The organism is Desulfonispora thiosulfatigenes DSM 11270 (genome assembly GCF_900176035.1).
Lineage (GTDB): Bacteria > Bacillota > Peptococcia > Peptococcales > Desulfonisporaceae > Desulfonispora > Desulfonispora thiosulfatigenes.
This window is the reverse complement of record NZ_FWWT01000013.1, coordinates 115,344-171,780: the sequence shown is the minus strand read 5'-3', so window position 1 is coordinate 171,780 and position 56,437 is coordinate 115,344. Positions and strand designations below refer to the sequence as shown.

The window sequence follows — 56,437 nt, the reverse complement described above, 5'->3', positions numbered from 1 at the left end:
GTTTGGAAGTGATAAGCGCTGAAAGCATCTAAGCGCGAAGCCTACCTCAAGATGAGATTTCCCACAGCGTAAGCTGGTAAGACTCCAGAGAGAATATCTGGTAGATAGGCTAGAAGTGTAAGTGCCGTGAGGTATTTAGCGGACTAGTACTAATAGGTCGAGGGCTTGACCTAAATAAAGACGAAAATCTTCACTGTGTAGTTTTGAGAGAGCAAATGCTACTCAACAATTACATATTTTCTCGGTGATAATAGCGGAGGGGTCACACCCGTTACCATTTCGAACACGGTAGTTAAGTCCTCCAGCGCTGATGGTACTTGGACCAGAGGTCCTGGGAGAGTAGGTCGTCGCCGGGATTTTTCCTATTGTTCCTCGATAGCTCAATGGTAGAGCACCTGGCTGTTAACCAGGGGGTTGCTGGTTCGAGCCCAGCTCGAGGAGCCATTTATATGTTAAATAACACCTTAAGGGTGTTTTTTTTATAAAGAAACATATAATGTATAGTAATATTTTAATTACATATTATTAGTATGGAATAGTTTATTAACCATAATAAAAGTACCACTTGACTTTAAACTGCAAATTTATTTTAATTAAGTAGTATTATTTAGTTTGTTTATTTTAATTAAGTAGTATTAATTTGTTTATAATGTTTTATTTATGTCCTTAGCTTATGTGATGAATTGGGGAGATGAAGAAATTGTTGCATATGGGGCTAGATATTGGTTCAACCACCATTAAGATTGCCGTATTAAATAATAATCAATTAATCTATAGTAAGTATAAAAGGCACTATTCAGACATTAAGACTACTGTTAAACAAGCTTTTGAAGAAGTATATCCTCTTTTTAAAGGGCAAAAGGTAACTATCAATGTAACCGGTTCTGGAGGGTTTTATGTAGCAAAAAAACTGAATATTGATTTCATTCAAGAAGTTATTGCTTGTACGGAAGCAATAGAAAAGATTATTCCCAAAACAGATGTTGCAATCGAACTTGGGGGAGAAGATGCTAAAATAACATATTTAGGTGATAATGTAGAGCAGCGAATGAATGGAACTTGTGCTGGTGGTACAGGAGCATTTATAGATCAAATGTCTACTCTATTAAAAACAGATGCTTTAGGATTAAATGAATTAGCTAAAAATTATAAAGTGATTTATCCTATAGCTTCTCGTTGTGGAGTTTTTGCGAAAACTGATATTCAACCACTATTAAATGAAGGAGCATCAAGGGAAGATTTAGCAGCCTCTATATTACAAGCTGTTGTTAATCAAATTATTAGTGGTTTAGCTTGTGGTATGCCTATCAAAGGGAATGTTGCCTTTTTAGGTGGTCCTTTATATTTTCTATCTGAATTACGAGAGCGATTTATTGAAACCTTAAATTTAAAACAAGAAAATATTATTTTCCCAGAAAATTCACAGTATTTTGTAGCCATAGGAGCAGCATTAGCTTCTAAGAAGAATGAACCATGTTTTTTAAAGACAATTTATGATGGATTAATAAATTTAGATAAATACGATATTGAAGAAAAGAATATACTAACCCCACTTTTTATAGATAATAAAGATTACGAAGATTTTCTTACTCGTCATAATCGGACTAAAGTAAATAGAATTAGTTTAAAGGATATAAAGGGTAAATGCTTTTTAGGAATTGATGCAGGTTCTACAACTACCAAATTAGCATTGATCGATGATTTAGGAAATTTAGTTTATTCTTATTATGGTAGTAATGGAGGGAGCCCCCTTCAGTCAGTAATAAGGGCATTAAAAGAAATTTATAATATTATACCTGAAGATATAAAAATAGTTAATTCAGCTGTAACTGGATATGGAGAATCGTTATTAAAAACAGCTTTAAAAATTGATATAGGAGAAATTGAAACAGTTGCCCATTATAAGGCAGCTAAATTTTTCTCCCCTGATGTTGACTTTATTTTAGACATTGGTGGGCAAGATATGAAATGTATGTATGTTAAAAATGGTGTCATCGATAGTATTATGCTTAATGAAGCTTGTTCATCAGGGTGTGGGTCTTTTATTGAGACATTTGCCCATTCCTTAAATATTGATACTAAGGTGTTTCCGAAAAAGGGTATCTTTGCAGAAAAGCCGGTTGATCTAGGAACTAGGTGCACAGTCTTTATGAATTCTAAAGTAAAGCAAGCACAAAAGGATGGAGCCGAAGTTGGTGATATTTCAGCGGGGATTGCTTATTCAGTTATTAAAAATGCTCTTTTTAAGGTAATTAAGGTTACTAATTATGATCAATTAGGAAATAATATCGTTGTGCAAGGTGGAACATTTTACAATGATGCAGTGCTGAGAAGTTTTGAGCTAACTATAGGTAAAAATGTTATCAGGCCAGATATTGCAGGAATAATGGGAGCCTATGGGAGTGCTTTAATTGCTAAAGAAAGATATGAGGAAGACCATAAATCTAGTTTATTAGGACTTACTGAATTAGATAATTTCACCATGGATGTATCTTTAGATAGATGTAGGGAGTGTGGAAATAATTGCTTATTAACTATTAATAGATTTTCAGATAATAGAGAATTTATCTCAGGTAATCGCTGCGAAAAGGGAGTAGGAAAATTAACGAAGGCTTCTAGTGTTCCTAATTTATTTAAGTTTAAATATAACGAACTATTTAAATATAAAAGTCTTACTAAAGGTGAGGCTACTAGGGGGGAAATTGGAATACCCCGTGTCTTAAATATGTATGAAAATTATCCGTTTTGGCATACCTTTTTTACAGCACTTAAATTTAGAGTTGTCTTATCAGATAGATCCACTAGAAAGGTATATGAACTAGGAATGGAGACTATCCCTTCGGAGTCTTTATGTTATCCAGCAAAAATCACAAACGGACATATAGTTAGTTTATTAAATAAAGGCATTAAAAATATATTCTATCCATGTATCCCCTTGGAGATAAAAGAAGAGATAGAAGCAGATAATAATTTCAATTGTCCTGTTGTTACTTCTTACCCAGAAGTAATAAAGGCCAATATGGATGAAATCCGTAAAGAAGATATTAATTTTATCTATCCGTTTCTACCACTTGATAATGAAAAAAGATTAAGTAAAAGATTGACTGAAGAATTAAAGAGTTTTCAGATCCCTAAAAGGGAAATAGATCAAGCAGTAAAAAAGGCGTATCAAGAATTAGAAAATTTTCAGCAAAAAATTAAAGATAAAGGTTTGGAAGTAGTTAAACAGTTGCAAGAAAACGGTACCAAAGCAATTGTTTTAGCAGGTAGGCCATATCATATTGATCCGGAAATTAATCATGGGATAGATGATTTAATAGCTTCATTTGGCCTTGCTGTCTTAACTGAGGATTCCGTAGCTCATTTAGGTGATATAGAGAGACCCTTACGTGTTGTCGATCAATGGGTATATCATTCAAGATTATATAGGGCAGCTAGTTTTGTCGCAAAGGAAAAGAATATCGAATTAATTCAATTAAATTCCTTTGGTTGTGGTCTAGATGCAGTTACAACTGATCAAGTTCAAGAAATTTTAGAGCGTTTTGGCAAAATATTTACAGTATTAAAAATTGATGAAATTAATAATCTAGGAGCTGTCCGAATTAGACTTCGTTCTTTATTAGCGGCAATGAATGAACGGGATGCTATAAAATTTGAGCCTAGGAAACTTTATGATTTAACACCACGAAAAGTGTTTACAGAAGAAATGAAAAAAAATCATACAATATTAGTACCGGAAATGTCACCTATACATTTTCAATTTTTAGAGCCTGCATTTAATTCTGAAGGTTATAAAATAGAAATTTTGCCGGAAGTTGAGCAACAGGATATCAATGAAGGGTTGATGTATGTCAATAATGATGCTTGCTATCCTTCGATTATTGTTGTAGGGCAAATAATGAAAGCTTTAAAATCTGGAAAATATGATTTAACTAAAACATCAGTCATGATTAGTCAAACAGGTGGAGGATGTAGGGCAACTAATTATATTGCCTTTATCCGAAAGGCTCTTAAAGATGCAGAGTTAGGAGAAATACCTGTTATCTCCATTAATTCAGGAGGATTAGAAAAAAACCCTGGTTTTAAATGGACATATAAATTATTCCATAAAGGTTGTATGGCATTATTATACGGAGATTTATTAATGCGTCTGGTTTTTGCTGTACGACCTTATGAGAAAATAGTAGGAAGTACTAATCTACTTTATGATAAGTGGGTAGAAATTTGTAAAAGGGCTGTCGTCAGAGGCAGGTTTAAGGAATTTGAAGCTAATATGTATAAAATTGTCCAGGACTTTGATAATTTAGAAATCAATAATATTAAGAAACCTAAAATAGGAGTAGTTGGCGAAATCTTAGTAAAGTTTCATCCTTTTGCAAATAATAATATTGCCCTTCATTTAGAAGAAGAGGGGGCTGAAGTTGTAATGCCAGATTTAACGGACTTTTTATTATATTCTGCCTTTGATTCTGTTTATAAATATGATAAATTATCTGGTAGCTTCAAAGGAAATTTATTAGGAAAACTAGCGATTAATGTTATTGAATTTTATCGGAGAGAAATGAAAAAGGCATTAAGTGAAAGTAAATCTTTTAGTCCTCCAATTAAGATATATGAACTAGCAAAAAAAGCAGAGCCCATTATTTCTTTAGGTAATCAAACAGGAGAAGGTTGGTTTTTAACAGCTGAAATGATTGAATTAATCGAAAGTGGAGTAGAAAATGTAGTGTGCGTGCAGCCTTTTGCGTGTTTGCCAAATCATATCACTGGTAAAGGGATGATTTCAGAAATTAAAAGGCATTACCCTAAGGCTAATATTTCTCCTATCGATTATGATCCTGGGGCGAGCGAAGTTAATCAATTAAATCGTATAAAATTAATGCTTAGCGTAGCCTTTAAAAAGTTAGCAGCAGAAAATAAAGCACATGAAGAAATAAGTACAACTTTAAAAGAAATTGCATCAACAGAAAATTATAGCTAAAAATATTATATGCTCCTCTTATAGTAGACAGTGAAAATAAGACTGTTTTACTATGAGAGGAGTTTTTTTATGATCAGGCTACATTATTACTGAATAATACAATTAATATTTTTCAAAATTTTGCATATAAAATATAAGGAGAATAAAAAAAGAGGGTGTGTAATGAAACTATATGTCTTAAACCGCAAGGTTATATTAGCTGTTACTATTGTATTAATAGCTTTTCTTGTATATCAAGGTGTTCAGTATTTTAAGATTAATAAGTATGGATTTAGGCTTATTGAAGAAAAAACAATTTCCGAAATAAACTCTAATGTAAAAATATTTAAGCACAAAAAAACAGGGGCAAGGCTAATACATATTGATAATGATGATGAAAATAAAGTTTTTTCTATAAACTTTCGCACACCACCTACTGATAATACAGGGGTAGCACATATTATCGAGCATAGTGTATTTTGTGGTTCACGTAAATATCCTTTAAAAGATCCTTTTGTAGAGTTAAATAAAGGGTCTTTAAATACTTATTTAAATGCTGCAACTGCCCCTGATTACACGATGTATCCATGTGCTAGTGTAAATGAAAAGGAACTAAGAAATTTAATGGATGTTTATTTAGATGCTGTTTTTTACCCTAATTTTTATCAAAATCCTGAGGTTTTTAGGCAAGAGGGATGGCATTATGAGTTAAAGGATGAAAAGAGTATTTTAAATTATCAAGGTGTTGTTTATAACGAAATGCAAGGAGTTTATTCAACGCCCTCTAATTATTTATTACGTAATATTTTAAATTCACTTTTTCCAAATACAGTTTACTCAAAGGACTCAGGGGGTGATCCTTTAGCAATTCCAAATTTAAGTAGTAAGGAATTTTTAGAATATCATCAAAAATATTATCATCCTTCTAATAGTTTTATTTATTTATACGGGGATTTAAACCTTAGTCAAACATTAAGATACTTAAACAAAGAATATTTACGTAATTTTTCCCAAAAGAAAATAGCTTCTAAAATTCCACTTGAACCAACATTTACAGAAAAAAAATATTTTATAGGCAGTTATCCAAGTAATAAGGGTGAAAGTACAGATAATAAAACATATATAAGTCGAAATTATGTTTTAGGCGAAAATCAGAATCAAGAATTAACCTGGGCCTTTCAAATTTTAAATTTAGTACTCGATAACAATTCTTCTCCATTAAAAGAAGCTTTAAACTTTGCAGATATTGGGGAAAATATATCATCTTTTTATGAACCAAGTATTCAGCAACCCATATTAGGAATAGTTGTAGAAAATGCAAAGGAATATGATCAACAGAGATTTGAAAGAATCGTAGAAAGTAGTTTAACTAAAATGGTAGACGAAGGTATAGAGCCGGAATTAATTAAAAGTGCAATTAATCAAGTGGAAATTTCATTGCGTGAAGAGAGTTTAAATGCTGGTCGAGGAATTAACTATAATATGAAGGTAATGAGTAGCTGGTTATATGATCATGACCCCAGCCTATTTTTAGAATATGAAGAAACTTTAGAAAAAATAAAATCAGAAATACCTAATAAGTATTTTGAAAATTTAATTAAAACTTATTTATTAGAAAATAAGCATCAATCTCAGGTTATCGTTAAACCTGACCCTTATCTTTTAGATAAAAACAAGATAAAAGTAGCAGAAAGGTTAACAAAGATTACAGAAAGTCTATCAGAAGCTGATGTAGATGAAATCCTAAATTTAAATGAAAAGCTAAAATCCTGGCAAGTAAAGCCAGATGAAAAAGAAACAGTAGCCAAAATACCTAAAATCTCTCTACGAGATATTAGAACTCCGCAAAAACCAGAAATGTTAAAAAAAAGTATAGAAGAAACCAATGTCTTACATCATCCTTTTGAAACAGGAGAATTAGTTTATTTAGATTTTTACTTTGATGCTAGTAAAGTACCTCAAGAGAAAATTTCCTATCTTTATTTACTAGCCCAGCTTTTAGGAAAGGTAGATACAAAAGGTTTAAGCCAGGAAGAATTAAAAGAGAAGATAAAAATGCATACAGGAGGAATTGGTTGTGAAGTTCGGGCTTTTACAGATTATAAGGATAAGAATGTCTTTTATCCTAAATTTATCATCTCGGCAAAAGTATTAGAAAGTAATTTGCCTGAGGTTTTTAAGATTTTATCTGAAATAGGTACGAGTAATTTTAAGGAAACTAAAAATTTAGCGACAGAGATTAAAAAAGTAAAATTAACAAGTCAAAATCTAGCCCTTGAAAGTGGTGAAAGGTTAGCTATTAAACGTTGTTTATCATATTTTAACCCAGGCGAAGCGTATAATGAGCTTGGAGGACTTAGCTTTAATCACTTTATTACGCAAACAGCTGAGGGATTATCTACAAGGGAAAACGAAATTAGGGCTAATTTACAAGAAGTAAGTAAGCTGATTTTTAACAAGCAAGGATTACTTATAAGCATTACTTGTGATAAAGATAAATATAAAAGTGTGAGCGATACTTTACCTGATTATTTAAAGAGCCTTAATAATAAACAAACAAAAGCTAACTTGTTTAAGTTTAAGATGGTGAAAAAAAATGAGGGAATCATTAGCCCTGTACAAGTACAACATGTCATACAAGGGAATAATTTTAAAAATCTAGGTTATGAATATCATGGTAGCATGAAGGTTTTAGAAAATATCATTGATACAGAGTATTTATGGAATCGAGTGAGGATGCAGGGGGGAGCATATGGAGCAAGGGCTAGTTTTAGTAGTACGGGAGACTTTATTCTCTTTTCCTATCGAGATCCAAATTTAAGCAAAACCTTAGAGGTATTTAAAGAATTACCTAAATTTATAGAAGGTTTTAAAGTTACTGATAATGAGATAAATAAGTATATTATTGGCGCAATAAGTGATTTAGATAGACCACTTAGTCCCTATGAACAGTCTAGGCTTTCGGCTATGAATCATTTAGTTAATTGTAGTTATAAAGATGTACAAGAAAATAGAAAACAAATATTGGATACAAACGAGAAAAAAATCCGGGAGTTAGTACCTCTACTTAAAAAGGTTTTAGAAGATGATTATCACTGTATTGTAGGTAATGAAAAGGTAATTAAGGACAATCAAGAATATTTTGGGCAAATAATGAACATAAATTTATAAGGATAATTTATTAAATGCATAAAAGAATTATTTTAAGAGAGGAATTGTTAAAAATATAAAGAATATATACATAAATATTTGCAATATTGTGTGGAGGGAAATTTATGAATCGTTTAAAAAATTCACTAGCAATTAAAATTTTAGTGCCAACAATTGTTTTAATTTTACTAGGATTATCGATCATTATTGCCACAAATGCTTATACCATTAATAAAGTAGGAGCAGAAGGCATACAAAACACAGGTATTGAAATGGCTAAACGAACTGCATCAGAAATGAATGATTACTTAAATATGTATGGATATGTCCTACATAATGTAGCAAAAACTGATTCTGTTAAGAATTTTGCTGCCATTACAGAGTCAAGAGATTTAGCGACATATTTAAATCGACCTGAGTATCAGGAATTTTACAAAGATATCAAAACAATAACGGATGAAGATGAAAATATTTTAACGATTTACTTTGCATCGGAAAAAAGTCAAAATTATTTTGATGCCACCCAGTTTATTCAACCAGAAGATTTTCGTAATGATAAAAGAAGCTGGTATGTGGAAGGAAAAAGTGAAAAAGGACTTTGTTATACTAAGCCATATACGGATCTAATCACAGGAGGTTTAGTTTTATCAATTACTACTCCTGTAAATGATAATAGTGGGAATTTTCTAGGATTATTGGTTATTGATATTAGCTTAGATTCCATTAATGATGTTTTAGCTAAATTAGAAACAGGTGATGGGTATGCCTATTTATTAGATAAAGAAGGTTGCTACTTAGCTCACCCAGATGAAGAATTAGTCATGAAGGCAAATGCTACTGAGCGTGAAGGAGATGTAGGGGTAGTTGCGAGGGAAATGATTAGTGGTGAATTTGGCTGGAAGGAAATTAATTTTGAAAATGAAGATTATTGTGTATTTTATTCACCTGTAAAATCTGCAAAATGGTCGGTAGGAATAATGACCCCAAAAAGCGTGATTACAGGTCCAATTAAAAAAATGGTTAATAGAAGTATCACGCAAGGATTGATAGCTCTATTAGTTTTAGTAGGTGTATTATTTTTTGTAGTCTGTTCAATAATAATTAAACCAATTAAAAAGCTAATGAAATTTTCCCAGGAAATAGCCCAAGGAAACTTGAGTATTAAAGAATTAGAAATTACCTCAAATGATGAATTAGGAAGGTTAAGTAGGTCATGCAATACTATGCTTTCTAATTTAAGAGAGGTAATAGATAAGGTAATAAATGGTGCTTCGACCTTAAATGTCTATAGTCAAGAACTTTCAGGAACATTAGATGAAATAAAGGCTAAAGCCACAACTATTGATATTGGAACACAAGAAATTGCTTCAAGTACGGAGGAGTCAAGTGCAAGCACAGAAGAAATAACAGCATCTAGTCAAGAAGTAGCTGATTCAACCAGGAAAGTAAGTCAAAAGTCTAAAGACGTAAGTGAAGCAAGTAAAAAAATAGCCCAGAGGGCAGAAGTAATTAAAGTACAAATTGAAGATGCTCAAAAAACAGAAAAGGCTATGTATGCTGAAAAACAAGCAAGTATTCAAGAAGCCTTAGAACAAGGAAAGGTAGTAGAAGAAATTAGTAAAATGGCAATGGTTATTTCAGATATTGCAGCTCAAACTAATTTATTAGCTTTAAATGCAGCAATTGAAGCAGCTAGGGCTGGAGATCAGGGTAGAGGATTTGCCGTAGTCGCAGACGAAGTACGTAAACTGGCTGAACAATCAGCACATACTGTTCAGGATATCCAATCTATTACCACTCAAGTACAAAGTTCTTTTTATAATTTAGCAGAGAACTCTGAAGGAATTTTAGAGTTTATTGATACTAAAGTAAATGAAGATTATGAAAAAATGCTACAATTTGGCTCACAATATTCTGAAGATGCAGAAGAGTTATGGACATTGTCAGAAGAAATGAGCATTAGCATGGAAAGTATCAAGAGATCTAGTGAAGAAATATCTATAGCTATGGAAGCTGTATCGGCAACAGCAGAAGGAACTTCGGCAGGTACCCAGCAAATTGCAATGAGTATTAATGAAACTACCACAGCAATTGATAATATTGCAGATTCGGCTCTCCATCAAGTAAAAATTGCCGAAGAATTAAATGCAGTAGTGCAAAAGTTTAAACTGAAATAAAGATATATAACCTGAACAAATAAAAAAAGCGTCTCGGCTTTTTGATTTAAGTCGAGACGGCCCTTTTCTTACTCTTACTCTGGTAAAACAGCTACCCAATTCACATAATAATTACTAGCAGCATTATCGCTAACCACGGTAAAACCATTACGATTTACTCTTGTAACGGTATCTACAAATGATACTTGACTTCCTTGACCTTTCCAATAGGAAGTTACAATTACTATTGGAGGGCTTGAAAATCTACGATTAAACCTGATATTTAATTCTCCAGTACGATTTTTTACAGCAGATCCGGCATCTATAACAGATCTATTTTGTGGAAACGGGAAAAATGGATTAAATGGGTTAAATTGCTGTTGAGGTTGCTGTTGACTCATCATTGGCATTTGATTATACATATAATTTTGACTATTATACATTAAACTACTCCTTTCAAATTAACTTTTCGTGGTTATAATTTATCATATTCTCGTGATTAGTTTTGGTTACTGTATTAATAAGAAAAGCGGCTATAAAGGTAAGGATATTAATAATTGACATTAATATAAAGATAATTTGAAATACTCTTTACATTTATTAAAATATTCATTATACTATGAGTAATTAAATATTTACGGAACAAGGGGAACCTATACTGATAGGCTGAAAGTGAGATGTTATCTCTTACCCTTCGAACCTGATTTGGTTAGTACCAACGTAGGGATGTTCAGCGATTAATTTTATTTTTAATATTAATGCAAATCCTTAGGGGTTTGCATTTTTTTTATTTAAGAAAAAGGAGGCGATAAAATGAAAATTAATGGACAAGAAAGTTATCTTGAAGTAGGAATAAGCGTTAGTGAAATGTTGTGCAAACTAGATATCAAAGAAGACAAGGTAATTATTGAAATAAATTTAGAGATTATACCTAAAGATAAATATGCTGAAACAAAGCTTAATCAAGATGACAAGGTAGAAATTGTTACGTTCATGGGGGGAGGTTAGGATGAAGGTATATGTTAATGAAAATCCTAAAGAAATAAAAGAGGGCACATCTTTATTTGAATTAAAGGACATTGTGAAAAAAGACACAAATATCATTGTTTTAAATGGAGCCCCTATAACTAAAGATAGGATATTAAATCAAGATGATAGGATAACATTTATAAAAAAAGGCCAGATACCTAGTAAAGAAGAATTAGAAGCACTTTTAGTAGCCAGGCACACCCCAGGAGTTCATGCTAAAGTAAAAAAATCCATTGTAGGAATAGCAGGACTAGGGGGACTCGGTTCTAATGTAGCAATTTCTCTTGCTAGACTAGGTATCGGTAAATTAATCTTGGTTGACTTTGACCGAGTCGAACCAAGTAATTTAAATAGACAACAATATTTTACCAGACATATAGGGATGATGAAAACAAAAGCTTTAGAAGAATTAATTAAAGAGATAAATCCCTTTGTAAAAATAGAGACAAAAGACATATTTTTAGATCAAGATAACCTCATAGATTGTTTTAAAGAAGTAGAGATTATTGTAGAAGCTTTAGACAATCCAGAAAGTAAAGCAAATTTAGTAAATACAGTATTAACAAAAGATAAAGAAAAAATAATTGTGGCAGCTTCAGGTATGGCAGGATATTTTTCTAATAATACAATTAAAACCAAAAAAATTAGAGATAACTTTTATTTAATTGGTGATGATTTTTCAGAAGTACAGATGGGTTGCGGGCTAATGGCCCCTAGGGTTGCTATAGCAGCAAATCATCAAGCAAATACAGTTTTAAGAATTATTTTAGGTGAAACAGAAGTTTAAAAAATGAAAATTGGAGTGATAATAATGGATAAATTAAATATAGGTGGACACAGTTTAGATAATAGATTATTAATAGGTACTGGAAAGTATCCAAATCATAGAATTATGTATGATGCAATTCAAAAAAGTGGTAGTAAAGTAATTACCATGGCTTTAAGAAGAGTAGATATTAATTCTAAAGAAGAAAATATTTTAGACTTTATCCCAAAGCAATGTATCTTTCTTCCTAATACATCAGGAGCTAGAAATGCTGAGGAAGCAGTAAGAATAGCAAGACTTGCAAGAGCTTCTGGGTGTGGTAATTGGATTAAAATAGAGGTTATTTCTGATAGTAAATATTTATTACCAGATAATTATGAAACAACTAAAGCAACAGAAATATTAGCAAAAGAAGGCTTTATCGTTCTTCCTTATATGAGCCCAGATTTAATGGCAGCTAAAAGAATGGTAGAAGCAGGAGCTGCAGCTGTGATGCCACTAGGTTCTCCAATTGGAACTAATAGAGGAATTAGAACTAAAGAATTAGTACAAATTATGATCGATGAAATTAAAGATGTGCCAATTATCGTTGATGCTGGTATCGGCAAACCTTCTGAAGCAGCTGAAGCAATGGAAATGGGAGCAGGGGCAGTTCTAGTAAATACGGCAATTGCCACTAGTAGTGACCCAATTCAAATGGCAGAAGCCTTTTCCATGGCAGTAAAAGCTGGTCGCATGGCGTATCTTTCAAAATTTGGACCTGAAAGACATTTTGCAAGTGCATCTTCGCCTCTAACAGGATTTTTGAATGAAGGTGCTTGCTAATGAGTTTTTATAATGTTTATGAAAAATATAAGGATTTTGAAGTTGAGGAATTTTTTGAAAAGGTTACTGAAAATGATGTTTTAAGATCTTTAAATAAAGATAGATTAGATCAATGGGATTTACTAACTCTTTTATCACCACAGGCCAGTAAATTCTTAGAGCCAATGGCTAGAAAAGCACAAAGACTAACTCAGCAACACTTCGGTAAAAGCATTTTATTATTTACACCGATGTATTTATCTAATTATTGTACTAATCGCTGTGTATATTGTACATATAATGCAGAAAACCATATTTTCAGAAAAAGGTTAAGTATGGAGGAAATAGAGATTGAAGCTGCTGCTATAGCTAAAACTGGTTTACAACATATTTTAATCTTAACAGGGGGATCTAGAGAAATAACGCCTGTTGAGTATATCGTTGATTCAGTTCAAGTATTAAAGAAATATTTTACATCTATTTCAATTGAAATTTATGCGTTAACTCAAGATGAATATAAAAAGGTAGTAAATGCTGGTGTTGATGGTTTTACTATTTATCAAGAGGTATATAATGAAGAAATTTATGATAAGGTGCACTTAAGTGGAGAGAAAAAGAATTATCGCTTTAGAATTGATGCACCCGAAAGAGCTTGTAAGGCAGGAATGAGAACAGTTAATATTGGAGCATTACTAGGCCTTAATAAATGGCGTAAAGAAGCTTTTATAACGGGACTTCATGCTGATTATCTGCAAAATAAATACCCAGAAGTAGATATAAGTATTTCTCCACCTAGAATTAGACCTCATGTTGGAGTTTTTGATGAAGTTTATCATGTTGATGACCCTAGTTTATTACAAATAATGTTTGCATATAGATTATTTATTCCACGAGCAGGTATAACAATTTCAACTAGAGAAAGTGCAGAATTTAGAAATAATATTTTATCCCTTGGGGTAACAAAAATGTCTGCGGGGGTTAGTACAGAGGTTGGAGGTCATACAACAGAAGAACATCAAGACCCTCAGTTTGAAATTGCTGATAATAGGAATGTTGAGGAAATGAGAGATGCAATTTTAGCTAGAGGTTATCAACCAATCTTTAAAGACTGGATGCCCCTTGCTGATGAGGCTTTGTCTAATTATTAGAGAAGAGTAAGAAAGTATATAATAGTATGTTTAAGCGGTTAAATAATTGTAAATTTAAGAATAGGATGAAAAGATGATTTATTTCATAACTAATCGAAAATTAGTATCACCCGAAAGGTTTTTGCCTATTATAGAGGAAGCTGTAAAAGCAGGAGTAGGCTCTATTATTTTACGCGAAAAGGATTTAAACTCGTTTGATTTGTTGCAATTGGCCATAAAGGTTAAAGCAATAACAAAAGGGACTAATACTTCCTTAATTATTAATGAAAATCTTAAGGTTGCTAGGGAAATAAAGGCTACAGGTATTCAAATTTCTTTTACTGATTTTATGAATGATAGGACGGATTTTACCGGGATAATAGGAGTATCAGTACATAGTTTAGAAGAAGCCTTAACAGCCAGTAAAAATGGGGCAAGCTATCTTTTAGCAAGTCATATTTTTCCGACAGATTGTAAAAAGGGTTTAGCTCCTAGAGGAATTAAATGGTTAGAAAAAATAACTTCCCGTGTACAAGTTCCTGTCATAGCCTTAGGTGGGATAAATATTCATAATTTAAGCCAAGTATTTAAGGCGGGGGCAACAGGTGCAGCTCTGATGTCTGAGATTATGCAGGCAAGTGATGTACATCAAAAAATAAAGAATTTACATAATGAATATAAACTTTTGCCATAGAGAAAAACTTATAAAAGACTCTCCTTTATAGCTAGGAAATGGTTCCTGCTACTTAAGGAGAGCCTTTTTTATGTAAATTAATATTAGATTTTGCGGAGCCAGACGGTAGGAGGATTTTTAGCTTCTATAATATAACTATTACCTTTTACTGTTAACTTAAATTTTTCTCTGGTTTTATTACCGACATTTTGTTGAATAATTTCGATATAATCTGATCCAACTTCCGTAATAATAGCAACATGACCATAGGTTGCATGCGTGAAAACGAGGATATCATCTGGCATAGGAGCAATATTTCCTCCATTTTTATATTGCACTAATCCTCTATCAGCATTAAATTCACCATGAGCTAAATTGGGATCATAAAAGTCCTTAGCATTACCAAATAAATTAGGTAAGGGATGTTTTTTAGCTTCGTAATAAAAACGCTTCACATACTCTACACATTGCCATTTAAGTCCATAATAATAGCCATCTGCACTATAATGCTTGCCATGAGATGTTGTATACTCTGTCCCATTATAATAAACAGCTACGTTCTTATACTGATCCATACCTTCCTGAACTGAAGGCGTGGGTGTAGGTGATGGCTCTATTTTTTCCTTAGATGAAAAACACCCTTTTAGTATAAAAATAAGACTGAGCAAAATTAAAATATAGATAAAAAATCTTTTATAATTAAGGTGTCGATAACGCATATACCTAAAATTAAACATATGTACCATCCTATTTGTTTTAGTAAAATCTTTTTATTTATTATATATATCGCTTAATAAAGTAGATTAGAACAAGTATCTTTTCTTAATTTAAATGCTCAATTATTTACAGAAACCTTACATATATCCCTGAAATATGGAGATAATCTAGATAATAGATTAAATATTTTAAGTTAGAAAATAATTTATTGGTCATAAGGAGAATTAATAAGCAAATGATTATATGTGTTATGGAATATTATTTATACTATTGATAATATTTTTTAATCGCTGAATTTTCGCACAATTGTTGAAATTTGTCTAAATATATACTATTATCGATAAGTAAAAAAAATTTATCATGATATGTTTTTTAATCAACTTTATCTTTTTGCTAGTTTTGTGAAAATTAGCCGGACATTATACATAGTTAAAGGGGGATAAGCATGGATCAATTTACTCAAATAGCTGTAGCTGTCAGTAACTTTGCCTGGGGTCCTATAATGGTTTCCTTATTAGTAGGAACAGGATTATATCTGACTCTTGGTACTGGAGTTATACAAATTAGAAAACTTTTCGTTTCTTTAAAGCTTTTATTTACAAATACGAAAACAACAGGTGAAGGGGATATTTCTCCTTTTGCAGCGTTAATGACTTCATTAGCGTCTACCATTGGTACAGGAAATATTGCCGGGGTATCAACTGCGATTACCTTTGGTGGACCAGGAGCAATATTTTGGATGTGGATTACAGCAGCTGTTGGTGGAGCTACTCAATTTGCAGAGGCTGTTTTGTCGATCACTTATAGAGAGACAAATGAGTGGGGCTTTAAATCAGGTGGACCAATGTATTACATTAAAAACGGTTTAGGTAAGAGGTGGTATTGGTTAGGAGCAGTTTTTGCCTTTTTTGGTTTAATTGCTTGTTTTGGACCAGGAACCTTAGTACAAGCAAACTCTTTAGCTGAGGTTGTAAATAGTTCATGGGGAGTTTCTCCATGGATAACAGGAAGTGTAATTGCAGTAGCAACAGGTCTTGTTTTAATTGGTGGTATTAAATCTATCGGAAGTGTAGCAGGTAAGGTTGTACCTGTGATGTCACTAGTTTACATTGTAGGTGCATTAGTAATTTTAGCATTTAATGTGGACAAGATCCCTCATGCTTTTGGGATGATTTTTGAGAGTGCATTTTCTGGTCATGCAGTTCAAGGTGGTTTATTAGGAACCATTATTAGATATGGGGTATCTCGTGGTGTGTTTTCAAATGAAGCGGGACTTGGTACAGGAGCGATTGCTCATGGAGCAGCTTCAACAAGTGATCCAGTAAAACAAGGTTTAATTGGTTCTTTAGGTGCATTTATTGATACAATTGTTGTGTGTACAATGACTGCTTTAGTAATTTTAACTTCTCCTTTTGTTAATATTGGACCAGACGGTATCATGCAATTATTAGCAAGTGATGGGGCGATGTATCCAGTATCAATGAGGGCTGATCTTGCGGCTCAAGGAATTGATTTTATAACGGGAGCAGCTTTAACTTCACAAGCATTCCATGTTGGCTTACCAGGACCTGGTGATTTACTTATTTTATTTGGATTAGTATTTTTCTCTTATTCTACTATCTTAGGATGGTATTATTATGGGGCAAAATGTTTAGAATACCTTGTAGGGTTAAGAGGTGTTAATTTATATAAGTGGTTATGGGTTGCGATGTGTTTAGTAGGAGCAGTTATTAAGCTTGACATCGTATGGGCTGTGTCTGATGCCTTTAATGGCTTAATGATAATCCCTAACTTAATAGCCTTAGTTCTTTTAAGTCCAATTGTATTTAAAGTTGTGAGAAGATATGACTTTAAAAATATGAAAATGGATGACTCTAAAGAAATGCAGGAGTTACTTAAATTTAAAAGTTAATTATAAATAAGAATTAAAGTAAGGTTTAAATAATAGTAGGTATTTATAATAAGTAAGCTAAAGCATTATCTACTAAAATATGAAAAATACAGTGTATGTATACACTGTATTTTTTTATATATATGCTATGGTTGTACAAAATATTACATATTCTGCACATTCTTATGGTATATATCATTTATTCTAATAGACAGAAAATTTAAAATCTATTGAGAATATTTAAAGGATAAATTATAATTTAATTGCAAATATTATTTTCAATATAATTATAATTCTTAATTTAGGAAATCTTTTGATAATTTAAATTTATCTTTATTATTGGGTTTTCATATGGAGGTGTCAATAAGCATAAGCATAAGCATTAGCATAAGCAAAACAGTGGATTCATAATTTTATACTAATTACTTTTGAGAGAGGATGTGTTGTAAATGCAAGCTTTTGAAAAATTTGTCGGAATGCTTGGAAACTTTGCCTGGGGACCATTAATGGTTTCGTTGTTAGTAGGTACTGGACTTTTATTAACTGTAGGAACAAAATTCTTACAATTTAGAAAATTGGGATTAGCGTTTAAATTATTATTTACTAGTAGAGCAACAACTAAGGATGGTGACATTTCTCCATTTACGGCTCTTATGACATCACTAGCTGCTACTATTGGTACTGGTAATATAGCCGGGGTTGCTACAGCAATCACTATGGGGGGACCGGGAGCAGTTTTTTGGATGTGGGTTACAGCTTCTGTAGGTGGCGCGACTAAATATGCTGAAGCAGTTTTAGCTATTCTTTATAGAGAAACAAATGCAAATGGTGAAAAGTCGGGCGGACCGATGTTCTATATCAAAAATGGTATGGGACCTGGGTGGGCATGGCTTGGTGGAGCATTTGCTTTCTTTGGATTAATTGCTTGTTTTGGACCTGGTACACTTGTGCAAGCAAACTCAGTAGCTCAAGTTGTTCATGATTCTTGGGGTGTTTCTACATGGATTACAGGTTTAATTGTTGCTGGGGCAACTGGATTAGTTTTAATTGGTGGTATTAAATCAATTGGTAAAGTTGCGGATAAAATTGTACCAATTATGTCTTTAGTATATGTCGTAGGAGCTATAACCATTTTAGCTTTAAACTATGACAAGATTCCTCATGCTTTTGGTATGATTTTCAGTACAGCATTTTCAGGTCATGCAGTTCAAGGTGGACTTTTAGGTTCAGTTGTTAGATTTGGGGTATCTCGTGGAGTATTCTCTAATGAAGCAGGTCTTGGTACAGCAGCAATTGTACACGGTGCAGCTTCAACTACAGACCCAGTTAAACAAGGTATCATTGGTTCTTTAGGATCTTTTATTGATACATTAATCGTATGTTCTATGACTGCATTAGTTATTCTAGTTTCTCCATTTGTAAATATTGGAGCAGATGGAATTATGCAACTAACTGGTAGTGATGGAATGATGTACCCAGTAACAATGAAAGCAGAATTAGCAGAGCAAGGAATAGAGTTATTAACAGGTGCAGCTTTAACATCTAATGCTTTTAAAATGTTATTACCAGGACCTGGAGATTTAGTTATTTTATTTGGTCTTATTTTCTTCGCATATTCAACTATTTTAGGATGGTACTACTATGGTTCTAAATGTTTAGAATATTTCATCGGTGTAAAAGGTGAATTATATTATAAATGGGCTTGGGTTATTGCTTGTTTTGTTGGAGCTGTAACTAACTTAGAGATTGTATGGTCAATTTCCGATGCCTTTAATGGTCTAATGATCTTACCTAACCTTATTGGTATGCTTGCCTTAAGTCCGGTAGTATTTAGATTAACTAAAAACTATGACTTTAAGAAAATGATTAGTTTAGATCCAGAGATGTTGAAAAAATAAAGATATCTTGACAAAGTAAGTTATTATGGTTATGCTATAAAGAAAATTAAATATAAATTCTTATCTAGAGTGGTGGAGGGACTGGCCCGATGAAACCCAGCAACAGCTAGTATTTAACTAGAAATGTGCTAAATCCTGCAGGGTAACCTGGAAGATAAGAGGTAGGTAGTCACTTGTTGATTAGAGCCACTTCTTAGGAGGTGGCTTTTTTGTTTAAGTTATATATTTTAAGGAGGGTTTATGATGAAAAAAGAGTGGGGATTAGGAACAAGGAGTGTTCAAGGTGGATATGAGCCAAAAGCAGGAGAACCAAGGGTATTGCCATTATATCAATCAACAACTTATAAATATGACGATGTTGACCAAGTAGCTAGGTTATTTGATTTAGAAGAGAATGGTCATATGTATTCTAGAATAAGTAATCCAACAGTAGCTGCATTAGAGGAAAAAGTAAATATGTTAGAAGGAGGGGTAGGGGCATTAGCAACATCTTCTGGTCAAGCAGCTTCAACACTTGCACTTTTAAATATTTGTGGTGCGGGAAGCCATGTGATAGCCATTTCAACACTTTATGGCGGTACATATAACTTATTTGCAGTTACTTTAAAGAAAATTGGCATTGAAGTAACCTTTGTAGATCCAGAATTATCTGCAGAAGAAATTGAAAAACATTTTTGTGTTAATACGAGAGCAATTTTCACCGAAAGTATAGGTAATCCTGGGTTAAATGTTTTAGACTTTGAAAAGTTTGCACAGATTGCCAAAGCAAAAGATGTTCCTTTAATCGTTGATAATACATTTCCAACTCCTTATTTATGTAGGCCATTTGAGCATGGAGCAAATATTGTTATCCACTCGACAACAAAATACATTGATGGACACGCTTCAAGCGTAGGTGGAATAATAGTAGATGGGGGAAACTTTAATTGGAATACTGGTAAGTATCCTGAAATAACAGAGCCAGATCCAAGCTATCATGGATTAAGCTATACAGAAACATTTGGTGATGCTGCATATATTGTAAAAGCTAGGGTTACTTTAATGAGAGATTATGGATCTTGTATGAGCCCATTTAACGCATATTTAACTAATATAGGTTTAGAAACTTTACATTTAAGAATGGAAAGACATAGTGAAAATACATTAAAATTAGCTGAATTTTTAGAAAAACATGAGAATGTAGCTTGGGTAAATTATCCGGGACTAGAAAACCATCCAAGTTATGCTTTAGCACAAAAATATCTTCCTAAAGGAGCAAGTGGCGTACTGACATTTGGTGTTAAAGGTGGCTATGAAGCAGGTAAGAAGTTTATGAATAGTTTGAAATTAGCTGCCCTAGTAGTACATGTAGCAGATGTTAGGTCAAGCGTGCTCCACCCTGCTAGTATGACCCATCGTCAATTAACCGAAGAGCAACAAATAGCTTGCGGAATCACCCCAGATTTAATTCGTGTATCCGTAGGGATAGAGGATATTGAAGATATTATAAAAGATTTTGACCAAGCATTAAAGTAAGTGTAAAAAAGAGAAGATAATTTATTTTCTTAAGTAAATTATTGCGAGCTTGAATAAAAAGAGCGAAATGTCTTAAGATAAGAATTTTCCCACTGTTTGAACGATAGTGAGTTTGGGAAAATTCCTGAAGGCATGTAGCTCCTTCCTTTTATTTGTTCGAGCTTATTTACGTAGATAAGAAATATCTCAATTATTAATTGCTTATTTAATTGAAAAAGGAAGGATGAGGCACATGCCAGTTATTATACCGCAGAATTTGCCGGCTACAGAAATACTTTTAAATGAAAATATATTTGTAATGAATGATACTAGGGCGATACATCAAGATATTCGTCCTCTTAAAATAGGAATAGTAAATTTAATGCCAACTAAAATTGTGACAGAAACGCAGTTATTACGATTATTGAGTAACTTTCCGATTCAGTTAGAGGTTGATTTTATTTGCATGGAAAGTCATGAATCAAAAAATACAGCTCCTGAACATTTAGTGAGTTTTTATAAGAACTTTGATGACATTAAAGATAAAAAATATGATGGCATGATTATTACAGGAGCTCCAGTAGAAACCATGGAATTTAATGAAATTGATTATTGGAATGAATTAACTAAAATCATGGACTTTACAAAAACCAATGTTTTTTCAACTATTCATATTTGCTGGGGCGCTCAGGCTGGTCTTTATCATCATTATGGTATTCCTAAATATCCAGTAGATGAAAAGGTTTTTGGTGTATTTGAACATACTGTTGCGAATACTAAATGCAAATTAGTGCAAGGGTTTGATGATATTTTCTATATCCCACATTCTAGACATACTGAGGTAAAAAGGGAAGATGTAGAAAAAATATCGGAGCTAAAAATATTATGTGAATCAAAGGATGCAGGACTTTATTTAGTAGCTAGCAAAGATGGTAGAAGAATTTTTGCTTTAGGTCATGCTGAATACGATCCTTTGACTTTGAAATGGGAATATGACCGAGATATTAATAAGGGAATGGATGTAAAGGTACCGATAAATTATTATCCAAATGATGATCCAACGAAAGAACCTATTGTGAGATGGCGTGGACATGCAAATTTATTATTTTCTAACTGGTTAAACTATTATGTATATCAAGAAACGCCATTTGATTTAAACGAATTAAATAACGAAAAATAAACACTATAAATTGCTACTTAACATTTGTGTACTTATATTTACTAAAAGTAAACGGGGGTAATGTATATTTTACGAGATTTAAATCAATTAATTATTTACCGTGGAATTTTACAAGATGAATTAGTACAAAAGGTGCAAAGAATAGCTGATTTAATTGCCAAAGGAAATAAAGAAGAATTAAATGACGAGTATTATGAATTATGTGCTCTATTATTACAAAAGGTAGATGAATTAAGTTTATCCACAGATTTATGGAAAGAGTATATTATCCATTTAATTTTACAAGATGAAAATATATTTAGTTTAAATAGTGAGCGCATTGGTGAGAACATTAGCGAGGACTTACTGAAATTAACAGAAAAGGATTTGCACATTCTAAAAAAATTGTATAATTATGACTGGGATTGGGTTAGTAACATTATTGGAGATGAAAGTAAAGTTATTAACAATTATACACACACCTTTGTGGATAATAACGTGAATAAGATGTATATAAGTACAGTTAAGCAATTAAAGGAGTTGTTTTCAACAAAGATATCCACAATGGGATTAGTGAAAACACTGAATATGTATTATTTCTCCACAGGTTGTGGACAACTATGTAGATATGTTTCGTTTCGCTTTATTCCCGGGAAAGGTTTATTGGGGATAAATGATGTTGATCCTATTACCTTTGAGGATTTAATTGGTTATGAGTATCAAAAAAATATCTTAATAAAGAATACAGATAGCTTTTTAACTGGAAAAAAGGCTAATAATGTTCTCTTGTTTGGGGATAAAGGAACAGGAAAGTCTTCTTCTGTAAAAGCCTTAGGAAATAAATATTGCAGCAAGGGCTTGCGCTTAATTGAATTGTCGAAGGATCAATTAACATACTTTCCTGAATTAATTAAATCTATTCGCGGACGAGGCCTGTATTTCATTATTTTTATGGATGATTTGTCATTTGAAGATTTTGAAGTAGAGTATAAGCACCTAAAGGCAATTATTGAAGGAAGCTTAGAATTAAGGCCCGATAATGTGTTAATTTATGCAACCTCTAACCGTAGGCATTTAATTAAGGAAAATTGGAGTGACAGAGAAAATGCTCATGGAGAATTACATATGTCAGATACAGAACAAGAAAAGTTATCCTTGGCAGACCGCTTTGGCATATCGATAACATATGGATCTCCTAATCAAGAAGAATTTCTACAGATTGTAGAAGAATTAGCTAAGAAAAACATGGTTGATTTACCTGGGGATGAATTAAGAAATCAAGCTCTAAAATGGGAATTATGGCATCATGGACGTTCAGGTAGGACAGCAAGTCAATTTATCACTCATTTATTAGGAAATAAGCAATAAATGATTAGACAACTTATAATTTATTTGATAACATAACATCAGTTATGAGAAAAAGGGGAGTTATAAATGGATCAAAATAAAGTAATTGCGAGAGTAAAAGATAAAGAATTTACAAATGCGGATATAGATACCTTTTTAAATGAAATGGGTCCTCAAAGATCTATGCAATTTATGGACCAAGATGGAAGAGATAGAATTTTAAGTGAACTTGTGAATCATGAAATTCTATATTTATATGCAGTAGATAATAATTTAGAAAAAGATGATGTTTTCCAAAAGGAATTAGAATTAGCAAAAGTGGAACTTTTAAAACAATATGCAGTAAGTAAATTAATCAATGGTATTACTGTGACCGATCAAGAAATTGAAGATCATTATAATAATAATCCACAGTTTTTCAAAAATGATGAAAGCGCAAGAGCTGCTCACATTTTAGTGGACACAGAAGAAAAGGCTAAAGAAATTCTAGCAGAGCTTTTAGATGGACTAGATTTCCAAGAAGCAGCTAAAAAATATTCTACTTGTTCTTCAAGTAAAAATGGTGGGGATTTAGGATACTTTGGTCGTGGTCAAATGGTTCCTGAATTCGATGTTCAGTGTTTTGAAAAACTAAACCCTGGTGATTTAAGTAATCCAGTTAAATCTCAATTTGGCTATCATATTATTTATGTAATTGATAAAAAGGATGCAGGGATGAAAACCTTTGACGAAGTAAAAGAAGATATCAAACCAGGATTAATGGCAACTAAACAAAATGAAGTCTATGAAGCTAAAACAAGAGAATTAAGAGATCAATATGGTGCAGAATTTATAAAATAGGAAAATGCTTAAGGTAAAGTTACAAGAAAATATAAATTAAATGTAAAAGGATTCTTAGGAATAATTGACCTAAGGATCTTTTTTATATATAGAAATATAAATTGATAGCTAAAAATTTATTCTGATTTTAAGTTATTTAAGCAAATCCCTTTAAGACGAAAAAATCATATGTTACAATAAAAATATGATTATGACAACCTACATATTAATATAGGGTTGCAGGGTGTATTGTGAAAGCTAGTATAAGATAAATTATAGTAAATTTTAAATAATAATGGAGGGATACTGTGATTCAAAAAATCAAAGATAATATAGTTTACTGGGGGTCACTTGGGACAATAATTATAATAATATTTTTTACTCTTTTAAATATTGATACCTTTGCTAGTGCCTCTCAAAATGCCCTAGATTTTTTATTGGCCAATTTTAGTTGGATATATGCAGGGGTAGTGTTGATATTAATATATTTTTCTATTTGGTTAATGCTTAGTAAGTATGGAAATATAAGATTGGGTAAAAATGATGAAAAGCCTAAATATTCTTTTTTGTCTTGGTTATCCATGTTATTTAGTGCTGGTATGGGGATTGGTTTAATTTTTTGGGGTGTGGCAGAACCCCTCAATCATTACTTAAATCCAATGAATATGGAACCTATGACTTCTCAGGCAAAAAGTTTTGCTTTAGGAAAGTCATTTTTACATTGGGGTATTTCAGCATGGTCGTGTTATGCAGTGCTTGCTCTTGCATTAGCATATTTTCAATTCAGAAAACAGAAGCCAGCTTTAATAAGTAGTGTGCTACACCCAATTCTAGGTGATAGACCTATTATAAAAATCATCGTTGATATCTTCACAATTTTTGCAACCATAGCTGGAGTTGTAACGACATTAGGATTAGGAACATTACAAATAAATGCTGGGTTAAATTATTTATTTAATGTCCCTGAAAATGTATTTATACAATTAATTATTATTGTCATGGTTACCATTGCCTTTTTAATTTCTGCAGCGCAAGGATTAGATAACGGAATTCAAAAGATCTCAAATTTTAATCTAACTTTAGCGGCAATCTTACTTGGCTTAGCTATTATTATTGGACCTACTATGAAGATGGCAGTAAATTTTATGGATGGATTAGTGTTTTATGGTAAGGATTTACTAACGTCAAATAATAATTTTTTAGCATCGGGTAAGTGGTATGAAAGCTGGACATTTTTTTATTGGGGTTGGTGGATTGCCTGGGCGCCTCCAGTAGCAGTTTTTATAGCGAGGATTTCCCGTGGTCGAACTATTAGACAATTTTTAGTGGGTGTTTTACTCGTTCCTTCTTTTTTATGTTGCGTTTGGTTTGCTGTTTTTGGTTCCTTTGCCCTTGATGTAGATGCAAGTACGGCTCAGTTAGCAGTACAGCAAACGGAAACTGCATTATTTGTTTTAATGAATAATTATCAATTTGGGACGATAATTTCAATTTTGGCAATCCTTCTTTTAGGTACATTCTTCATAACTTCAGCTGACTCAGCTACTTTTGTCCTTGGAATGCTTTCTTCAAATGGAAACTTAAATCCAAAAAACTCTCGCAAATTAGTATGGGGAATTATTCAAGGAACCTTGACCATTGTGTTACTAATGGCAGGGGGATTAGAAATGGTGCAAACAATTTCAATTTTAGCTGCTTTTCCTTTTATGTTTATAATTCTTTTAAGTATCGTATCCTTAATGAAAAGCTTGCGTAAAGAGCATAGTCTATTAGAATATCAAAGCAAGCACAAGGAAAGATGGTGGGTTAATTCTTAAATCAGGTGAAAGCCTGATTTTTTTTGTGAAAGTCTTATCTGTAGTGTAGGATTATCTATAATAATTTATTACTACTAAATACGACAAAAAAATAATTCAAGTAACCAGTAAGCAAGTTTCTTCACATTATATATTAAATACCAATTTAAAGGAGAAATTTGACATGAGCTGGTTTAAAAACTTAAAGATTGGGACCAAAATCCTCATTTGTTTTCTGGTAGTTATTTTTATTTTGGGAATTTCGGCCTATAGCGACTTTTATTCTATGCAAGATATTATGCAGGATGCATCTGCCATTGAAAGTAAGTATTTGCCTAACTATACTTACACAACTGTACTACATGCATCTGTAAAGGATGTTACCGTGGGTGAACGGGGATTAATTAATGAATGTATGATGGAAAGGGATGTGCGAAAGGCACAGTATGATCATATTGCTAAATATTTAGAACAAGCTCAGATAGCCTTTGCTGATTACGATAAGGCGACAAAAACAGCAACCGATAAACAATTATGGGAAAGTTTTATTCCTGAATGGAATGCCTGGAACAAAGGTGTGGAATCTGTGGTGGAGATGTCAAAGCAACGAGATGATCTAATAGCTTCAGATTAAATGATAGTGATCCTCGAATTGTAAACTTAGATGCGCAGATTTTAAAAGTATCCCTTACAAATAGAGCACATACGATTAAGGTCTATGATATTTCACAGGAAATCATGAACTTAAATCAAAGCTTAATTGAAAAGGCGATGGGAGAAAGTAAAGAAACGTATATAACAGGAATTAAATCTATAGTGGCTACCACTGGGGTAGCTATAATTATGGCAATAATTCTAGGTACATTTTTAGCTAGAATGATTAGAAAACCGATTAACGATATGACTGTTATCTTAAAAGATATCTCAGAAGGTGAGGGGGATTTAACTAAAAGAGTAAATATTACTTCGAAAGACGAAATAGGGGAACTTTCGACATATTTTGATCAGTTTATTGAAGATACTCAAGAGATGATTACAAAGATTATGGGGGACACTAATAATTTAAGTTTAGCCAGTGAAGAAATTTCGGCTACGATTGAAGAAATCTCTTCTCAAAGTCAAAATATTAGTGCAAATTTAGAGGAAGTGGCCGGAGGAATAGAAGGGGCAAGTGCTAGTAGTGAACAAGTAAGTGCTTCAGCACATGAAATAAGTATAGCTAGCGCAGATTTAGTAAAAGAAGCAGAAAATAGTCAAGGATATTTGGAAGAAATTAAAGTTAGGGCAGAAAAGTTGAAAAATGATATAGAAAAATCCCGAGATGAAGCCACGAACTTATATCAAGAAAAACACTCGGATATCCTAAAGGCCTTAGAAGAAGGAAAGGTTGTAACTGAAATTGCAGATATGGCTGAAATTATTTCTAATATAGCCGAGCAAACCAATCTTTTAGCCTTAAATGCAGCTATTGAAGCAGCTAGAGCAGGAGAGCATGGTAAAGGATTTGCGGTAGTAGCTGATGAGGTGCGTAAACTTGCTGAACAATCCAGTGAAACTGTGGCTAAAATAGAACCGGTGATTAAAAAGGTGCAAGCTGCCTTTGATAATCTTGCAACTAATTCCAATGGTGTATTAAACTTTATTGATGAAAAGATCATGAAGGATTATGATTTTGCTATTGAAACAGGAGTTCATTATTCCAATGATACGGATATTGTGAAGAACCTAGTACAAAAGTTCATGGATAATGCCACGCAAATTATGCAAAATACAGAAGATGCTAGTAAAGCTATGGAGTCTCTTGCTGCGACAATCGAAGAGGTAAATTCAAGTACTCAAGAAATTACCACAAATACAGCCGAAGCATCTTCTGCCACAGAAGATGTAGCTAGAATTGCCGAACAACAAAATAGGCTCACCAATGAATTAGGGGAGTTAGTAAATAAATTCAAGGTATAAAGGGTAAGTGTTTAAGTGGGTAAGTGGTTAAATGAATAAGTTATTAAATAAAGGTAGGGGATTAAATTTAGGTAAAATCCCCTACTTTATTTTATTAACCTAAGATTACTTTTAATTCTTCATCTGGAGTTGAGATTGGTTTAAGATCGAATTTATCTATTAATACTTGTAGAACATTAGGCGTTAAGAATGCTGGTAATGTTGGTCCTAAATAGATATTCTTAATTCCTAAAGATAAAAGGGTTAATAGAATAGCTACTGCCTTTTGTTCATACCAAGAAATAATTAAAGATAAAGGTAATTCATTAACTCCACACTCAAAAGCTTCTGCTAAAGCTGTAGCAATTCTCACAGCTGAGTAGGAATCATTACATTGTCCCACATCTAAGAGTCTTGGGAAGTCCCCAATCATTCCAAAGTCTAATTTATTAAAACGATATTTACCACATGCTAAGGTTAAAATGAGAGTGTCTTTAGGTGTTTTTTCGGCAAATTCAGTATAATAATTACGACCTGGTCTAGCTCCGTCACAGCCACCAATTAAGAAAAAGTGTCTAATAGCTCCTTTTTTGACAGCATCAACAATTTTATCAGCATTACTTAATACGGCATTATGCCCAAAGCCCACGATGATTTTCTTTTCAGGTTCATCTTCAGGAAAACCACCTAATTCTAGGGCTTTATTGATAATAGGAGTAAAATCTTTTTTCCCATTTTCTTCGTTAATGTGAGGAGTATCAGGCCAGCCTACTATACTAGTTGTAAAAAGTCTGTCCCTATAACTTTCACGTGGTTTTTGTAAGCAATTAGTAGTCATTAAAACACAACCTGGGATTCCATCAAATTCTTTTTGTTGATCTTGCCAAGCACCACCAAAGTTACCTACTAAGTGTTTATGTTTTTTAAGTTCAGGATATCCATGACAAGGGATCATTTCACCATGAGTATAGATATTTATCCCTTTTCCTTCAGTTTGTTCTAGTATTTGTTTTAAATCTTTTAAATCATGACCCGAAACAATGATGAATGGTCCCTTTTTCCTGGTAACTAAAACTTCTGTAGGCTCAGGATGTCCATAAGTTCCTGTATTAGCGGCATCTAATAATTCCATGCACTTATAATTTGTCTTACCTAGTTCCATATTTAAGTTTAATAAGTCCTCAGTAGTTGTATTTTTATCTAAAGCCGCAGAAAGTCCTTTATAAAAGAAACGATATACTTCATCATCATATTTACCTAAAACTAAAGCATGATGAGCATAAGCCGCCATTCCTTTAAAAGCGTAAATAAGTAATTCTCTTAAAGAACGAACATCCATGTCTATGGATTCATCAGACATAACTCCGACCTTTTCTGCATCTGCTATGATATCCTCTACCTTTTCTGGAGGACGATAATTAGCTCCTTCGGGTACTCCTCCAGGGATATCACCTAATCTTTGTTTTAAATCTTCTTTTATTTTATCAGCCTTTTTAATGTACTCTACAAATCTAGTTTCATCAAAGTTAACATTGGTTAAAGTAGAAAACATAGAATCAACAATAAATTTATGTACTCCTTGCTCAATAGACATTCCTTTATCAAGCATTTTCTGACCATAAAAACCAATACCTTTTAGTTGATGAATTAAAACGTCTTGTAAATTAGCGATTGTTACACTCTTTCCGCAATTACCTCCTTTAACGCAACCTTTACCACCAATAGTCTGTTCGCATTGATAACAAAACATTTGACTATCCAATTTATCCCGCCTTTCATAAGTTAAAAACCTAATTTTAAGTTTTTTGTTAGTTCTTAAAGAACCTTTTCAGTTTTATGTTTTCCTAGTTTTATTTTATTTATACATAGACATTAATTTCAAATTAGCATTAGATGTATAAATGTTATACTATAGAGAGACAATGAGAAAAAGGAGAAATCTGTAATGTTAGAAAAGGCTAAAGCAATATTAAAAAAATATTATGGATATGATACTTTTCGTAAAGGGCAAGAAGAGATTATTATAAATATTCTAGCTGGAAATGATACCTTTGCTATTATGCCAACAGGCGCTGGAAAGTCCGTATGCTATCAAATACCTGCTCTGCTATTAGAAGGGGTAACCCTCGTTATTTCTCCATTAATTTCTTTAATGAAGGATCAAGTAGATGGTTTAAATAGTATGGGTATAGGGGCTACTTATATCAATAGTTCATTAAGTGGAGTAGAAGTAGAAGAGAGAATTTCAAGAACCCAGCAAGGTGAGTACAAGCTTTTATATATTGCTCCTGAACGTTTAAATATAGAAGAATTTAATTATATTTTACATCGACTTAAAATTTCTGTAATTGCTATTGACGAGGCGCATTGTGTTTCTCAGTGGGGACATGATTTTAGGCCTAGTTATCGCTTGATTACAAGTTTTATAAATAAATTACCTAAGAGGCCAATTATTACAGCCTTTACCGCAACTGCAACTAAAGAGGTAAAAGATGATGTAACTGGTCTATTAGAATTAAAAAATCCCCAGGTTTATGTGACCGGGTTTAACAGAGAAAATCTATCTTTTTCAGTTTTACGGGGAGAAAATAAGGATAAGTTTATTTTAAATTATGTCACGCAAAATAAAGGTCAAACAGGGATAATTTATGCAGCAACTCGCAGAGAAGTAGATAGCTTAACGGAATTCTTAATTGAAAAAGGTTTTAAAGCGGGTAAATATCATGCTGGTTTAAATCAAGAAGAACGAAAAATGAGTCAAGATGCCTTTATCTATGATGATTTAGATATTATTGTGGCAACAAATGCCTTTGGGATGGGTATAGATAAATCTAATGTTCGGTATGTGATTCATTATAATTTACCTAAGAGTATGGAGAGTTATTATCAAGAGGCTGGAAGGGCTGGTCGGGATGGAGAGCCTAGTGAATGTATTTTATTATTTGCTCCTCAAGATGTAGTAATTCAAAAATTTTTAATTGAGCAATCTATGAGCATGGAGCGGCAAAAGCTAGAATATACCAAACTGCAACAAATGGTAGATTATTGCTATACTTCTTCATGTCTACGAAAGTTTATTTTAGAATATTTTGGTGAAGAAAATATAGCTAATAGCTGTGATAATTGTAGTATTTGCAATGATGATAGTGAGTTAGTGGATATTACATTAGAAGCAAAAAAAATATTGTCATGTGTTGTACGTATTAAAGAAAGATTTGGTGTAACCGTTATTGCCCTTACCCTTAAGGGATCTAAAAATAAAAAGGTATTAAGTTTTGGTTTAGATAGGCTTTCTACTTATGGCATTATGGCTGAATATAAAGAAACAGAAATAAAAAACATGACTAATAAATTAATAGCGGATCGTTATCTATGTTTAACTGAGGATCAATATCCAGTGGTACGCTTAACCTTAAAAGGAATTAAGGTCTTAAAAGACGAAGAAAAGGTAATGCAAAAGGTACCTAAACAAAAAAGAGAACAAGCACCTGATTTTTCTTTATTTGATGTGTTGCGTAGTGTTCGTAAAGAAATTTCAAATCAAGAAAATGTTCCACCTTATATAATCTTTGCCGATAGTACCCTGCATGAAATGTGTACTTTTTTACCAAGGGACAAAGAAAATCTGCTCAATATTAAAGGTATTGGTGAAAAAAAGGCAGAAAAGTATGGGCAGGAATTTATAAGTGCAATAAATAATTATGTAGAAGAGAATGGGATAAATAATGAAGAAATTAAGAAAAAACCTAAACCATCGAAAAAAGGAAGCATAGATAAAAATGCTAGCCATATAATTAGTTTAGACATGTACAAGCAGGGTAAAGCGTTAGAGGAAATTGCAAAAGAACGTGGTTTTACAGAAAGTACAATAGGCAATCATATCATTAAATGTGCTGAAGAAGGCTTAGAAGTAGACTTAGATTCGTTTATTCCTGATGGATATGAAAAGCAAATTTTAAATATTATTGAAAAAGTAGGAGCAGAAAAGTTACGACCGATAAAAGAAGAACTACCAACAGAGGTAGATTATTTAGCAATTAAAGCAGTTTTATGTAAATATAATTTTTAGTAAAGGATATGTGAAAAGATGAGTTTACTGATGATGGAAGGTATTGAGAAGTCTTTTGGAGATAGGAATATTTTAGATAATATTACTTTTGGGATAGATGAAGGAGAAAAGATTGGTCTTTTAGGGATTAATGGAACGGGCAAAACTACCCTTTTAAAAATTATTGCTGGTACTGAGAGTATCGATAAAGGAAATATTATTAAAAAAAGCGACCTACGCTTAGAGTTTATGTCTCAAAATCCTGATTTTGATGATGAAGCTACCATTTTAGAGCAAGTCTTTAAAGGAAACTCACCCCTAATGAAAGTTTTAAGAGACTATGAAGAAACCATGAATAAGGTTAATAATAATCCAAGTGATACGAAGCTACAGCAAAAACTTCTTTCTCTTAGTCAAAAGATGGATGACTTAAAGGCTTGGCAAATAGAAAGTGAAGCAAAGACTGTACTTACTAAATTAGGAGTAACAGATTTTGAAAAAAAAGTAGGAATTCTTTCTGGTGGGCAAAGAAAAAGAATTGCCTTAGCTAGTGCCTTAATTAGTCCCTGTGATTTATTAATTTTAGATGAACCGACAAATCATTTAGATAATCAAACAATTGATTGGCTAGAAGAATATTTAAAAGGTTATAAAGGTGCATTAATTATGGTTACCCATGATAGATATTTTCTAGATAGGGTAATTAATAATATCGTTGAAATCGATAAGGGAAAGGTCTATAAATATACAGGCAATTATTCTTATTTTCTAGAAAAGAAAGTAGAAAGACAGCAAAGTGCGGAAAGCTCTGAGTTAAAAAGACAAAATATCTTTCGAAATGAATTAGCTTGGATTAAAAGAGGGGTTAGGGCAAGAGGAACAAAGCAAAAGGCGCGTATTGATAGATTTGAAGATTTAAAAGATTCAAAATTAGATTTACATAAAGACAAATTAGAAATTAAGGCAGTAGCAAGTAGACTAGGTAAAAAGGTTATAGAACTTGAAAATATAAGCAAAAAATTTAATGATCAAAATGTTATAGATGATTTTAGTTATATTTTCACAGGAGATAGTAGAGTGGGAATTATTGGTCCTAATGGAATAGGTAAATCAACTCTTTTAAATATAATAGCAGAGCGAATAACTGCAGATAGTGGAATTTTAGAAATTGGTCAAACAGTGAAATTAGGTTGTTTTTTCCAAGAGAACTATGAAATTAAAGAAGATTTACGTGTTATCGAATATATTAAAGAAGTAGCAGAGTTCTTACCAGACGGGGAAGGTAACTTAATTAGTGCTTCACAAATGTTAGAGAAATTCTTATTTCCCCCTGAAAAACAGTGGACATCCATTGCCAGGCTTTCGGGTGGAGAAAAGAGAAGATTATATCTATTAAGAGTATTAATGCAGGCTCCTAATGTTTTATTACTAGATGAGCCAACGAATGATTTAGATATTGAAACTTTAACTATTTTAGAAAATTATTTAGATGAATTTCCAGGGGTAGTAATTGCAGTATCTCATGACCGCTATTTTTTAGATAAGGTAGCTGAAAATATTTTTGCTTATCAAGAAGGGGGAATTATTAAAACCTTCGTGGGTAATTATTCAGAGTATTTAGAGTATAAAAGCATTAATGAGATATCAGAGGAAAAAATAATAATCAAAGAAAAAAAGGATCCTCTACTAAAGACAAAAGAGCCAGTATTAAAGTTAACCTATAAAGAGCAAAAAGAGTTTGAGCAAATTGAAGATATTATTACACAAATGGAAGAAGAATTAGAAAAGGTTTCGGAGGAAATCAATATAGCCGGTAGTAATTATGTTTTACTAGAAGAATTAACAAATAAGCAGCAAGAACTAGAAAAGGAATTAGAAGAAAAAATGGATCGCTGGGCTTATTTAACTCAATTAGCCGAGGAAATAGAAGAAAATAAAAAAATAAGCAAAAATGTTAAAGAAGAAAGCTAATACATTAAAAATATTTAGTAATTAATCAAGCAATAAGGGCATAAACTTAGATTTAATAATCTATTTAGAGTTAAAAGTAAATATATAGTTAAGAATATTTTTCAAGCTGAAACTGCGTAAATAAATCTAAATAATTGGAAATACACTATACATATGGATAAATTTGAATTATAATAGAACAACATTCCAATTGATAAATAACGTATACATGGATAAGGGCAAATCATTTGAAAAGATGAGACGCAAAGCTATGGGTCTAAAGCTTAAGGCTATGGCTGCCAGGCTGCCAATGATAAAAACACATTAATTGTGTGCTTATTATTGGTGGCCTTTTTTTGTATTATTATAAGATATTTCAAGGGGGAAATAATGATGAAATGGTTTCGGAATCATTTAGCAAGTAAGTTAATTATACCGACAGTAATACTTTTAATAATTGGATTTTCTACGATGATTGTATTAGGTAATACTCAAATGGAAAAGGCAGTCTGGGAGGAAGTAGAAGCCGAAGGAAGCTTAGGGGTAAGAGCTGCTTCAGCGGAAATTCAAGCATATTTTAATAAATATGTTAGCCTTTTAACTATGGCAAATAGTAATGAAATAATTAACTTAGCCAGCAAAATGGAGGGGCGTGACCTTTCAGCCTATTTAGGAACACCTGAATATGATAGATTTATAAATTTAACAAAACGACTTTCTGATAATGATCCTCAAGTAATAGATATTTATATAGCTTCAGAAATTAGTAAATCTAATATAGCTATGTCCGGTTGGATTCCTGATGATGATTATGATTGTACGCAAAGACCATGGTATATTGAGGGGAAGGCAAAAAATGATATTTATTTTGCCAAGCCCTATATAGATGTCGATACTAAAGATAGAATTGTTACTATGAGTAGACCCATTTATCAAGGAGATAAATTTCTAGGCTTATTAGCTGTAGACTTAAGTTTAAAAGAAGTAAACGAAATAATAAGCTCCATGCAAAATTTCGAGGGAGATTTAATATTTATGTTAGGTGAGGATGGTACTTTTATTGACCATCCTGATGAAAAATTAGTGCTTACGCAAAGTTTAGACATTAAAGGGGATATTAATAATATTTTCACTAAAATGGTTAAAGGCGAGACGGGGTATGGTGAAGCGGAATTTGGCGGATTACAAAAGGTTATTTTTTATCACCCGGTTAAGTTAACAAATTGGTCAATTGCGATTTCCGTTCCAAAGGAGATTTTAACTGCACCAATTATTAAAGATACTAGGCAAAATGCCTTAATTGGAGCAATAATTGTAATTGTCATAAGTTTAGTAATTTTCTTTATGGTAAGATATTCACTGCGCCCTTTAGGAGAGTTAAATAAATTAACTAATGAAATAGCAGAAGGTAATTTAGATGTAGATATAGAGGTAAAGGGTACAGATGAGGTTGGAAGGTTAGCTGGTAATTTCCAAAGAATGTCTGATAATTTACGAGATTTAGTGGAGGACATAAAAGCAGATGCTGTGAAGCTAAGCGCTTCAAGCGAAGAATTATCAGCTAATATTGAAGAAATAGCAGGTCAAACGCAAAATATTACTTCAAGTAGTCAAGAAATAGCAGCAGGGGTAGAAGAAACAAGTGCTTCAACAGAAGAAGTATCAGCAATTTCAGCTGATATTAATACATCTGCCATAGATCTAGCTAAAAGAGCAAGTACAGGAAGTGAAGAAGCAAGTAAAATTAAGCAAAGGGCAGAAAAGTTTACAAAGGATGCTCAGGCTGCACTTGAAGATACCAACGCGTTATTTAGTCAAAGACAGGCGGCAATTTTAAAATCTTTAGAACAAGGTAAGGTAGTGGAAAAAGTAGTGCAAATGACTAAGGTAATTTCAGACATTGCTGAGCAAACTAATCTATTAGCCTTAAATGCAGCAATCGAAGCAGCCAGGGCAGGAGAACAAGGACGTGGTTTTTCAGTGGTAGCTGAGGAAGTAAGAAAGTTAGCTGAACAATCTAAACAAACTGTAGGAGAAATTAGTCCAATTATTGATCAAGTGCAAGATGCATTTAAGAATTTAGCCGAAGATACAAACGGAATTTTGAAGTTCATGGTAGAAAAGGTTGGAGCAGATTACAAACTTATGCTTGGTACAGGAGAGCAATATCAAAATGATTCTGATTATTTAGCAGGGATAGTAGAGGAATTTAAAAATAAAGCTGATCAGATTAAAGATTCTACCGACGAAGCTAGTATGGCTATGGATCAAATTGCTACTACGGTAGAAAATGCCAACGCAGGTACGCAAGATATTGCAAATAACATAGGTGAAACGACAAAGGCCTTAGAAGAAGTAGCTCATGTAACTCAGAAGCAAGCAGAAGTAGCAGATAGATTAATTAAATTAGTAGGGAAGTTTAAGGTATAAAAAGGAGCGACTTTAAATCATGAATTTAAAGTCGCTCTTCTTTTTTAAAGATGATATACTACTAGAGTAATTTTATATATAGAGGAGATTAACCATGAGTGTATTATTAGTAGAAAATGTTAGTCATGATTTTGGGGGCAGGAAAATTTTAGAAGATGCCTCATTTCGTTTATTAAAAGGGGAACATGTTGGATTAGTAGGAGCTAATGGAGAAGGTAAAACTACCTTTTTAAAAATAATTACAGGTGATATCATGCCGGATGCTGGGAAGGTTGAATGGTCTAATCGTGTTACAGTAGGTTATTTAGATCAGCATACTTCTTTAGCTAAGGGGCAAAGTATTAGAGAAGTGTTACGTGAAGCTTTTCAGGGTATGTTTGATTTAGAAGCAGAAATGTTAAGTTTATATGATAAAATGGCTGAAGCAAGTAGCGATGAAATGGATAAAATCATGGAAGATACAGGAGAAATTCAAGGCATTCTAGAAACGAGTGGTTTTTATACAATTGATGCTAAAATTGAAGAAGTTGCTAATGGATTAGGTCTAGGTGAGATCGGATTAGATAAAGATGTAGATGATTTAAGTGGTGGTCAGAGAACAAAGGTTTTATTAACTAAACTCTTACTGCAGAATCCAACCATTTTAATTCTCGATGAGCCGACTAACTATTTAGATGTGGAACATATTGAATGGCTTAAAAGGTATTTAAAAGATTATGAAAATAGCTTTATCCTAGTATCGCATGATGTTCCTTTTATGAATGAAGTTGTAAATGTAATTTATCATGTAGAAAATGCAATTTTAACTAGGTATACAGCTAATTATGAAGAATTTATGAGAATGCACCTATTAAAAAAAGAACAACAATTAAAGGCATATGAAAAGCAACAAAAGGAAGTAGAAAGATTAGAAGATTTCGTAGCGCGTAATAAGGCAAGGATATCTACGACAGGGCGTGCAAAAAGTAGACAAAAGCAATTAGACAAAATGGAAAGAATAGAAAAACCACGTGAAAAGGTTAAACCTGAGTTTAGGTTTAAAGAAGCAAGAGCAGCAGGAAAATATATTTTTGAAGCCAAGGATTTAGTCTTAGGTTATGACTCCGCCTTAACAACTTCTTTAAATGTTTCTTTAGAAAGAGGACAGAGAATAGCCATTAAAGGAGTAAATGGATTGGGTAAATCAACATTATTAAAAACCTTGCTTGGCATAATTAAGCCTTTTGCAGGTCAAGTTAAGTTAGGTGAATATCTTTTCCCAGGGTATTTTGAACAAGAGGATAAAGAAAATGGGGACAAAACTGCCTTAGAAGAAGTATGGGACGAGTATCCTAATCTTACAAATTTTGAAGTGCGTCAAGCCCTAGCTAAATGTGGGTTAACTAATGAACACATTACGAGTAAGATGAAGGTTTTAAGTGGTGGTGAAAATGCTAAAGTTAGACTATGTAAATTAATGCTTAAACAAATTAATTTTTTAGTCCTGGATGAGCCTACCAATCACTTAGATGTAGATGCCAAAGAAGAATTAAAAAGAGCTATCAAAGCCTTTAAAGGAACAGTTCTCTTAGTATCCCACGAACCAGAATTTTATGAGGATATTGTTACAGATATTTGGAATGTAGAAGACTGGACGACTAAAGTTGTTTAATCTAAGTAGTTGCTGAAAAATTTCAAATAAAAAAACCTCCATAATTAATTTTAAAAATTGATTACGGAGGTTTTTTATACAATTATTATCTTGCAAGAAACTTTTAAAACATAAATAAATCAAAAAGGAGAATCTTTTATGAATAAGTTGATGTCGGTGCATGAAACAGAGGATTTTATACATAATAATGAGTGTGCAATGCTTTATTTTAGCTCGGTAGAATGTTCAGTGTGCGTGAGCGTGTGGAATCAACTACAAAACTTATTGAAAAGTTTTCCACATATTAAAGTTGCAAAAATAGAAGTACCAGAAGTATTAGAGGTTACAGGAGAATATTCAATTTTTACGGTGCCAGTAGTTGTTTTCTTTTTAGAGGGCAGGGAAATCTTACGACAAGGTAGATTTTTTAATTTCAATGAGTTAGAACAAAAATTAAGTAGATACTATCAATATTGTAATTAAAATTTGCAAATACTTTATTATCATAATTTAGGTTTCAATGTTTAGATAACCTTTAGTTAACACAATAAAAATAGGTTTATCCAAGATATAAAAGCAGAAAAGCATGAAAAAGAAGGAACTTTTTAAGCCTAGGCGAATAGAGAGTAAGGACTACAAGGCAAAGGAGTCGGTAATAAATGAATATAGCAAATATACTAAGGTCAATTTATAGTCTAATCTTAATTTTAGGCGGAATATTATGTTTAACTATGGATTATCTTCAAACCTCAGGTAAATCTTTATTTTTTATTTTTGCGCTATTTATTGTAAGAGGTGGATATGAGCTTAATAAGGTTAGAAAAAATAAGGCTAGTGATATATGGGAAGAATTTTTGTATATTCATCGCTCTAAACTGCTAATTTTTTATTATTTATTTCAACTTATCTTTGTTATAGTAGGGATAGTAAGTATAAATATAAATTATCAAGACCAACTATCATTGACAGGATATCTTATTGGATTATCCTTTATAATCTTTGGGTTTTTGGGTCTAACAGATATTTATAGATATATTAAATATACAGAAAAGATGCAGCAACAGGAAATAGAACTTAAACGAGAAAATATCAATAATAGTGAAAATAATAAAAACATCACAAATAATAAGAATAAAGATATTATAGAAATAAAAGAAAAATATCGAGAAAAACGCAGAAATGAAATCAAAGAAAACATTAAGAACAGGTTGCAGATAACCAACAAACTAAAACTTAAAAATAGATTTAAGATTAATAATAAGAAGTATTTGAAGAACCTGCAAAAGAATAAATTAAAGCCACAATCTTTAAGCAAAATAGGTGAAAAAGAGATAGGTTTAAATAATAAAGAAATAAATAATAAAAATTCAAATAAGACAGATGTAGATAATTTGATTAAATATGATAAATTTAAAACTACTAATCATAATTCTCTTAATGTTAAAAATACAGAGATTCAAGCTGCCTCAAATGAAAAGATTATTGACTTTTCAGAAATGAAAAAAGCTCGAGAACAAGGAAAAAAGGAGCAACAAGAAAAAGGTTTACTATAAAGCAGTAACTCGAGGAAATATTTACTATAAAAAATATAGAGTTAGTAAGTTATATTAATATAAAAAGAGAGTTAGTTACATTAATATAGAGACATTTTTGAGGAGGAAATAAGATGGCAAAAAAGACCCTACCTTTTACTAAAGAACAAATAGAAAAGATAATTGATGAATATGGATCCCCTTTCCATATTTATGATGAACAGGCAATTAGAGAAAATGTAAGAAATTTAATTAAAGCATTTTCTTGGGCACCTAAATTTAAAGAATATTTTGCAGTAAAGGCTACTCCTAATCCATATATTATGAAGATTCTTCAAGAAGAAGGAGTAGGAGCCGATTGTAGTTCGATTGCAGAATTAATTTTAAGTGAAAAGGTCGGCTTAAAGGGCAATGAAATAATTTTTACTTCTAATAATACGCCTGCTTTTGAATATAAAAAGGCTGTAGAACTTGGGGCTATTATTAATTTAGATGATATTAGCCATATAGATTATATTGAAAAGCATATAGGGATTCCAGAAAGTATTTCTTTTAGATACAATCCAGGACCTCTTCGTGCTGGAAATGAAATTATAGGAAACCCTGAAGAGGCAAAATATGGATTAACCAAAGATCAAATATTTGAAGCCTACAAAATTATGAAAGAAAAAGATGTTAAGCGTTTTGGTCTTCATACTATGATTATCTCAAATGAGCTTAATCCTGATTTTTTTATTGAAACAGCTAATATGATGTTTGATTTAGTAATTGAAATTAAAAATAAATTAGATGTAAGTATTGAATTTGTAAACTTTGGTGGTGGGCTAGGTATTCCATATTTACCTGAAGAAGAGCCTGTTGATTTAGAGAGAATTGGTCAAGGAGTTAAAGAAGCTTATGAGCAAAAAATTACTCCTAATGGACTTGATCCATTAAATATTACTTTAGAGTATGGTCGCATGATAACGGGTCCATATGGATATTTAGTAACAAGGGCTATTCATAAAAAGGATATTTATAAAAATTATATCGGTGTAGATGCTAGTATGTCTGACCTTATGCGTCCTGGAATGTATGGAGCGTATCATCATATTACAGTGGTGGGGAAGGAAAGCGAGCCTCATGACCAGGTATATGATGTTACGGGTAGTTTATGTGAGAATTGTGATAAATTTGCGATTAATCGAAAACTTCCCAAAATAGAAATAGGTGATATTTTAGTTATTCATGATACGGGAGCACATGGTCATGCAATGGGCTTTAATTATAATGGAAAACTTAGAAGTAGTGAGTTATTATTAAAGCCAGATGGTAGTGTGGAAATGATTAGAAGAGCAGAGACTTTAGAGGATTATTTTGCAACTTTAGATTTTTCGAAATTATAAATAGCTTATTAATTGATAAGCTAAGTAAATATTAATTTATATATAAATAAGGTTCATATTAAGGAAGCTTTATCTTAAAATGTGTAAAAAAATAAGGATAATTTATAATCTCTTGGAGATTATGAATTATCCTTTTTTATTAATCTGAAAACCAGTTAGCTATATCAGCTGCTTCTTTTTTAGTTTGACAGTCCACACAACAAACTGGTGAAATTTCAGGACCTGCGAATAAATCCCACTCATGTTCAGGTTTATTAATATCTTTACCACAATATGAACATCTAGCAACCATTTTGGGATCATATTTACCACATACTTCAGGCATCTTTAGGTTGTCCCAGCCATGATCCTTACCTATTTTATCTAATTCCTTGTTTAACATACATTCATGATGTTCTTGTAAACGATTTTGTAAATAAATAAAGCTATTGCCAGTTACCCTTGCGCTATTTTTGCAAGCAGAACAAGATTTTTTAGCCACTAACTTCGCCCCCTTTTATGATTAAATGAAACTTGTACCTTATTTTAAGATATCATAACCAACCTATTTAGGCAACTGTAAGCCCTTTAAATAAGGGGGTTATTTAAATAAAGTTAATATAGACAAAAAATAACTTAAACGAAATGGTTATTAAAGTATTTATAAAAAATATAAATTATTTGGATAGATGAAAAAAATTATTTGATACAAAGATTTTGTTCTTTAAAATTAATTATAAGAATGGTAATATTAAATTTGATTTATAATGTAGAATGGAAATATTGATGTTTATTATTAAGGTAGAATGGGAGGATGGATAATGGAGCAAAGAGAAAATTTTTCGGGTAAACTTGGTTTTGTTTTAGCATGTCTAGGTTCAGCTATTGGATTGGGTAATATATGGATGTTCCCGTGGAGATTAGCAGAATTTGGTGGAGCAGCCTTTTTAATTCCATATTTTATTTGTATTTATACATTAGGGGTCACAGGCCTAATGGGGGAATTTGGTTTTGGTAGATCTAAAAGGGCTGGAGCATTAAAAGGAATACAGGAAGTATTTAAAGAAAAGAATTTACCTTTTGGAAGAATAGTAGGTTTAATTCCTACTTTAGCAGTGGCGGGTACTTTGATTTTTTACACAATCGTAGTGGGTTGGGTTTTACGATACTTATTTGCTTCTTTTCAAGGAGCCTTTAATACAGTAGATATTCCTAGTTATTTTAATAATTTCGCAGGGACAACACAAAGTATTGGCTGGCATTTTTTAGCCATTATCTTTACAGTATCAGTAGTAGCCTTTGGAGTATCTAAGGGAATAGAAAGAATTAATAAAATAATAATGCCTGCTTTATTTGTTATTTTTGTTATTTTATTATTTAGGTCGTTAACTTTAGATGGTGCAGTTCTAGGACTTAAATATTTATTAATTCCAGACTGGTCATATTTGTTAAAACCGATTACATGGATTATGGCCCTAGGTCAGGCTTTTTTTACTGTCTCACTTAATGGCGCTGGCATGGTTGTTTATGGAAGTTATTTAAAGAAAGATATAGATATTAAGTCTTCTGCCATACATGTTGCAATTTATGATACTTTGGCTGCTCTCTTAGCTGCATTTATTATTATTCCAGCTGTATTTGCTTTTGGTTTAGACTTAAATGCAGGGCCTTCTTTATTATTTATCACTATGCCACATATTTTTGGAGAAATGCCTTTTGGCTATTTATTTAGTATCATGTTCTTTGTTAGTATCATGTTTGCAGCAATTTCTTCAGCAATTAATATGTTGGAGGCGCCAGTTGAAGCTTTCTTGAGTCAAATAAATACTACTAGGTTAAGAGCAGTAATAATTATTGCATCAATTGCTTTTATAATTGGTATTCCTTTAGATTTAAGTATGGATAGATTTGGTGCTTGGGCAGACTTTATTACAATTTATCTAGCACCTTTAGGTTCTTTGATTACAGCAATTGTTTTCTTTTGGCTATATGGAGCAAATAGGGCTAGAAATGATATTAATATAGGTGGTTTAAGTCCAGTAGGGTCATGGTTTGAGCCTGTAGCAAAATATTTTTATACTTTTAGTGTTATATTAGTTTTAGTTTTAGGTATTATTTACAATGGAATAGGCTAATCTAAAATTTAATAAGCCTAATTTATAATGAAATCTTATTAGCAAGTTAAATCTACCTCAAATATATGAGGTAGATTTTTTATACTTACTTATAGTTTTTCTATGGTAATCTTAATTTACCATTGATCATAATGAATTTTTGTATAATCATAGCGATCTGTAGGAGGCTTATATTCGCCAGGATAACCTACTGGGATAATTGAAAAAGGAATAATAGTTTCTGGAAGACTTAAAATTTTTCCTATTTCTCTTTCCATATCCGCATTAGGATGAACTCCTAACCAAACTGAGCCTAGCTCGAAGTGCTCACCAGCTAAAAGAATGTTTTGAGTAGCGGCTGAGACATCTTGAACCCAGTATCCTTCATATTTTTCTTGTTCTAAATTACCACAAACTACGATTGCAACAGATGCGGTTGCCATCATCGAACCATTAGGATGTACTTCTATTATTTTACTTAAAGTTTTTTTGTCTCTAACCACAATAAATTCCCATGGACGTTCATTGCCAGCTGAAGGTGCAGCCATAGCAGCTTTTAACAAATCATCAATTAACTCATCACTAACCTGTCTATCAGTATATTGTCTAATGCTTCTTCTATTTAAAATCTCTTTCATTTAAATCCTCCTCAAAAAAATGGACTATAACTTATATTTTGGTTAATTTTGCGTAATATATTCATAGAAATTAAATAAATAAGCATAGGGTCTAAATAAATGATGATTTATTGTATAATGATTGAGGGAGGTGTAAATTATTCCATGTATAAGGTTATTTTTAATTGGTTAAAAGCACAAAAGAAACGAAGATGGGTACTATTTTTAGACCAGATTATTTTTAGATTTAATAACGATAAAGTATCTTCAATTGGGTCTCAACTTACCTATTATTTGGTGTTATCCATTTTCCCATTTATAATTTTCTTATTAAATATAGTTAAATTTACACCTTTAGCCAGTGCAGATATTTTAAATTCTTTAACGAGAGTACTGCCAACTGCTACGCAAGAAATGATATTAGCAATTATTAATGAAATTGTAAGTTCAAGTAGTAATACTTTATTGTCAGTTTCAGCGATTGTGGGACTTTGGACATCATCGACGGGTATTTCTCAGGTTATTCGTGCGGTAAATGAAGCTTATGATGCAAAGGAAGGAAGAGGCTTTTTAAGGTTAAGATTGGTATCCTTATTTTTCACCTTTAGTTTAATCGTTTTAATTATTTTAGTATTTGTTTTTTTAGTTTTTGGCGAGATAATTGCCCGGGGAGTGTTAAATTATTTTAATGAAGCTGAGTTATTTCAAGTTTTATGGCCCATTTTTCGGATATCCATTGCCTTAGGTTTCATGGTCTTAGGTTTTAGCCTTTTATATAAATATGGTCCATCTTGTTCAAAACAAAATAAACTGACGTTTCAGGATGTTTTACCTGGAGCAGTTTTTGTGACTGTTGGATGGACACTAGCTTCCATGGCCTTTTCTTTTTATGTAAATAATTTTGGTAAATATTCCGTAACCTATGGTAGCCTAGGTGGAATAATAGTTTTCTTAATTTGGCTTTATATTACTAGTATAATAATCGTCCTGGGTGGAGAGGTAAATGCAACTTTAACCTTTTTTAAAAAAAACGATTGGCAACATGATCCACGGAAAAGTATTATTGATAAATAAACCTAGTAGGTATATACTAGCATAAAGAATTATTAGCTGTTAAAAAATGCAAGTTAACCATGAAAAGGTCAAATAACCGATGGAAAAAGACTATAAGATTCATCAAGGGGAGATTAAAAAATGAAGAAAAAAATAATGAGTATATTATTATTAATAACTTTACTAATAGGAACAATGCCTTTAGCTGCTTTTGCAGGTAGAACTGATGTAGTTAGTTTTGGAGCAGATTTAAGTAGTTCGCAACAAGCAGAAATGTTAGAGGAATTTGGTGTAACAAGAGACGAAGCAGATATCATAGAAGTAACAATCCAAGATGTTAAAGATCATTTACAAGGAATAGCCACCGATAAGCAAATAGGGACAAAGGCGATTTCTTCTGCATATGTGAGATTATTATCAGATGGTGAAGGAATTCAAGTAGATACGCATAATATTACATGGGTATCTGACGAAATGTATGCAAATGCCATGGCAACAGCAGGGGTAGAGGACGCACAGGTAATAGTAGCGGCACCTTTTAAGGTTACTGGTACAACTGCTTTAACAGGCATTATGGAGGCCTTTGAAACAGCTAGTGGTAAAAAGATAACGAAGGAAGCTAAAAATGCAGCTAATGAAGAATTAATTATAACAGGAGACATGGGTAAGGAAATTGGTAAAGATGAAGCAGTAAAGCTTATTCAAAACGTTAAAGAACAAATAGCTAAGCAAGATATCAAAACTCCTGAAGATATGCGCAGAGTAATTCTCGATATCGCCAAAGAATTAAATATCCAATTATCAGATGCTCAAATTGATCAAATTTTAAGTCTTATGAAAAAGATTAGTAAGCTTGATTTAAACGTAGATAAAATTAGTCAGCAATTAGAAAAAATCGGGGCAAATCTAGATGTTGTTAAACAAACAGTAGCGGATAATAAAGGCGTGATCCAAAAATTCTTAGATGCAATTAGTAGTTTTTTACGTAGTATATTTGGTTAAGTAATCCGATTCACCTCTTTCGTAAAGGGGTGAATTTTTTTTTGAAATACTTTTTTAGGGGAATACTAACTGTACAGGTAGTTAGTTATTTTGTGTAACTTTTTTTATGGATTGTGTTGCAAATATGTAATTAGAAGTGTCTAGTATATGAAAAGACAAATTGATTACCTCATGGAGGTGGTAAATATAGAAGGCGTGGTAATTAGTATGAATCTTACTAAAAAGGATAGTAGCTTTGAACAAGAGTTTAAAATATATTATCCAGTAGTAGTAAAGAAAATAATATCTATCCTTGGTGATGCCGAAATAAGTAAAGATATTGCCCAGGAAACTTTTCTAAAATACTATTATCAAGATAAAAAAGAAATAGACAATATTAAAGCATGGCTTTTAACAGTGGCTTCTAATTTAGCCTATAATTATATTAGAGCCGAGCAAAGCCGCAAAATGAGAGAAGAAAAAGTAATTTTAGAAAAAAACAAATGACAGAAATTGAAGCAGAATTTATACAAAGAGAAGAAAATAAAGAAGTTTATGCAGCTTTAAAAAAAATACCTGAACGCGATCAACGAATTATCTTTTTAAAATATTCGGGATACTCTTATCGAGAGATAGCTGAGAGCTTAAATCTTGAAGAAGCATCAATAGGTACTTATCTTGTGAGGGCAAAAAAGAAACTGAAAATAGCATTAGATGAGATAAAGGGGTGAAGGCGATGCATATTAAAGAAGAATTACTCCAATGCTATATAGATGATGAGCTTAGTTTAATTGAACGTAGGCAAATAGAAGAACATTTAAAAACTTGTCCCATGTGTCAAGAAAAGTTAGTCGAATTAAAAGAGTTAGATACCTTATTTAGTGTAAGTTTTGAACATCCAGAATTAAAGATAAGTGAGCAAGATGTAAATCTAGCTTTCAAAGATATTAATAAAGAAATTAAAAAGGAAAAAAGGAAAGGGTGGAAATTTAAAATGGCAAATTATAAGAAAATAGTATCAGGGGTAGCAGCAACATGTGTTTTTGGAGCAATGTTATTTGTACCACAAGTTCAAGAAGCAGTAGCAGATGGATTGCATATATTCAGAGTACAAAAGGTGGAAAATGTAGAGGTAAATATTCAGGATCTTGAAAAATTAGGTAGAGAATTTAATTCCAAAGTAGGGGAAATTAATTTAGATCAATTAGGTAAATTAAATGTTAAAGAACAAGCAAACTCAGAAGGTTTAACCTTAGTGAAGGCTCAGGAAAAAGTTCCTTTTGCCTTAAAATACCCAGCTGGATTTGACTTAGAGCAAGATGTACATGTATTGGGTGCTATGGATATAGATTTTGCCTTAAAGGTTGAGGAAGTTAATAAAATTTTAAAACAATTAGGTTCTAAGGATATGTTGCCTGAAGAATTAGACGGTAAAAATTTCAACGTTTATTCAAGTGGAAATGTAAATATGTCGTATGATGTGGATGGAAAATGGATTAACTTAAGTCAAATGGAGAGTCCACAAATTACAGTGCCCCAAGGTGTAAATGTAAGCGAATTAAGAGAGATATTAATAGGGATTCCAATTTTACCTGAAAATATTAAAAATCAATTAAGAAATGTGCGGGATCTTGAAAATACTTTATTAGTACCAACGGAGAATAATGGTAAGGATAAGGTTGTAACAATAGGAAATGGCAAAGGTATACTACAAGGTGATGGACATTATAGTAATTTAGTATGGTTAGATAATGGTGTTATTTATTCTTTAAGTGGTCATAGTGACCTTGATTTGGTGAAAGTTGCTAAAGAATTAAGGGATGTACAATGATTATTGAAACTAAAAATTTAACTAAGCAATATAGTGGTAAAGGTGGGTGCAAGGGTATTAGCCTCTCAGTTTCTGAGGGGCGTACCTTTGGTTTTTTAGGTCCAAATGGTGCAGGTAAAAGTACCTTTGTCAAAACATTATTAGGATTATTAAAACCTACAAGTGGTGAAGCTTATTTATTAGGAAAGCCCATTGGAGACATCAAGGTAAGGGAAAAAGTAGGTTATTTGCCAGAACTTTTTCGCTATCATGACTTTTTGACCGGAGAGCAATTATTAAAATATCATGCCGAGCTTTATGGATTAGGAAAAAGTGAATATCTACCTAAAATTGGTGGTTTAATTGACTTAGTTGGCTTAACTGGAAAGAGTGAACAAAAGGTGGGGACTTATAGTAAAGGAATGCAGCAAAGGATAGGACTTGCAATTGCATTAGTTAATGACCCCAAGCTTTTATTTTTAGATGAGCCCACCTCAGCTTTAGATCCTCTAGGAAGAAAAGAAGTAAGGGATTTAATGCTCGATTTAAAGTCCCAAGGAATTACTATCTTTTTAAATAGTCATTTATTAAGTGAAGTCGAAGCAGTATGTGATGATATCGCAATTATTAATAATAGCGAATTAGTTATCCAAGATTCTCTAGCTGCTTTAACGCAAAAGGAAGTTCATTTGGAGATAACGCTGAAAGATCAACTACTAGCATTGAAACAAGCATTAAGGAGTTATTGTCAGGAAGTTGTAGAACAAGAAAAAAAATTAAATATTACGCTTAAAGATGAAAAGGAGATTACCCAAATTCTCAAAGTAATTATCGAACATCAAGGCGAAATCCTGGATATTGCCACCAAGAAAAAATCATTAGAAGATTTATTCTTAGCTTGTACGCAAAAGAAAGGAAATTAAGATGAAAGCAATTATCAAATATACCTTAAAAGAAATGTTTTATAAAAAAATATTGGTCGTAACTTTGATTTTATCTCTGATATTTTTTGTCCTTTATGGATTAGGACTTCATTTTACATATCAAGATATGGTAGATGATTTACTATCACGAGCGATTATATCCTCACAACTGTTAAGTGCGGGTTTTTACTTTGCAAATTTTATTATCGTGTTTTTAACTATTCTTGGTAGTATTGGACTTTTTACCTCGGAATTAGAATCAGGACTTTTATACCCAGTATTAAGTAAACCTTTAACCAGAAATACATATTTAGCAGGGAAGTTTATCGGACTGGCTTTATCTTTAATCCTTTTTAGTATCTTTATGATTATTATGGTAATTGGCTTAAATTTATATTTTGCCAAAGATGCTTTAATTAACTTAACTTTTATAAATTTTGCCAAGGCAATGGGTATTTATTTATTAATTCCGTTAACCTTATTAGCTATTATTTTCTTTTTTAGTATTAGGTTAAAAGCCCTAGCTACAGGAATTATTGTAGTTATATTTCATGTTATTGGGCTAATAGGTGGCATGGTCGAACAAATGGGGGTCTTATTACAAAAACAAAACTTGATTAATATTGGAATTATTTCTAGTTTAATCAACCCAGTAGATAGTATGTACCGTAAATCGATGAGTTTACTTTATGATAATTCACTAACTTCCCTAATTTCAGTAGGACCTTTTGGGGGAAGTAGCCAGCCTCCTAGTACAACAATGGTGGTTTATGCAATTTTATTTACAGTAATCTTTCTTTTATTAGCAGCAAGAAGATTTAATAAATTAGATTTATAGAGTAGTTTACATTGCCCTAAATATTCAAATGGTCTTATTTCGAGAAATTTCTTTCGGAATTAAGACTATTTTTTATGTCTTAGTTTATTTATGTATCAAGGAAAGAAAGCCCTTTGAGTATGTCTAAAAATTAACCTCAAATGACCTTGAACTCTTATTTGAATTTTTAAGTTGTATAATATTGTGGACAAAGTTAATTTAATGTAAAATAGGAAAATACATATTATGGAAAACTATTATGTAGGAGGAACTTTATGATTCCCTTGCGGCAACGGCTATCTTTGGTTATAAGTATAGTAACTTATCTAACTATTGGGACAATTGGATTTAAATTAATAGAAGGGATCAGTTTTTTCAAGGCCTTTTGGCTGATGATTGTTTCGGTTTTAACTATTGGCTATGGTGATATTTATCCTATTACTCAAGAAGGAAAAATATTTGCTTTAGTAATCATTCCTATAGGGGTAGTATTAATTACCTATAATACAGGGATAATCGTCAGTTATATTGTAGACGGGAAAATATCAAGGGTGCTAGGGAGGAGAAGAATGGATAGGGAAATAAGTAAAATACAAAATCATATTATTATTTGTGGACTAGGACGCGTAGGACAACAAGTAGCGGCAAATTTGGCACGAGAAAAGGATATACCCCTAGTAATTATTGATAAAGATATAGACACCCTAGAAAAGTTATGTAAAGATGCTCCTTACATAGTGGGGGATGCGAGTGAAGATAGTATTTTATATGAAGCAGGAATTGAACGATGTGCGGGGTTAGTGACTACCTTACCCGAAGATGCAGATAATGTACTAATTGTTTTAACAGCAAAAGGAATTAATAATAAGATTAAGGTAGTGGCTAGATCTGATAAAAATGAATCAAAGGCTAAATTACTACGCGCTGGGGCAAATACTGTAATTAATCCTTCCAACATTGGTGGAAATAAAATGGCGATGTCGATCATTAAACCTACTAGTGTAGAATATATAGATAGGTTTTTTTATGGAAAACAAGAATTAGGAGTCGAAGAAATTATTATCTCAGAGAATTCGTTGTTAATAAATCAAACACTATCAGAAGCAAATATTCGTAGTAAATGGGGTGTGTCTATCTTAGCCATTAAAAGAGAAGACAATATTATTAGTAATCCCCACCCTGGTGAGATATTATTACCCTTAGATTTAATAATTGTTTTTGGATCAGCAAGCCAATTAGATAGCTTTGAAAAGGTAGCCAAGTAAAAAATTAGTACTAGCCACAGTAATTATTTTATTATATAATAATTATTGTGTTTAAATATGGAGAGATGACCGAGTGGCCGAAGGTGCATGATTGGAAATTATGTGAACGGGTAACCGTTCCGAGGGTTCGAATCCCTCTCTCTCCGCCATAACGTAAGTTCCTTGGTAGCCAAGGGATTGAAGGGGAAATTATCTGATATAGGCAGTTTCAAATAAATTGGTTTAAATACAACTATAAATATTGAGTTTAGTGTACTAAATACCTACCTAATTTTTTTTAGGTAGGTGTTTTTTTATATTTAAATATAAAAATAGTAAAAGAGTTGGAATTTTAAATATGAATACGGGTATTGAATTATGTACATATTATACTATGTTACTACCAATGTAATACTGCCTTGTACACTAGATAGAGAAAGGAGATTTATTAAAAATGCCAACATTAAAGTTTGCCGTAAAGGCACATAGTGAAAATCCAACTAAAACAGTCGTAGAAGCTAGAAATTTTAAGATTATAGTTGATGAGCCTAATAATCTAGGTGGAACTGATTCAGGTCCAACTCCTGTAGAGTTTTTACTAGCTGCTCTAGCAGGGTGTTTAAATGTAGTGGGACATGTTGTAGCGAAAGAGATGAAATTTGAATTAAAGGGTATGGAACTAGAAATTGAGGGAAATTTAGATCCAGCGAAATTTATGGGTAAATCTAATAAAGAAAGGGCAGGTTACAAGGAACTTCGAGTTAGCATAAACCCAGATGTTGATGTAGATGTAGATCAAGAAACTTTAGATAAATGGTTAGCGGCAGTTGAGGCTAGATGTCCTGTAAGTGATAACCTTGGTAATATAACTCCTGTAAAAATTTCTTTAAAATAGAGAATCATACAACTCTTATTTTAAAAGTGTAATCTAAATTAACCAAATAGTATAAATTAAAAGCTGCATTTTATCTCCTTTTGTGGGCATAAAATGTAGCCTTTTACCGCTATAATGTCAAAAGTTTCTCTACGTTGTAAACCTAAAATATTAATAAGGTTTACGATGATGCGCTTTTTTGATACAATACCTCATTATATAGGAGGTGTAGAGATATCATATGACAGTTAACAGAAAGTTAACCATAAAAGAACTTGTTTTATGTTCATTGTTTGCGGCACTGATTGCCGTTGGCGCATTTATCAGAATACCTGTACCACTTATGGATTATTTCTCGTTGCAGTTTTTATTTGTGATTTTAGCTGGGATGCTTTTAGGCTCTAAATTAGGAACAATTTCGGTTGCAGCTTATGTTTCTATAGGGCTTGTAGGCTTGATATGCGAAAGATTTGATAAGCCCATTTTCAATCATTATTTAGGTGCAGCATTTGTAGGACTGGTAATCACCTACGGTATGGGTTTTGGCTATAAATATATGATATTGAATTTTTATACTAAAGAGGTAAACTCACTTTGGGTGATTGTGCTTTCTTCCTTACCACTTGATATTCCCGGCGATATTGTATTATGCGTACTTGGAGCAAATCTTGCTAATCGTTTACGTAAGATATATATGATGGAGGATTGAAATGATAAATAGATTAAAAGAAAAAATATTAGATGGTTATAATATCACAATACAAGATGCCCAGTGTTTAATAACTGCTGACTTGGATGAAATTTGTAGTGCCGCTAATGAAATTCGTAACCATTTTTGTGGTAATATCTTTGATGTATGTACGATAATAAATGGTAAAAGTGGAAAATGCTCTGAAGATTGTAAATATTGTGCGCAATCCTCCTATTTCGATGTTGGTGTAGAAGAATATTCCTTGCTTAACACAGAAGAGTTCTTAGAACAAGCTGTCTATAACTATAAAAAAGGTATTTTAAGATACTCAGTTGTTACCTCAGGTAAAAAACTTTCAGATAATGAAGTTGATGCCATTTGTGAAACCTATAAAAAGATTGGTGAAAGTTGTGGTATTTCCCTTTGTGCATCTCATGGACTTTTAAACTATGAGCAGTTTGTAAAATTAAAAGAAGTAGGAGTGAAACGTTACCATAATAATCTTGAAACATCACGCCGAAACTTTCCTAATATTTGCACAACGCATACCTATGATGATAAGATTACGACTATTAAAAAAGCACAAAAAGCTGGACTAGAGGTTTGCAGTGGGGGCCTAATGGGCCTAGGTGAAACGATGATTGACAGGATTGTTCTAGCCTTTGACTTAAAGGATTTAGGAATAAAATCTGTACCTATCAACATATTAAACCCAATTAAAGGCACACCATTTGAACACTTATCAGTATTGTCCTTGGATGAAGTTAAAAGAATAGTTGCCATCTATCGATTTATTCTTCCTCATGCTGCTTTACGTCTTGCAGGTGGTAGAGGACTCCTTGTAGACAAGGGTAAGGGTGTTTTTATGTCAGGTGCGAATGCGACTATATCAGGGGATATGCTTACAACCTCTGGAATGAGCATACAAGACGATATGGATATGATTAAACAGCTTGGATTTGAGGTTAAAGTTGTGTCGAAAATGATGCGATAAAACTAGATATTAATTTAATGATACTACATTAAACATATTGCATATCATTTGATAGGCAAGGTATTAAGATTAATGTAGCATTGGTGCTATAATGTAAGAAATGTATATAGGGGGGAGTTACCTTGGCTAGTAAGAAAAATATGTTCAATAAAATTGGTGTAAGTAAAGATATAGAAAAGGAAATGGTATTTGCCATTCAGGACTATTTTTTAAAAGAAAGAGAAGAAGATTTAGGGAACTTGGAAGCAAGTTTTATTTTAGATTTTTTCATGGAGAAATTGGCACCACAAATTTATAATCAAGGAGTGTATGATTCCTATAAGTATATGGAAGAAAGAACTGAAGATTTATTAGGGATTCTTAAAGGTTAATATGGCATAAATATTAAAAAGGCATATACTAGTGTATATGTTAGCTGTGATTCGCCTAGTTTAAGGAATTAATATATAGAAAGTTTAGAAAAAGACATAGAGATGTATTTGTCAATAAGGTATTAGGGATAGAAGGAATCATATCTTAGTCAAGAATTTTACTAATTGTATGTATTTTAAAGATAAAATTGAGAAAAAAGGTTAGAAATTAATGAAGATTATATCAATTCTATGTTTAAGGCAGGATAATCTGGTTAATAATAGAATTATAATATTATCTTAAAAAATAATCATCTTTGTTTAGGTTATACCTTATTAATAAAAATTATTTTACAAGGGGGATATTAAAATGAGCGAAGAGATGAAAATGTATCAATGTCAATTTACTAACTGTGGGTTTATTTACAATCCTGAAAGAGGAGATAAAAAGAATAAAATACCTAAGGGAGTAGATTTTGAAGACCTGCCTGAAGATTACAAATGTCCGTTATGTGGTGCAAGCAAAAAAGCATTCAAACCTATAGACTAGTAAAATAGTAAATAAAAGGATAAATAAAATAGTTATATTTTAGTTTCCTTTATGCTATAATATTATTCGAGACACATTTTAGTTATTTAACTTTGTTATAAAGTTTGTCGTGCTAGATGGGGAGGTAGCGGTGCCTTGTAACCCGCAATCCGCTATAGCGGGGTCGATGTCTAACTGAGGACTAATCTTGTGGAGTCTGCCCTAGGCAAGTGGTGTTGACGATTGGGTCCCGCGCAACGCAAACTTATGAACCCCGTCAGATCCGGAAGGAAGCAGCGGTAAGTAAGACCTTGCGTGTGCCGTGGGTCAGCCTGATCCGAGCAAACTACCTAGGTAACGTCCGGAAGATTAGCTTCGAAGTTAGGTGCACGACATTTAATTTTAAATATAAAATCGGCTGTACTATGTACTGCCGATTTTTTTATACTTACATTTTTCTTTTATGAGATTAATATGGTAAAATAGTAATCATATTAAATAAGGAAGGTTCCTATGAGTTATACTGCTTTATATCGTACTTGGCGTCCTCAAACTCTTAAAGATGTTGTGGGACAAATTCATGTTAGTAAAACTTTAAAAAATGCTTTAACTACAGGTCAAGTAGCTCATGCATATCTTTTTTGTGGGCCTAGGGGTACAGGAAAGACCAGCTCGGCAAAAGTTTTAGCAAAGGCTGTTAACTGTCTAAATCTAGATAATGGTGAGCCTTGTAATGAATGTAGTCATTGCCAGGCTATTAATGAAGGTAATTTTTTAGATGTCTTTGAAATAGATGCTGCCTCTAATAGAGGAATAGATGAAATTAGAGACATTAGGGACAAGGTAAAATTTGCTCCAAGCCAAGGTAAATGCAAAGTATATATTATTGACGAGGTTCATATGCTTACTCAAGAGGCCTTTAATGCGCTACTTAAAACATTAGAAGAGCCTCCAAAGCATGTAATGTTTATTTTAGCGACAACAGAGCCTCAAAAAAATTCCTTTAACTATTCTTTCACGTTGTCAAAGGTTTGACTTTCGTAAAATTGGAACAGAAGAAATCAAAACTCACTTAGAAGAAATTGTTAAAGAAACGCAAATTGAAATAACAGAAAGTGCTCTTTTAACCATTGCCCGTAAAGCAGATGGTGGAATGCGTGATGCTATTAGTCTGTTAGATCAATGTATTGCTTTTGCAGGAAATGAAATTATTGATAGTGATGTAGAAACTGTTTTAGGAACTTTAAGTGAAGAACAAATCATAAATATTAGTGACGCTTTAATAGAGCAAGAACCAGGTAAGGCTATTATTTATTTAAATGATTATTTACAATCAGGTAAAGATATTAAACAAATTATTCGGGATTTATTAGAACATTTTCGAAATATTATGTTACTTAAGGTTTCTAGCCAAGATGATTTAGTTGCTTTAAGTGCAGAAATGCTCCCTAAAATAAAACAACAAGCAAGTAGCTTAAGCCTAAAGTATATTGGGGTAATTGTGACTAAATTAACTGAAGTAGAAAAGGAATTACGCTGGACTAGTCAACCCCAGATTTTAGTTGAAGCTAGTTTAATTGATATTATTTTAAGGTCGAGCTCCTTTAATGAACCAGAGGTTAGAGTAGTTAGAGAAAATGTTATCCCTAGGACGCATAGTCCTCAAGGAACAAATATAGCTAGTTCTGAGGAAAAAGGATCAAGATCAAGCGAGATGAATCAACAAACAGAGCAAAAACAGGTAAGAATAGTAAGAAAAAGTCCTCAGTTACAAGAAATTAAAAAAATGTGGCCCCAGGTTTTAGAAAGTGTAAAAAAACAAAAAGTTACTACTCATGCCTTTTTAATGATGGGTGAGCCTTTTGATTTAACAGAAGATGTTTTAATTCTAACCTTTGAAAAGACCTATAAATTTCATAGTGATCGCATTAATCAGCCAGATAATAAACAATTAGTGCAAAAATCAATCGAAGATATTTTAGGGATGAAGGTTAGTATAAATTGTATTTTAGAAGGAGAAATAACTACTAAAGAAGAAATATCCACTAAATCAGATATTGATAAAGCAATAGAGATTTTTGGAAAAGATATAGTAGAAATAAAAGATTAGGGGGATTAATAATGGGTTTTGGAAATATGAATAAAATGATGAAACAAGTGCAAAAAATGCAAAAAGAAATGGCAAAGGTTCAAGAGGAGTTAGAACAAAAAACAGTAGAAGCGACTGCTGGTGGTGGCGCAGTAACAGTTGTAGCTAATGGTAAAAATGAAATTTTAGAAATTAAGATAGATCCAGAAATCTTAGATCCTGAAGATGCTGAAATGGTACAAGACATTATTATGGCTGCTTGTAATGAAGCTTTAAGAAATGCTCAGGAAATGGTTGCTAGTGAAATGGCTAAAGTTACTGGGAAAATGAACATTCCAGGTATGCCAGGAATGTTCTAAATGCTTTACTATGCTGATGCTGTTGCTAAATTAATAGAAGAATTTGCAAAACTACCTGGGATTGGACCTAAAACAGCCCAGCGCTTAGCTTTTCACATTATTAGAGGAAGAAAAGAAGATGCCTATCAATTGGCGAGGGCCTTAGTAAATGCCAAGGAAAAGGTAAGATATTGCTCTACTTGTTTTAATATGACAGATATTGATCCTTGTCATGTGTGCAAAAATACGAATCGGGATAATTCTATTATTTGTGTAGTAGAAGACCCAAGAGACGTTGTAGCTTTAGAACGCACGAAAGATTTTAAAGGATTATA

The 56,437-nt window shown here is 32.3% G+C and carries 47 protein-coding genes, 2 tRNA genes, 2 rRNA genes, 1 other RNA gene and 3 riboswitches (1 of these 55 running past the window's edge); of the genes, 47 read left to right on the top strand and 5 right to left on the bottom strand.

The window, feature by feature from the left end:
* The 6 genes from B8965_RS04515 to B8965_RS04490 form a co-directional block, all read left to right on the top strand.
* Nucleotides 1-173, top strand: a 23S ribosomal RNA gene (locus B8965_RS04515); the annotation flags it as partial.
* A gap of 67 nt (nt 174-240) precedes the next feature.
* A 5S ribosomal RNA gene (rrf, locus tag B8965_RS04510) occupies nt 241-356 on the top strand.
* A gap of 13 nt (nt 357-369) precedes the next feature.
* A tRNA-Asn gene (locus B8965_RS04505) sits at nt 370-444 on the top strand.
* Between the two features lie 247 nt (nt 445-691).
* Nucleotides 692-4,981 carry a 2-hydroxyacyl-CoA dehydratase gene (locus tag B8965_RS04500; RefSeq protein WP_084052667.1) on the top strand — a complete coding sequence of 1,430 codons (4,290 nt, stop codon included), beginning with the start codon at nt 692-694 and terminating at the stop codon, nt 4,979-4,981.
* Between the two features lie 162 nt (nt 4,982-5,143).
* Nucleotides 5,144-8,131 (top strand): insulinase family protein, encoded by a 2,988-nt coding sequence (locus B8965_RS04495; RefSeq protein ID WP_084052666.1) that lies wholly within the window; start codon nt 5,144-5,146, stop codon nt 8,129-8,131.
* 104 nt (nt 8,132-8,235) lie between these two features.
* A complete protein-coding gene (locus B8965_RS04490; protein ID WP_084052665.1) occupies nt 8,236-10,287 on the top strand; it encodes a methyl-accepting chemotaxis protein in 2,052 nt (683 codons plus the stop codon).
* Nucleotides 10,288-10,361: 74 nt separating this feature from the next.
* On the opposite strand, the gene B8965_RS04485 is transcribed toward B8965_RS04490, so the two are convergent.
* Nucleotides 10,362-10,709: an H-type lectin domain-containing protein gene (locus tag B8965_RS04485; protein ID WP_084052664.1), complete on the bottom strand. Its 348-nt coding sequence runs from the start codon at nt 10,707-10,709 to the stop codon at nt 10,362-10,364.
* A 192-nt stretch (nt 10,710-10,901) separates the two neighbouring features.
* Nucleotides 10,902-11,010, top strand: a riboswitch (TPP riboswitch).
* 69 nt (nt 11,011-11,079) lie between these two features.
* Here B8965_RS04485 and thiS point away from each other — a divergent pair.
* The 5 genes from thiS to B8965_RS04460 all read left to right on the top strand — a co-directional run bounded on the left by thiS (nt 11,080) and on the right by B8965_RS04460 (nt 14,686).
* On the top strand, nt 11,080-11,274 hold the full coding sequence (gene thiS, locus B8965_RS04480; protein ID WP_084052663.1) for a sulfur carrier protein ThiS: 195 nt from the start codon (nt 11,080-11,082) through the stop codon (nt 11,272-11,274).
* 1 nt (nt 11,275) lies between these two features.
* A complete protein-coding gene (gene thiF / locus B8965_RS04475) occupies nt 11,276-12,082 on the top strand; it encodes a sulfur carrier protein ThiS adenylyltransferase ThiF (RefSeq protein WP_084052662.1) in 807 nt (268 codons plus the stop codon).
* A gap of 24 nt (nt 12,083-12,106) precedes the next feature.
* On the top strand, nt 12,107-12,886 hold the full coding sequence (locus tag B8965_RS04470; protein WP_084052661.1) for a thiazole synthase: 780 nt from the start codon (nt 12,107-12,109) through the stop codon (nt 12,884-12,886).
* Nucleotides 12,886-14,013, top strand: coding sequence for a 2-iminoacetate synthase ThiH (gene thiH / locus B8965_RS04465; protein WP_084052660.1), 1,128 nt, complete (start codon nt 12,886-12,888; stop codon nt 14,011-14,013). Before B8965_RS04470 ends, thiH begins: the two co-directional genes overlap by 1 nt.
* A 73-nt stretch (nt 14,014-14,086) precedes the next feature.
* Complete coding sequence (locus B8965_RS04460) at nt 14,087-14,686, top strand: thiamine phosphate synthase (RefSeq protein WP_084052659.1); 600 nt, start codon at nt 14,087-14,089, stop codon at nt 14,684-14,686.
* An 83-nt stretch (nt 14,687-14,769) separates the two neighbouring features.
* Here B8965_RS04460 and B8965_RS04455 read toward each other — a convergent pair whose 3' ends face one another.
* Entirely contained in the window at nt 14,770-15,240 is a 471-nt protein-coding gene (locus B8965_RS04455) for a CHAP domain-containing protein (protein WP_242941926.1), read from the bottom strand.
* 587 nt (nt 15,241-15,827) lie between these two features.
* On the opposite strand from B8965_RS04455, the gene B8965_RS04450 reads away from it, so the two are divergent.
* The 9 genes from B8965_RS04450 (at nt 15,828) to B8965_RS04410 (ending at nt 27,745) form a co-directional block, all read left to right on the top strand.
* Nucleotides 15,828-17,294: an alanine/glycine:cation symporter family protein gene (locus B8965_RS04450; protein WP_084052658.1), complete on the top strand. Its 1,467-nt coding sequence runs from the start codon at nt 15,828-15,830 to the stop codon at nt 17,292-17,294.
* A 428-nt stretch (nt 17,295-17,722) separates the two neighbouring features.
* Entirely contained in the window at nt 17,723-19,171 is a 1,449-nt protein-coding gene (locus B8965_RS04445) for an alanine/glycine:cation symporter family protein (protein WP_084052657.1), read from the top strand.
* Nucleotides 19,172-19,228: 57 nt separating this feature from the next.
* A riboswitch (SAM riboswitch) is annotated at nt 19,229-19,332 on the top strand.
* A 79-nt stretch (nt 19,333-19,411) separates the two neighbouring features.
* A complete protein-coding gene (locus tag B8965_RS04440) occupies nt 19,412-20,686 on the top strand; it encodes an O-acetylhomoserine aminocarboxypropyltransferase/cysteine synthase family protein (protein ID WP_423237163.1) in 1,275 nt (424 codons plus the stop codon).
* A 232-nt stretch (nt 20,687-20,918) separates the two neighbouring features.
* Nucleotides 20,919-21,845, top strand: a complete 927-nt coding sequence (gene metA, locus B8965_RS04435; RefSeq protein WP_084052655.1) for a homoserine O-acetyltransferase MetA — start codon at nt 20,919-20,921, stop codon at nt 21,843-21,845.
* Nucleotides 21,846-21,905: 60 nt separating this feature from the next.
* Complete coding sequence (locus B8965_RS04430) at nt 21,906-23,192, top strand: ATP-binding protein (RefSeq protein ID WP_084052654.1); 1,287 nt, start codon at nt 21,906-21,908, stop codon at nt 23,190-23,192.
* A gap of 66 nt (nt 23,193-23,258) precedes the next feature.
* Nucleotides 23,259-24,011: a peptidylprolyl isomerase gene (locus tag B8965_RS04425; RefSeq protein WP_084052653.1), complete on the top strand. Its 753-nt coding sequence runs from the start codon at nt 23,259-23,261 to the stop codon at nt 24,009-24,011.
* A gap of 287 nt (nt 24,012-24,298) precedes the next feature.
* Nucleotides 24,299-25,807 carry a BCCT family transporter gene (locus tag B8965_RS04420; RefSeq protein ID WP_084052652.1) on the top strand — a complete coding sequence of 503 codons (1,509 nt, stop codon included), beginning with the start codon at nt 24,299-24,301 and terminating at the stop codon, nt 25,805-25,807.
* 163 nt (nt 25,808-25,970) lie between these two features.
* Nucleotides 25,971-26,420 carry an MCP four helix bundle domain-containing protein gene (locus B8965_RS04415; RefSeq protein WP_084052651.1) on the top strand — a complete coding sequence of 150 codons (450 nt, stop codon included), beginning with the start codon at nt 25,971-25,973 and terminating at the stop codon, nt 26,418-26,420.
* A gap of 104 nt (nt 26,421-26,524) precedes the next feature.
* The gene (locus tag B8965_RS04410) at nt 26,525-27,745 is read left to right on the top strand and encodes a methyl-accepting chemotaxis protein (protein WP_084052650.1); all 1,221 of its coding nucleotides are present in this window, start codon (nt 26,525-26,527) and stop codon (nt 27,743-27,745) included.
* 94 nt (nt 27,746-27,839) lie between these two features.
* Here the strand turns inward: B8965_RS04410 and hcp are convergent, their stop codons facing one another.
* Nucleotides 27,840-29,474: a hydroxylamine reductase gene (hcp, locus tag B8965_RS04405; RefSeq protein ID WP_084052672.1), complete on the bottom strand. Its 1,635-nt coding sequence runs from the start codon at nt 29,472-29,474 to the stop codon at nt 27,840-27,842.
* 195 nt (nt 29,475-29,669) lie between these two features.
* On the opposite strand from hcp, the gene recQ reads away from it, so the two are divergent.
* The 7 genes from recQ (at nt 29,670) to lysA (ending at nt 40,699) form a co-directional block, all read left to right on the top strand.
* A complete protein-coding gene (recQ, locus tag B8965_RS04400) occupies nt 29,670-31,793 on the top strand; it encodes a DNA helicase RecQ (protein WP_084052649.1) in 2,124 nt (707 codons plus the stop codon).
* A gap of 18 nt (nt 31,794-31,811) precedes the next feature.
* Entirely contained in the window at nt 31,812-33,743 is a 1,932-nt protein-coding gene (locus B8965_RS04395; protein ID WP_084052648.1) for an ABC-F family ATP-binding cassette domain-containing protein, read from the top strand.
* A 207-nt stretch (nt 33,744-33,950) separates the two neighbouring features.
* Nucleotides 33,951-34,034, top strand: a riboswitch (cyclic di-GMP riboswitch).
* Between the two features lie 81 nt (nt 34,035-34,115).
* On the top strand, nt 34,116-36,152 hold the full coding sequence (locus tag B8965_RS04390; RefSeq protein WP_159446268.1) for a methyl-accepting chemotaxis protein: 2,037 nt from the start codon (nt 34,116-34,118) through the stop codon (nt 36,150-36,152).
* A gap of 94 nt (nt 36,153-36,246) precedes the next feature.
* Nucleotides 36,247-37,803 carry an ABC-F family ATP-binding cassette domain-containing protein gene (locus B8965_RS04385; protein ID WP_084052646.1) on the top strand — a complete coding sequence of 519 codons (1,557 nt, stop codon included), beginning with the start codon at nt 36,247-36,249 and terminating at the stop codon, nt 37,801-37,803.
* A 138-nt stretch (nt 37,804-37,941) separates the two neighbouring features.
* A complete protein-coding gene (locus B8965_RS04380) occupies nt 37,942-38,265 on the top strand; it encodes a thioredoxin family protein (RefSeq protein WP_084052645.1) in 324 nt (107 codons plus the stop codon).
* 176 nt (nt 38,266-38,441) lie between these two features.
* Nucleotides 38,442-39,335, top strand: coding sequence for a hypothetical protein (locus tag B8965_RS04375; protein ID WP_084052644.1), 894 nt, complete (start codon nt 38,442-38,444; stop codon nt 39,333-39,335).
* 113 nt (nt 39,336-39,448) lie between these two features.
* Nucleotides 39,449-40,699: a diaminopimelate decarboxylase gene (gene lysA / locus B8965_RS04370; RefSeq protein WP_084052643.1), complete on the top strand. Its 1,251-nt coding sequence runs from the start codon at nt 39,449-39,451 to the stop codon at nt 40,697-40,699.
* A 139-nt stretch (nt 40,700-40,838) separates the two neighbouring features.
* Here the strand turns inward: lysA and B8965_RS04365 are convergent, their stop codons facing one another.
* Nucleotides 40,839-41,180, bottom strand: a complete 342-nt coding sequence (locus tag B8965_RS04365; protein ID WP_084052642.1) for a hypothetical protein — start codon at nt 41,178-41,180, stop codon at nt 40,839-40,841.
* A 319-nt stretch (nt 41,181-41,499) separates the two neighbouring features.
* Here B8965_RS04365 and B8965_RS04360 point away from each other — a divergent pair, with 319 nt between their 5' ends.
* The gene (locus B8965_RS04360; protein WP_084052641.1) at nt 41,500-42,813 is read left to right on the top strand and encodes a sodium-dependent transporter; all 1,314 of its coding nucleotides are present in this window, start codon (nt 41,500-41,502) and stop codon (nt 42,811-42,813) included.
* A gap of 116 nt (nt 42,814-42,929) precedes the next feature.
* Here B8965_RS04360 and B8965_RS04355 read toward each other — a convergent pair whose 3' ends face one another.
* The gene (locus B8965_RS04355) at nt 42,930-43,430 is read right to left on the bottom strand and encodes a nitroreductase family protein (RefSeq protein ID WP_084052640.1); all 501 of its coding nucleotides are present in this window, start codon (nt 43,428-43,430) and stop codon (nt 42,930-42,932) included.
* A 144-nt stretch (nt 43,431-43,574) separates the two neighbouring features.
* On the opposite strand from B8965_RS04355, the gene B8965_RS04350 reads away from it, so the two are divergent.
* The 19 genes from B8965_RS04350 to recR all read left to right on the top strand — a co-directional run.
* Entirely contained in the window at nt 43,575-44,483 is a 909-nt protein-coding gene (locus B8965_RS04350; RefSeq protein WP_159446267.1) for a YihY/virulence factor BrkB family protein, read from the top strand.
* Nucleotides 44,484-44,603: 120 nt separating this feature from the next.
* Nucleotides 44,604-45,464, top strand: coding sequence for a DUF1002 domain-containing protein (locus tag B8965_RS04345; RefSeq protein WP_084052638.1), 861 nt, complete (start codon nt 44,604-44,606; stop codon nt 45,462-45,464).
* A gap of 147 nt (nt 45,465-45,611) precedes the next feature.
* Complete coding sequence (locus B8965_RS04340) at nt 45,612-45,950, top strand: sigma factor (RefSeq protein WP_084052637.1); 339 nt, start codon at nt 45,612-45,614, stop codon at nt 45,948-45,950.
* Nucleotides 45,947-46,174 (top strand): sigma-70 family RNA polymerase sigma factor, encoded by a 228-nt coding sequence (locus B8965_RS04335; protein ID WP_084052636.1) that lies wholly within the window; start codon nt 45,947-45,949, stop codon nt 46,172-46,174. The genes B8965_RS04340 and B8965_RS04335 overlap by 4 nt, the downstream gene beginning before the upstream one ends.
* Nucleotides 46,175-46,179: 5 nt before the next feature.
* Complete coding sequence (locus tag B8965_RS04330) at nt 46,180-47,274, top strand: anti-sigma factor family protein (RefSeq protein ID WP_084052635.1); 1,095 nt, start codon at nt 46,180-46,182, stop codon at nt 47,272-47,274.
* Complete coding sequence (locus B8965_RS04325) at nt 47,271-48,176, top strand: ABC transporter ATP-binding protein (protein WP_084052634.1); 906 nt, start codon at nt 47,271-47,273, stop codon at nt 48,174-48,176. The genes B8965_RS04330 and B8965_RS04325 overlap by 4 nt, the downstream gene beginning before the upstream one ends.
* 1 nt (nt 48,177) lies before the next feature.
* Nucleotides 48,178-49,014, top strand: a complete 837-nt coding sequence (locus tag B8965_RS04320) for an ABC transporter permease (protein ID WP_084052633.1) — start codon at nt 48,178-48,180, stop codon at nt 49,012-49,014.
* Between the two features lie 254 nt (nt 49,015-49,268).
* Nucleotides 49,269-50,258, top strand: a complete 990-nt coding sequence (locus tag B8965_RS04315) for a potassium channel family protein (RefSeq protein ID WP_084052632.1) — start codon at nt 49,269-49,271, stop codon at nt 50,256-50,258.
* A gap of 59 nt (nt 50,259-50,317) precedes the next feature.
* Nucleotides 50,318-50,407, top strand: a tRNA-Ser gene (locus B8965_RS04310).
* A gap of 284 nt (nt 50,408-50,691) precedes the next feature.
* Complete coding sequence (locus B8965_RS04305) at nt 50,692-51,132, top strand: OsmC family protein (RefSeq protein ID WP_084052631.1); 441 nt, start codon at nt 50,692-50,694, stop codon at nt 51,130-51,132.
* A gap of 220 nt (nt 51,133-51,352) precedes the next feature.
* Nucleotides 51,353-51,820: a biotin transporter BioY gene (locus B8965_RS04300; protein WP_084052630.1), complete on the top strand. Its 468-nt coding sequence runs from the start codon at nt 51,353-51,355 to the stop codon at nt 51,818-51,820.
* Entirely contained in the window at nt 51,816-52,796 is a 981-nt protein-coding gene (gene bioB / locus B8965_RS04295) for a biotin synthase BioB (protein ID WP_084052629.1), read from the top strand. The genes B8965_RS04300 and bioB overlap by 5 nt, the downstream gene beginning before the upstream one ends.
* Before the next feature lie 140 nt (nt 52,797-52,936).
* Nucleotides 52,937-53,167: a DUF2164 domain-containing protein gene (locus tag B8965_RS04290; RefSeq protein ID WP_084052671.1), complete on the top strand. Its 231-nt coding sequence runs from the start codon at nt 52,937-52,939 to the stop codon at nt 53,165-53,167.
* 349 nt (nt 53,168-53,516) lie between these two features.
* Nucleotides 53,517-53,696 carry a rubredoxin gene (locus B8965_RS04285; RefSeq protein WP_084052628.1) on the top strand — a complete coding sequence of 60 codons (180 nt, stop codon included), beginning with the start codon at nt 53,517-53,519 and terminating at the stop codon, nt 53,694-53,696.
* A 107-nt stretch (nt 53,697-53,803) separates the two neighbouring features.
* An RNA gene (gene ffs, locus B8965_RS04280) (signal recognition particle sRNA large type) lies at nt 53,804-54,068 on the top strand.
* Between the two features lie 120 nt (nt 54,069-54,188).
* Complete coding sequence (gene dnaX / locus B8965_RS04275) at nt 54,189-54,710, top strand: DNA polymerase III subunit gamma/tau (protein ID WP_084052627.1); 522 nt, start codon at nt 54,189-54,191, stop codon at nt 54,708-54,710.
* Nucleotides 54,673-55,785 (top strand): hypothetical protein, encoded by a 1,113-nt coding sequence (locus B8965_RS12755; protein WP_423237164.1) that lies wholly within the window; start codon nt 54,673-54,675, stop codon nt 55,783-55,785. Before dnaX ends, B8965_RS12755 begins: the two co-directional genes overlap by 38 nt.
* 11 nt (nt 55,786-55,796) lie before the next feature.
* Nucleotides 55,797-56,123, top strand: a complete 327-nt coding sequence (locus tag B8965_RS04265; protein ID WP_084052625.1) for a YbaB/EbfC family nucleoid-associated protein — start codon at nt 55,797-55,799, stop codon at nt 56,121-56,123.
* On the top strand, nt 56,124-56,437 hold the 5' portion of the coding sequence (gene recR, locus B8965_RS04260; RefSeq protein ID WP_084052624.1) for a recombination mediator RecR. 286 nt of this gene lie beyond the right edge of the window; only the first 314 of its 600 coding nucleotides appear in the window; it begins with the start codon at nt 56,124-56,126; the stop codon falls past the right edge of the window.

Excerpts from the sequence above, each read along its gene's own strand:
- thiF (WP_084052662.1), top strand. The coding sequence starts at position 11,276 with ATGAAGGTATATGTTAATGAAAATCCTAAAGAAATAAAAGAGGGCACA.
- B8965_RS04330 (WP_084052635.1), top strand. The coding sequence starts at position 46,180 with ATGCATATTAAAGAAGAATTACTCCAATGCTATATAGATGATGAGCTT.
- B8965_RS04265 (WP_084052625.1), top strand. The coding sequence starts at position 55,797 with ATGGGTTTTGGAAATATGAATAAAATGATGAAACAAGTGCAAAAAATG.
- B8965_RS04325 (WP_084052634.1), top strand. The coding sequence starts at position 47,271 with ATGATTATTGAAACTAAAAATTTAACTAAGCAATATAGTGGTAAAGGT.
- B8965_RS04315 (WP_084052632.1), top strand. The coding sequence starts at position 49,269 with ATGATTCCCTTGCGGCAACGGCTATCTTTGGTTATAAGTATAGTAACT.
- B8965_RS04385 (WP_084052646.1), top strand. The coding sequence starts at position 36,247 with ATGAGTGTATTATTAGTAGAAAATGTTAGTCATGATTTTGGGGGCAGG.
- B8965_RS04430 (WP_084052654.1), top strand. The coding sequence starts at position 21,906 with ATGTATATTTTACGAGATTTAAATCAATTAATTATTTACCGTGGAATT.
- B8965_RS04285 (WP_084052628.1), top strand. The coding sequence starts at position 53,517 with ATGAGCGAAGAGATGAAAATGTATCAATGTCAATTTACTAACTGTGGG.
- B8965_RS04395 (WP_084052648.1), top strand. The coding sequence starts at position 31,812 with ATGAGTTTACTGATGATGGAAGGTATTGAGAAGTCTTTTGGAGATAGG.
- B8965_RS04290 (WP_084052671.1), top strand. The coding sequence starts at position 52,937 with ATGTTCAATAAAATTGGTGTAAGTAAAGATATAGAAAAGGAAATGGTA.
- B8965_RS04380 (WP_084052645.1), top strand. The coding sequence starts at position 37,942 with ATGAATAAGTTGATGTCGGTGCATGAAACAGAGGATTTTATACATAAT.
- B8965_RS04485 (WP_084052664.1), bottom strand. The coding sequence starts at position 10,709 with ATGTATAATAGTCAAAATTATATGTATAATCAAATGCCAATGATGAGT.
- B8965_RS04495 (WP_084052666.1), top strand. The coding sequence starts at position 5,144 with ATGAAACTATATGTCTTAAACCGCAAGGTTATATTAGCTGTTACTATT.
- B8965_RS04470 (WP_084052661.1), top strand. The coding sequence starts at position 12,107 with ATGGATAAATTAAATATAGGTGGACACAGTTTAGATAATAGATTATTA.
- B8965_RS04300 (WP_084052630.1), top strand. The coding sequence starts at position 51,353 with ATGACAGTTAACAGAAAGTTAACCATAAAAGAACTTGTTTTATGTTCA.
- thiH (WP_084052660.1), top strand. The coding sequence starts at position 12,886 with ATGAGTTTTTATAATGTTTATGAAAAATATAAGGATTTTGAAGTTGAG.
- B8965_RS04355 (WP_084052640.1), bottom strand. The coding sequence starts at position 43,430 with ATGAAAGAGATTTTAAATAGAAGAAGCATTAGACAATATACTGATAGA.
- hcp (WP_084052672.1), bottom strand. The coding sequence starts at position 29,474 with ATGTTTTGTTATCAATGCGAACAGACTATTGGTGGTAAAGGTTGCGTT.
- dnaX (WP_084052627.1), top strand. The coding sequence starts at position 54,189 with ATGAGTTATACTGCTTTATATCGTACTTGGCGTCCTCAAACTCTTAAA.
- B8965_RS04425 (WP_084052653.1), top strand. The coding sequence starts at position 23,259 with ATGGATCAAAATAAAGTAATTGCGAGAGTAAAAGATAAAGAATTTACA.
- B8965_RS04490 (WP_084052665.1), top strand. The coding sequence starts at position 8,236 with ATGAATCGTTTAAAAAATTCACTAGCAATTAAAATTTTAGTGCCAACA.
- B8965_RS04445 (WP_084052657.1), top strand. The coding sequence starts at position 17,723 with ATGCAAGCTTTTGAAAAATTTGTCGGAATGCTTGGAAACTTTGCCTGG.
- lysA (WP_084052643.1), top strand. The coding sequence starts at position 39,449 with ATGGCAAAAAAGACCCTACCTTTTACTAAAGAACAAATAGAAAAGATA.
- B8965_RS04390 (WP_159446268.1), top strand. The coding sequence starts at position 34,116 with ATGAAATGGTTTCGGAATCATTTAGCAAGTAAGTTAATTATACCGACA.
- B8965_RS04320 (WP_084052633.1), top strand. The coding sequence starts at position 48,178 with ATGAAAGCAATTATCAAATATACCTTAAAAGAAATGTTTTATAAAAAA.
- B8965_RS04500 (WP_084052667.1), top strand. The coding sequence starts at position 692 with ATGAAGAAATTGTTGCATATGGGGCTAGATATTGGTTCAACCACCATT.
- B8965_RS04360 (WP_084052641.1), top strand. The coding sequence starts at position 41,500 with ATGGAGCAAAGAGAAAATTTTTCGGGTAAACTTGGTTTTGTTTTAGCA.
- metA (WP_084052655.1), top strand. The coding sequence starts at position 20,919 with ATGCCAGTTATTATACCGCAGAATTTGCCGGCTACAGAAATACTTTTA.
- B8965_RS04345 (WP_084052638.1), top strand. The coding sequence starts at position 44,604 with ATGAAGAAAAAAATAATGAGTATATTATTATTAATAACTTTACTAATA.
- B8965_RS04450 (WP_084052658.1), top strand. The coding sequence starts at position 15,828 with ATGGATCAATTTACTCAAATAGCTGTAGCTGTCAGTAACTTTGCCTGG.
- B8965_RS04350 (WP_159446267.1), top strand. The coding sequence starts at position 43,575 with ATGTATAAGGTTATTTTTAATTGGTTAAAAGCACAAAAGAAACGAAGA.
- B8965_RS04335 (WP_084052636.1), top strand. The coding sequence starts at position 45,947 with ATGACAGAAATTGAAGCAGAATTTATACAAAGAGAAGAAAATAAAGAA.
- B8965_RS04455 (WP_242941926.1), bottom strand. The coding sequence starts at position 15,240 with ATGGATCAGTATAAGAACGTAGCTGTTTATTATAATGGGACAGAGTAT.
- thiS (WP_084052663.1), top strand. The coding sequence starts at position 11,080 with ATGAAAATTAATGGACAAGAAAGTTATCTTGAAGTAGGAATAAGCGTT.
- recQ (WP_084052649.1), top strand. The coding sequence starts at position 29,670 with ATGTTAGAAAAGGCTAAAGCAATATTAAAAAAATATTATGGATATGAT.
- B8965_RS04460 (WP_084052659.1), top strand. The coding sequence starts at position 14,087 with ATGATTTATTTCATAACTAATCGAAAATTAGTATCACCCGAAAGGTTT.
- B8965_RS04410 (WP_084052650.1), top strand. The coding sequence starts at position 26,525 with ATGAACTTAAATCAAAGCTTAATTGAAAAGGCGATGGGAGAAAGTAAA.
- B8965_RS04440 (WP_423237163.1), top strand. The coding sequence starts at position 19,412 with ATGATGAAAAAAGAGTGGGGATTAGGAACAAGGAGTGTTCAAGGTGGA.
- B8965_RS04375 (WP_084052644.1), top strand. The coding sequence starts at position 38,442 with ATGAATATAGCAAATATACTAAGGTCAATTTATAGTCTAATCTTAATT.
- B8965_RS04305 (WP_084052631.1), top strand. The coding sequence starts at position 50,692 with ATGCCAACATTAAAGTTTGCCGTAAAGGCACATAGTGAAAATCCAACT.
- B8965_RS04340 (WP_084052637.1), top strand. The coding sequence starts at position 45,612 with ATGAAAAGACAAATTGATTACCTCATGGAGGTGGTAAATATAGAAGGC.
- B8965_RS04415 (WP_084052651.1), top strand. The coding sequence starts at position 25,971 with ATGAGCTGGTTTAAAAACTTAAAGATTGGGACCAAAATCCTCATTTGT.